Source organism: Exiguobacterium sp. BRG2, assembly GCF_031844245.1.
Lineage (GTDB): Bacteria > Bacillota > Bacilli > Exiguobacteriales > Exiguobacteriaceae > Exiguobacterium_A.
Genome location: NZ_JAUZUW010000013.1, coordinates 1 through 57671 on the forward strand (window position 1 = coordinate 1; position 57671 = coordinate 57671).

Annotated in this window: 55 protein-coding genes, 1 pseudogene and 1 riboswitch (1 of these 57 running past the window's edge); of the genes and pseudogenes, 18 read left to right on the forward strand and 38 right to left on the reverse strand. The window is 48.5% G+C overall.

The genetic code is table 11. The features are described from left to right. Window positions 1-20: 20 nt before the first annotated feature. Together Q9R23_RS14200 and Q9R23_RS14205 are read right to left on the reverse strand one after the other, a co-directional pair. Window positions 21-1487: pseudogene (locus Q9R23_RS14200) on the reverse strand (polysaccharide pyruvyl transferase family protein). A 205-nt stretch (window positions 1488-1692) separates the two neighbouring features. Then, window positions 1693-2607, reverse strand: a complete 915-nt coding sequence (locus Q9R23_RS14205) for a ketopantoate reductase family protein (protein WP_311247347.1) — start codon at window positions 2605-2607, stop codon at window positions 1693-1695. 182 nt (window positions 2608-2789) lie between these two features. Here Q9R23_RS14205 and Q9R23_RS14210 point away from each other — a divergent pair, with 182 nt between their 5' ends. The 6 genes from Q9R23_RS14210 to ahpF all read left to right on the forward strand — a co-directional run bounded on the left by Q9R23_RS14210 (window position 2790) and on the right by ahpF (window position 10161). Then, the gene (locus tag Q9R23_RS14210; RefSeq protein WP_311247348.1) at window positions 2790-3506 is read left to right on the forward strand and encodes a GntR family transcriptional regulator; all 717 of its coding nucleotides are present in this window, start codon (window positions 2790-2792) and stop codon (window positions 3504-3506) included. Beyond that, window positions 3499-5040 (forward strand): gluconokinase, encoded by a 1542-nt coding sequence (gene gntK / locus Q9R23_RS14215; RefSeq protein WP_311247349.1) that lies wholly within the window; start codon window positions 3499-3501, stop codon window positions 5038-5040. Before Q9R23_RS14210 ends, gntK begins: the two co-directional genes overlap by 8 nt. A gap of 24 nt (window positions 5041-5064) precedes the next feature. After that, on the forward strand, window positions 5065-6411 hold the full coding sequence (locus Q9R23_RS14220) for a GntP family permease (protein ID WP_311247350.1): 1347 nt from the start codon (window positions 5065-5067) through the stop codon (window positions 6409-6411). 20 nt (window positions 6412-6431) lie between these two features. Next, window positions 6432-7832: a decarboxylating NADP(+)-dependent phosphogluconate dehydrogenase gene (gene gnd, locus Q9R23_RS14225; RefSeq protein WP_311247351.1), complete on the forward strand. Its 1401-nt coding sequence runs from the start codon at window positions 6432-6434 to the stop codon at window positions 7830-7832. Window positions 7833-8053: 221 nt separating this feature from the next. Further along, window positions 8054-8617 (forward strand): alkyl hydroperoxide reductase subunit C, encoded by a 564-nt coding sequence (gene ahpC / locus Q9R23_RS14230; RefSeq protein ID WP_012371860.1) that lies wholly within the window; start codon window positions 8054-8056, stop codon window positions 8615-8617. Window positions 8618-8631: 14 nt separating this feature from the next. Beyond that, on the forward strand, window positions 8632-10161 hold the full coding sequence (ahpF, locus tag Q9R23_RS14235; protein WP_149428068.1) for an alkyl hydroperoxide reductase subunit F: 1530 nt from the start codon (window positions 8632-8634) through the stop codon (window positions 10159-10161). 43 nt (window positions 10162-10204) lie between these two features. On the opposite strand, the gene Q9R23_RS14240 is transcribed toward ahpF, so the two are convergent. After that, entirely contained in the window at window positions 10205-10774 is a 570-nt protein-coding gene (locus Q9R23_RS14240) for a hypothetical protein (RefSeq protein WP_214856561.1), read from the reverse strand. 250 nt (window positions 10775-11024) lie between these two features. Between Q9R23_RS14240 and Q9R23_RS14245 the strand changes: the two genes are divergently transcribed. Then, window positions 11025-11567 carry an ECF transporter S component gene (locus Q9R23_RS14245; RefSeq protein ID WP_290755993.1) on the forward strand — a complete coding sequence of 181 codons (543 nt, stop codon included), beginning with the start codon at window positions 11025-11027 and terminating at the stop codon, window positions 11565-11567. A 43-nt stretch (window positions 11568-11610) separates the two neighbouring features. Here the strand turns inward: Q9R23_RS14245 and Q9R23_RS14250 are convergent, their stop codons facing one another. After that, on the reverse strand, window positions 11611-13104 hold the full coding sequence (locus tag Q9R23_RS14250) for a malate:quinone oxidoreductase (protein ID WP_311247352.1): 1494 nt from the start codon (window positions 13102-13104) through the stop codon (window positions 11611-11613). A 245-nt stretch (window positions 13105-13349) separates the two neighbouring features. Between Q9R23_RS14250 and Q9R23_RS14255 the strand changes: the two genes are divergently transcribed. Beyond that, on the forward strand, window positions 13350-14879 hold the full coding sequence (locus Q9R23_RS14255) for a cryptochrome/photolyase family protein (RefSeq protein WP_311247353.1): 1530 nt from the start codon (window positions 13350-13352) through the stop codon (window positions 14877-14879). Window positions 14880-14919: 40 nt separating this feature from the next. On the opposite strand, the gene Q9R23_RS14260 is transcribed toward Q9R23_RS14255, so the two are convergent. After that, window positions 14920-16287: an amino acid permease gene (locus Q9R23_RS14260; protein ID WP_290755988.1), complete on the reverse strand. Its 1368-nt coding sequence runs from the start codon at window positions 16285-16287 to the stop codon at window positions 14920-14922. Between the two features lie 160 nt (window positions 16288-16447). After that, window positions 16448-16525: riboswitch (glycine riboswitch) on the reverse strand. A gap of 209 nt (window positions 16526-16734) precedes the next feature. Here Q9R23_RS14260 and Q9R23_RS14265 point away from each other — a divergent pair. Further along, on the forward strand, window positions 16735-17274 hold the full coding sequence (locus Q9R23_RS14265) for a histidine phosphatase family protein (RefSeq protein ID WP_290755986.1): 540 nt from the start codon (window positions 16735-16737) through the stop codon (window positions 17272-17274). 213 nt (window positions 17275-17487) lie between these two features. Here Q9R23_RS14265 and Q9R23_RS14270 read toward each other — a convergent pair whose 3' ends face one another. Together Q9R23_RS14270 and Q9R23_RS14275 are read right to left on the reverse strand one after the other, a co-directional pair. Continuing rightward, on the reverse strand, window positions 17488-18009 hold the full coding sequence (locus Q9R23_RS14270) for an NUDIX hydrolase (protein ID WP_290755984.1): 522 nt from the start codon (window positions 18007-18009) through the stop codon (window positions 17488-17490). A gap of 18 nt (window positions 18010-18027) precedes the next feature. Beyond that, a complete protein-coding gene (locus Q9R23_RS14275; RefSeq protein ID WP_290755982.1) occupies window positions 18028-18522 on the reverse strand; it encodes an LURP-one-related/scramblase family protein in 495 nt (164 codons plus the stop codon). Window positions 18523-18675: 153 nt separating this feature from the next. Between Q9R23_RS14275 and Q9R23_RS14280 the strand changes: the two genes are divergently transcribed. Then, window positions 18676-20283 carry an FMN-binding glutamate synthase family protein gene (locus tag Q9R23_RS14280; RefSeq protein WP_290755980.1) on the forward strand — a complete coding sequence of 536 codons (1608 nt, stop codon included), beginning with the start codon at window positions 18676-18678 and terminating at the stop codon, window positions 20281-20283. A 107-nt stretch (window positions 20284-20390) separates the two neighbouring features. Then, window positions 20391-21386: a tRNA dihydrouridine synthase gene (locus Q9R23_RS14285; protein ID WP_290755978.1), complete on the forward strand. Its 996-nt coding sequence runs from the start codon at window positions 20391-20393 to the stop codon at window positions 21384-21386. 45 nt (window positions 21387-21431) lie between these two features. Here the strand turns inward: Q9R23_RS14285 and Q9R23_RS14290 are convergent, their stop codons facing one another. The 4 genes from Q9R23_RS14290 to Q9R23_RS14305 all read right to left on the reverse strand — a co-directional run bounded on the left by Q9R23_RS14290 (window position 21432) and on the right by Q9R23_RS14305 (window position 27193). Beyond that, window positions 21432-21944: an SF0329 family protein gene (locus Q9R23_RS14290; protein WP_290755976.1), complete on the reverse strand. Its 513-nt coding sequence runs from the start codon at window positions 21942-21944 to the stop codon at window positions 21432-21434. Window positions 21945-21975: 31 nt separating this feature from the next. Continuing rightward, window positions 21976-24717 (reverse strand): glycoside hydrolase family 3 protein, encoded by a 2742-nt coding sequence (locus tag Q9R23_RS14295; protein ID WP_311247354.1) that lies wholly within the window; start codon window positions 24715-24717, stop codon window positions 21976-21978. Window positions 24718-24750: 33 nt separating this feature from the next. Next, complete coding sequence (locus Q9R23_RS14300; RefSeq protein WP_290755972.1) at window positions 24751-25830, reverse strand: alpha/beta hydrolase; 1080 nt, start codon at window positions 25828-25830, stop codon at window positions 24751-24753. Window positions 25831-26005: 175 nt separating this feature from the next. After that, complete coding sequence (locus Q9R23_RS14305; RefSeq protein ID WP_290755971.1) at window positions 26006-27193, reverse strand: DUF4317 domain-containing protein; 1188 nt, start codon at window positions 27191-27193, stop codon at window positions 26006-26008. A gap of 206 nt (window positions 27194-27399) precedes the next feature. Here Q9R23_RS14305 and tnpB point away from each other — a divergent pair, with 206 nt between their 5' ends. From tnpB to Q9R23_RS14330, 5 genes are all read left to right on the forward strand, one after another. Beyond that, window positions 27400-28572 (forward strand): IS200/IS605 family element RNA-guided endonuclease TnpB, encoded by a 1173-nt coding sequence (tnpB, locus tag Q9R23_RS14310; protein ID WP_290755970.1) that lies wholly within the window; start codon window positions 27400-27402, stop codon window positions 28570-28572. A gap of 216 nt (window positions 28573-28788) precedes the next feature. Next, complete coding sequence (locus Q9R23_RS14315; RefSeq protein ID WP_029343013.1) at window positions 28789-29409, forward strand: HNH endonuclease family protein; 621 nt, start codon at window positions 28789-28791, stop codon at window positions 29407-29409. A 15-nt stretch (window positions 29410-29424) separates the two neighbouring features. Continuing rightward, window positions 29425-29664 (forward strand): hypothetical protein, encoded by a 240-nt coding sequence (locus Q9R23_RS14320; RefSeq protein ID WP_290755969.1) that lies wholly within the window; start codon window positions 29425-29427, stop codon window positions 29662-29664. A gap of 158 nt (window positions 29665-29822) precedes the next feature. Beyond that, a complete protein-coding gene (locus Q9R23_RS14325) occupies window positions 29823-29975 on the forward strand; it encodes a hypothetical protein (protein WP_214861077.1) in 153 nt (50 codons plus the stop codon). 27 nt (window positions 29976-30002) lie between these two features. Further along, window positions 30003-30176 carry a hypothetical protein gene (locus Q9R23_RS14330; RefSeq protein WP_290755967.1) on the forward strand — a complete coding sequence of 58 codons (174 nt, stop codon included), beginning with the start codon at window positions 30003-30005 and terminating at the stop codon, window positions 30174-30176. Between the two features lie 202 nt (window positions 30177-30378). On the opposite strand, the gene Q9R23_RS14335 is transcribed toward Q9R23_RS14330, so the two are convergent. The 3 genes from Q9R23_RS14335 to Q9R23_RS14345 form a co-directional block, all read right to left on the reverse strand. After that, window positions 30379-30777, reverse strand: coding sequence for a GNAT family N-acetyltransferase (locus Q9R23_RS14335; protein WP_396136380.1), 399 nt, complete (start codon window positions 30775-30777; stop codon window positions 30379-30381). A 240-nt stretch (window positions 30778-31017) separates the two neighbouring features. Next, a complete protein-coding gene (locus Q9R23_RS14340) occupies window positions 31018-31551 on the reverse strand; it encodes a Fic family protein (RefSeq protein WP_290755963.1) in 534 nt (177 codons plus the stop codon). A gap of 170 nt (window positions 31552-31721) precedes the next feature. Further along, window positions 31722-32384 (reverse strand): SAM-dependent methyltransferase, encoded by a 663-nt coding sequence (locus tag Q9R23_RS14345; protein ID WP_290755961.1) that lies wholly within the window; start codon window positions 32382-32384, stop codon window positions 31722-31724. A gap of 199 nt (window positions 32385-32583) precedes the next feature. Here Q9R23_RS14345 and Q9R23_RS14350 point away from each other — a divergent pair, with 199 nt between their 5' ends. Beyond that, window positions 32584-33168: a helix-turn-helix domain-containing protein gene (locus Q9R23_RS14350; protein WP_214684918.1), complete on the forward strand. Its 585-nt coding sequence runs from the start codon at window positions 32584-32586 to the stop codon at window positions 33166-33168. Between the two features lie 374 nt (window positions 33169-33542). Here the strand turns inward: Q9R23_RS14350 and rlmH are convergent, their stop codons facing one another. From rlmH to Q9R23_RS14440, 18 genes are all read right to left on the reverse strand, one after another. After that, window positions 33543-34022: a 23S rRNA (pseudouridine(1915)-N(3))-methyltransferase RlmH gene (gene rlmH / locus Q9R23_RS14355; RefSeq protein WP_290755957.1), complete on the reverse strand. Its 480-nt coding sequence runs from the start codon at window positions 34020-34022 to the stop codon at window positions 33543-33545. 72 nt (window positions 34023-34094) lie between these two features. Beyond that, window positions 34095-34256, reverse strand: a complete 162-nt coding sequence (locus Q9R23_RS14360) for a CxxH/CxxC protein (protein WP_069201504.1) — start codon at window positions 34254-34256, stop codon at window positions 34095-34097. A 144-nt stretch (window positions 34257-34400) separates the two neighbouring features. Further along, window positions 34401-35690: a S1C family serine protease gene (locus Q9R23_RS14365; protein ID WP_214856543.1), complete on the reverse strand. Its 1290-nt coding sequence runs from the start codon at window positions 35688-35690 to the stop codon at window positions 34401-34403. 106 nt (window positions 35691-35796) lie between these two features. Then, complete coding sequence (locus tag Q9R23_RS14370) at window positions 35797-36588, reverse strand: MBL fold metallo-hydrolase (RefSeq protein WP_023469840.1); 792 nt, start codon at window positions 36586-36588, stop codon at window positions 35797-35799. 10 nt (window positions 36589-36598) lie between these two features. Further along, window positions 36599-37435 carry a two-component system regulatory protein YycI gene (locus Q9R23_RS14375; protein ID WP_214856542.1) on the reverse strand — a complete coding sequence of 279 codons (837 nt, stop codon included), beginning with the start codon at window positions 37433-37435 and terminating at the stop codon, window positions 36599-36601. Window positions 37436-37441: 6 nt separating this feature from the next. After that, complete coding sequence (gene yycH / locus Q9R23_RS14380; RefSeq protein ID WP_290755955.1) at window positions 37442-38758, reverse strand: two-component system activity regulator YycH; 1317 nt, start codon at window positions 38756-38758, stop codon at window positions 37442-37444. After that, the gene (walK, locus tag Q9R23_RS14385; RefSeq protein ID WP_035411745.1) at window positions 38755-40605 is read right to left on the reverse strand and encodes a cell wall metabolism sensor histidine kinase WalK; all 1851 of its coding nucleotides are present in this window, start codon (window positions 40603-40605) and stop codon (window positions 38755-38757) included. The genes yycH and walK overlap by 4 nt, the downstream gene beginning before the upstream one ends. A gap of 2 nt (window positions 40606-40607) precedes the next feature. Next, on the reverse strand, window positions 40608-41315 hold the full coding sequence (yycF, locus tag Q9R23_RS14390; RefSeq protein WP_023469844.1) for a response regulator YycF: 708 nt from the start codon (window positions 41313-41315) through the stop codon (window positions 40608-40610). A gap of 441 nt (window positions 41316-41756) precedes the next feature. Further along, on the reverse strand, window positions 41757-43049 hold the full coding sequence (locus tag Q9R23_RS14395) for an adenylosuccinate synthase (RefSeq protein ID WP_056064628.1): 1293 nt from the start codon (window positions 43047-43049) through the stop codon (window positions 41757-41759). A gap of 211 nt (window positions 43050-43260) precedes the next feature. After that, entirely contained in the window at window positions 43261-44613 is a 1353-nt protein-coding gene (gene dnaB / locus Q9R23_RS14400; protein ID WP_023469846.1) for a replicative DNA helicase, read from the reverse strand. A 19-nt stretch (window positions 44614-44632) separates the two neighbouring features. Then, a complete protein-coding gene (gene rplI / locus Q9R23_RS14405) occupies window positions 44633-45076 on the reverse strand; it encodes a 50S ribosomal protein L9 (RefSeq protein ID WP_023469847.1) in 444 nt (147 codons plus the stop codon). Next, the gene (locus Q9R23_RS14410; protein ID WP_311247355.1) at window positions 45073-47058 is read right to left on the reverse strand and encodes a DHH family phosphoesterase; all 1986 of its coding nucleotides are present in this window, start codon (window positions 47056-47058) and stop codon (window positions 45073-45075) included. The genes rplI and Q9R23_RS14410 overlap by 4 nt, the downstream gene beginning before the upstream one ends. 134 nt (window positions 47059-47192) lie before the next feature. Further along, the gene (rpsR, locus tag Q9R23_RS14415; protein WP_023469849.1) at window positions 47193-47423 is read right to left on the reverse strand and encodes a 30S ribosomal protein S18; all 231 of its coding nucleotides are present in this window, start codon (window positions 47421-47423) and stop codon (window positions 47193-47195) included. Window positions 47424-47467: 44 nt separating this feature from the next. Then, entirely contained in the window at window positions 47468-47986 is a 519-nt protein-coding gene (ssb, locus tag Q9R23_RS14420; RefSeq protein WP_023469850.1) for a single-stranded DNA-binding protein, read from the reverse strand. 23 nt (window positions 47987-48009) lie between these two features. Further along, entirely contained in the window at window positions 48010-48297 is a 288-nt protein-coding gene (gene rpsF / locus Q9R23_RS14425) for a 30S ribosomal protein S6 (RefSeq protein WP_058704734.1), read from the reverse strand. Between the two features lie 120 nt (window positions 48298-48417). Further along, entirely contained in the window at window positions 48418-49518 is a 1101-nt protein-coding gene (ychF, locus tag Q9R23_RS14430; RefSeq protein WP_214856537.1) for a redox-regulated ATPase YchF, read from the reverse strand. Between the two features lie 229 nt (window positions 49519-49747). After that, entirely contained in the window at window positions 49748-49936 is a 189-nt protein-coding gene (locus Q9R23_RS14435; RefSeq protein ID WP_023469853.1) for a DUF951 domain-containing protein, read from the reverse strand. Next, a complete protein-coding gene (locus Q9R23_RS14440) occupies window positions 49908-50837 on the reverse strand; it encodes a mechanosensitive ion channel family protein (RefSeq protein ID WP_311247356.1) in 930 nt (309 codons plus the stop codon). Before Q9R23_RS14440 ends, Q9R23_RS14435 begins: the two co-directional genes overlap by 29 nt. Window positions 50838-51019: 182 nt before the next feature. Here Q9R23_RS14440 and yyaC point away from each other — a divergent pair, with 182 nt between their 5' ends. Then, on the forward strand, window positions 51020-51637 hold the full coding sequence (yyaC, locus tag Q9R23_RS14445) for a spore protease YyaC (protein WP_311247357.1): 618 nt from the start codon (window positions 51020-51022) through the stop codon (window positions 51635-51637). A gap of 37 nt (window positions 51638-51674) precedes the next feature. Here yyaC and Q9R23_RS14450 read toward each other — a convergent pair whose 3' ends face one another. From Q9R23_RS14450 to yidC, 6 genes are all read right to left on the reverse strand, one after another. Then, entirely contained in the window at window positions 51675-52439 is a 765-nt protein-coding gene (locus tag Q9R23_RS14450; protein WP_311247358.1) for a ParB/RepB/Spo0J family partition protein, read from the reverse strand. A gap of 38 nt (window positions 52440-52477) precedes the next feature. Beyond that, window positions 52478-53311: a nucleoid occlusion protein gene (gene noc / locus Q9R23_RS14455; RefSeq protein WP_311247359.1), complete on the reverse strand. Its 834-nt coding sequence runs from the start codon at window positions 53309-53311 to the stop codon at window positions 52478-52480. A gap of 48 nt (window positions 53312-53359) precedes the next feature. Further along, on the reverse strand, window positions 53360-54076 hold the full coding sequence (gene rsmG, locus Q9R23_RS14460) for a 16S rRNA (guanine(527)-N(7))-methyltransferase RsmG (RefSeq protein WP_023469858.1): 717 nt from the start codon (window positions 54074-54076) through the stop codon (window positions 53360-53362). Between the two features lie 5 nt (window positions 54077-54081). Then, on the reverse strand, window positions 54082-55971 hold the full coding sequence (gene mnmG, locus Q9R23_RS14465) for a tRNA uridine-5-carboxymethylaminomethyl(34) synthesis enzyme MnmG (protein ID WP_311247360.1): 1890 nt from the start codon (window positions 55969-55971) through the stop codon (window positions 54082-54084). A gap of 43 nt (window positions 55972-56014) precedes the next feature. Then, entirely contained in the window at window positions 56015-57397 is a 1383-nt protein-coding gene (mnmE, locus tag Q9R23_RS14470) for a tRNA uridine-5-carboxymethylaminomethyl(34) synthesis GTPase MnmE (protein ID WP_290755946.1), read from the reverse strand. Between the two features lie 147 nt (window positions 57398-57544). After that, window positions 57545-57671, reverse strand: partial view of a membrane protein insertase YidC gene (yidC, locus tag Q9R23_RS14475; protein WP_214856531.1) — the end only. Its footprint extends 728 nt past the window's final position; only the last 127 of its 855 coding nucleotides appear in the window; the start codon falls outside the window, past its right edge; its stop codon occupies window positions 57545-57547.

Below are 57671 nucleotides of genomic sequence, written 5' to 3' on the forward strand. Positions count from 1 at the left end.
ATCCGGAATGTTAGAACGTTTTATTTTTTAGCAAATAAATCCGCTGTCTTTAAGGCTGCCCGAACCGCTTTCCGGTTCAATGTTCCTTGCTGATGCTTCATTTTCTTCGTTTGGGCAGCCAGTTGCGCTTTGAGCGCCGCAATTTCTTGATCTTTTTGAGTCGTCGTTGTTTGTTTCTGCAATGCTTTGATTTTCTTATCTTTTTCGGCCAATTGCGCTTTTGCCTGTTTTTGCGCATCCGCGATCTTCTTCTCTTGTTCCGGGAAGAACCGTTCGAAACGAGCTACTGCTTCTTCGAGACTCACGCCAGAAATCGGTTGAACCGGTGGAAGTAGTTTCGCTTGCGCCATTTGACGGTCAAACGGTACATTCTCAGGATAGTTCGTCTCTTGATAAATGTGTTCAAGATCATTCACGTTCAAGAAGTCAACGAAGTTGTCGAAGTTACGTGCTTGAACACGTACTGGACTTTGGAAATCAGCATTGGCTACGACGTCGGATAATTGTGTATCCGCTTTGATGTCGTTCGCCCAAATATGCGTCAACTGATGATAATCCGTTAGTTCGCGCATTCGTGCATCCTTTGGAATGAGGATACTCGGCGTACCCGCAAGCGTTGCTGTGATATTTCCATGCAAGCGCGCACCAAAACTGAGGTCTGCCTGACCGATGAAATCGAACCATGTTTGTGCGTTCAAGAAGAAACGAACACGATCGTTCATGTAAGCAGGATCCGACATCTTCACCGGATAGTTCGTCACGGACAAATCTGCGATCGGATGCGTTCCTGTATACGTCAATTTCAGTTCCTTCATCCATTGGGGAATGAAGTAATGATTCGGATACTCTTCCATTCCGCGCGTAATGAAATCAAGAACATTTTGTGGTGCTAAACGTGACGAGTTGACCGTAATCATCGACTCGGGTGTAATGTTCGTTTCACGAATATGTAAGTCGCGACCAAACGCGTACATCGAAGGACATCCGATGACACGATGATCAATGCCTTCGCGAAAACCAAGACGCGTCAAGTATTTCGACGTGATTTCCCCACGAAGACCAAGCATGCTTGAGCGCTCAAGTACAGCGCTGACGAATGCTTTGACATCTTCATCGAACGGGAATCCGCCGTCTAGATCTGGTTCAAACGGTGCACGTAAGCCTACACCAATGACGACGACTGGAATTTTTAATTTCTTGATAAGGCGGGTGTACTTCCGCAACGTCGGTACGAATTCTTTTCGGAATGCATCCGCTAACGGAATGACATAAAGATCAAAGTTAGCATTGATTTCGTCCGCCCGTTCTTCATCGTAATAGTAATAGTCCGGTGTAATCGTCGTACCTTCTGTCATCAACGTCCGAAAGATACTGTATTAATAAATGAGATTTCCAACGTTTCCTCCAATGGAATTATGTTTCATCAAATAAGGAGCATCGAACTGTTCGAATGGTGTCATACCTGCACGAATAATAATACGTTTCATAATGGATAAACTTCCCCTCTCGTCTGCTTCATTCGTCCTTGCAAGAAAAAAATGCGGAAAAATATATTATCACTTTTTTTCAATCTCATTAACAATAGATGAATTTTATTTCGGAAGTCAACGATTCCTAGGGGAAACAGGTCTTTCGTCATCAAAACGAAACATTTGTACTACTCCATTATTTTTCTGAAATAGAAAAATGTAACTATTTAATCGTTCCAAGATACATGCGTAAGTTTGCTTCGACTAATTTTAAAGCTCTGAACCGTTCTGTCGAAGTAGGTTTTAACAAGGCGCTGAAAAAATGTTCCACTTCGACTGGCTGACCTTTTTCCATATCGCGCAACATCGACGATTTCATCGTATCTTCCATCGCATGCATCTGCTTCAATAGCACCGTTTCTGTATCGTCATTGAAGACCGCGCCCTGTTCTTCCATCGCCTGTTTCGCTTCGTTCATGACGTCTACAATCATCTGACGCCCGACAGCTTCTTCCCGAATCGAACCGATCGCTGAACGAAATAGCGTCGTCACACCCGCAAATGTCGAAATGAAAAGATACTTTTGCCACATGTCATCCATGATATGCATCGAGTACGCCATCGGTGCCTTCGCTTTCGCAAAACGTGTTGCGATCTCCTGCAAACGAGCTGTTGGTTTGCCGGTTCGTGAGCCAAACAACAGTCGATGTGACGGACTCGTCTGTAAAATGCGTCCTTCTGCATCAAGCGTCGATTCAATGAAGCAAAGACCGCCCAGTACACGCTCTTCTCCGAAGACTTCTGTTAACCGACGAATATGTTGCATGCCATTCAATAAAGGAATGATATACGTCTCGTTCGAAACGAATGGTCTAAGATCCTCTAAGACATCCTCTAAGTGATAGGCTTTCGTCGAAAGCAAAACGACATCAAATACGTGATCCGGTCGCATGTCTCGTGTCACTAACTGAGGCGTGATCGTGATATCGCCATGAGGACTAGTGATCTGTAGACCTGTTTTTTGTAATTGTTCATATCGCTTCGGACGGACGAGAAAGGTCACCTGTTCACCTTGCTCCGCAAGACGGCCCCCGAAATAACCTCCGACTGCTCCTGCACCTACAACTAAAATATTCATATGTACTATCTCCTCCTTACCCATTCTGGTTATTGATTACTCCTTCACCCTAACATATTTGGAACCGATTTCCTGATTGCCAGTTGAATCGTTAAGATTTAAGTGAAGCGTTTGCATTTTAGAAAAAAACGTATATACTAACTTGTATACAAGTATACCCATTCTAGAAATCAGGTGATTTTATGTCAGAACTGTTATACCCCTTGAAGTGGTTGTCAAAAGCTTCTGCCGGAGATCGTGTCGCGCACGAACTACGAATGCGGATCATTTCAGGAAAAATTGAAAGCGGTACCATTTTATCCGAAAACAAAATAGCCTCTGATTTTTCAGTCAGTCGCTCACCTGTCCGTGACGCGTTAAAGGTGCTTGCAGCCGAACATTTGATTCGTCTCGAACGAATGGGGGCAGTCGTCGTCGGTTTATCCGAGCGCGACATTCAAGAAATCTATGATGTCCGGTTACTCATCGAAACGTTCGTCTTCGAGCGACTTGTTAAGGTCGAACGGGCAGAACTCGTCCGTGAACTCAGCAAAATTCTCGAAATGATGAAGGTTGCCATCAAATACAAGGATGCTGATGAATTCTCTTTCCAAGACGTACTGTTTCATGAAACGATCATCCGCTCGATTGATCATGGATATGTCAGCATGATTTGGCAAAATCTCAAACCAGTCATGGAAAGTTTCATCCTCCTATCGATGCGGGTACGATTCGAGGAAGACATCGAAGACTTTGAACGCATCCTCGCGAACCATGCCTTGTATATCGAAGCGATCGAGACAGGAGATCGTGAACGGATGGTTGCTTCCTTACATCAGAACTTTGATGATGTTCAGGAAGTCGAAGATCTCTGGAAAACGCAACAAATGATGTCGAAAGGAGTCGATTCACATGACTGAATACATGTTAGGCGTCGATATCGGAACGACGAGTACGAAAGCAGTCTTATTTACGACAAAAGGAGAGGTCATCGGACAAACGAACGTCGGTTACCCACTCCACACACCAAACCGTTCGACGGCGGAACAGGATCCGGAAGAAATTTTTGATGCCGTACTCGAATCCATCCGATTGATCACAAAACGTCATCCGAGCATGCCACCGAAGTTCGTCGCGTTCAGTAGTGCCATGCACAGTTTGATTGCGATGGACGCACAACATCAACCGTTGACTGCCTGCATCACATGGGCGGACAGTCGGAGTGAAGCATGGTCGAACAAGATTAAGGAACAATATGGTCTCTCGATCTATCACCGGACCGGGACACCGATTCATCCGATGTCACCGCTTAGCAAAATCAGTTGGCTCGTCGAAGATCGTCCGGAGCTCCACGCTCAAACGAAAAAGTATGTCGGGATCAAGGAGTTCGTGTTCCAAAGACTGTTCGGAACATATGTCATCGACCACTCTCTCGCTTCAGCAACTGGTCTCTTTAATATTCATGAATTAGGTTGGGATACGGGCGCACTGCATGTCGCGGGTATCGATGCAAGCTATTTATCGGAACCCGTACCGACAACGACGTCATGTACCGGACTCAATACTGATTACGCACGACAAATGGGACTATCCGTCGATACGCCGTTCTTAGTCGGTGCCAGTGACGGTGTCCTCTCCAATTTAGGTGTCAACGCGATTCGCAAAGGGGAAATCGCGATCACGATCGGAACGAGCGGTGCCATCCGAACGATCATTGATCGTCCACAGACGGATGAAAAAGGACGAACGTTCTGTTACGCACTGACCGAGGACCACTGGGTCATCGGCGGCCCCGTCAATAACGGTGGAATGGTCTTGCGGTGGATTCGAGACGAACTCGCTTCAGCAGAAGTCGAGACAGCAAAACGCCTCGGCATCGATCCGTATGCTGTCCTGACGAAGATTGCCGAACGCGTCCGCCCGGGGTCCGACGGTCTGTTGTTCCATCCTTACTTGTCCGGTGAACGAGCACCGCTATGGAATCCGGACGTCAGCGGTTCATTCTTCGGTTTGACGCTCTCACACAAAAAAGAGCATATGATCCGGGCGGCACTAGAAGGCGTCATCTACAATCTGTATACCGTCTTCCTCGCACTCGTCGAATGCATGGATGGTCCTGTGACGCAGATTCAGGCAACCGGTGGATTTGCCCGGTCTGAAGTCTGGCGCCAAATGATGGCGGACATCTTTGAGTCGGAAGTCGTCATTCCGGAAAGTTTCGAAAGTTCATGTCTTGGCGCTTGTATTCTCGGACTGTATGCGACAGGGGAAATCGATTCGTTCGAAGTCGTCTCTGAGATGATTGGGGAAACACATCGCCATGTACCAAATGAAGAAGCGATGCATGAATATCGTCAGCTTTTACCAATTTTCATTAGTCTAGCGCGGACATTATCCGAAGACCACAAACGAATTGCTATGTATCAACGGAGCTTGATTCAAGAGGAAAACTAACTTAATCTTTTGGGGGAAGTCATCATGCCTTTAGTCATCGTAGGAATTGGGATCGTCGCGTTGCTCATTCTCATCATGGGGTTGAAATTAAATACGTTCGTCTCACTCATCATCGTTTCCTTTGGCGTTGCACTACTACTCGGCATGCCGCTCGATCAAATCGTCAAGACGATCGAAGCCGGTATCGGAGGAACGCTTGGTCACTTGGCACTGATCTTTGGTCTCGGTGCCATGCTTGGAAAGCTGATTGCTGACGCCGGGGGGGCGCAGCGAATCGCCATGACGCTTGTCGCCCGATTCGGGGAAAAGAACATCCAGTGGGCAGTCGTCGTCGCTTCGTTCATCATCGGGATCGCCCTCTTCTTCGAAGTCGGACTCGTTTTGTTGATTCCAATCGTCTTTGCGATTTCACGCCAGCTCCGCGTCTCGATCTTATATCTTGGGATCCCAATGGTCGCAGCACTGTCTGTCACGCACGGCTTCTTACCACCTCACCCGGGTCCGACCGTCATCGCTGGGGAGTATAAAGCCAATATCGGGGAAGTCTTATTGTATGGTTTCATCGTTGCTGTTCCGACAGTCATCATCGCTGGTCCTGTTTTTACGAAGATCGCGAAACGACTCGTACCTGAATCGTTTACACGCACAGGAAACATCGCGTCACTCGGGGAACAAAAAGAATTTGATTTAGAAGAGACGCCAGGCTTCGGTATTAGTGTCTTCACGGCGATGCTACCGGTCCTCTTGATGTCGGTCGCAACGATCTTTACGCTTTTACAAGAAACACTCGGCTTGGGTGAGAGTAGCGTCATCTCGGCGATCGAGTTCATCGGGAACGCCTCGACGGCGATGTTGATTTCGTTACTCGTCGCGGTCTACACGATGGGGATCGCCCGTAAGATTCCGATGCAAACGGTCATGGAATCTTGTACGACGGCCATCGCCCAAATCGGGATGATGCTATTGATCATCGGTGGTGGCGGTGCCTTCAAACAAGTCTTGATTGACGGCGGCGTCGGTACATTCGTCGCACAATTATTTGAAGGATCGGCGTTATCTCCGATTCTGCTCGCTTGGTTGATCGCTGCGATTCTGCGAATCTCACTTGGTTCTGCGACAGTCGCTGCCCTTTCGACAGCAGGTCTCGTCATTCCGTTACTGGAGCAATCTGACGTCAACTTAGCGCTCGTCGTCCTTGCGACTGGTGCGGGTAGTCTAATCGCTTCACACGTCAATGATGCGGGCTTCTGGATGTTTAAAGAATATTTCGGTTTATCATTAAAAGAAACGTTTGCGACATGGACTGTGCTTGAGACGATCATTTCCGTTTGTGGACTTGGGTTCGTTCTTCTCCTCAGCCTCGTCGTCTAAGAAAAGGAGTCGTTCTACTTATGCAACATTCTATCGGAGTCATCGGGCTTGGCGTCATGGGACGCAACTTAGCACTGAATATGGCGAGTCATCAAGAAGAAGTCGCCATCTATAACTACACACGTGATTTAACGGACGATCTCGTCGCACACGATGAGGGATTACCACTTCATCCGTACTACGATATCGAAGCATTCGTACAGTCACTCGCCCGTCCGCGTAAAATCTTCATGATGGTCACGGCCGGCAGCGCGATTGATTCAGTCATCGAATCGTTACTTCCACATCTCGAAACAGGCGACATCATCATGGATGGTGGGAATTCCCACTTCCTTGATACGGAACGTCGCTTCGACGAACTCCAACGACACGGCATCGAATACATCGGCGTCGGTGTATCGGGTGGTGAAGTCGGTGCACGGACCGGTCCTGCGATCATGCCGGGTGGATCGAAAGAAGCCTACGAACATGTCGCACCGATCTTGACGAAGATCGCCGCTCATGTCGAAGGCGATCCATGTTGTGTCTATATCGGTCCGAAGGGCGCTGGTCACTTCGTCAAGATGGTCCATAACGGGATCGAGTACGCTGACATGCAATTGATCGCTGAAGCTTACAGCTTCCTTCGTTTCCGTCTAGGACTAGACGTGACGGAAGTTGCAGACATCTTCGCCGAGTGGAACGCAGGCGAACTGAAAAGTTACCTGATCGAGATCACGGCGGATATCCTCCGGAAAACGGATGACGAGACAGGGAAACCGTTGATCGATGTCATTCTCGATCAAGCTGGTCAAAAAGGAACCGGAAAATGGACAAGCTTACAAGCAATTGATAATGGAATCGCCTCTTCGATCATCACGGAAGCCTTGTTCGCACGTTACCTTTCAGCTGTTAAAGAAGAACGCGTCGCAGCGTCTGCTGTTCTGAAGGGACCTGAAGACTTGTCATCGCTTGAGCGGGACGCGTGGATCGAACGGATTCGTCAAGCGCTTTATATGGGGAAAGTCGCCGCATACGCGCAAGGCTTTACCCAGTACCGGACATCGTCTGAACTATACGACTGGAACTTACGCCTTGAAGAAATCGCCTTGATTTTCCGTGGTGGATGTATCATCCGGGCCGACTTCTTGAATGTCATCAGTGAAGCGTTCAAAAACGACGCGAACCTCTCGAACTTAATGCTCGCCCCATTCTTCGCTGAGAAAGTACAGGCGTATCAAGAATCGTTACGCCACGTCGTTGCCGAGGGTGCGCTATCTGGTTTTGCGCTCCCATGTCTATCGACGTCGTTGACGTATTATGATAGCTACCGGACAGCAAACTCGAATGCCAACATGTTGCAAGCCCAACGCGATTATTTCGGTGCGCATACGTATGCTCGAACAGACCGCGAAGGGATCTTCCACACGGACTGGCAATAAAGAATACAGCTCCCGACTCCTGTTTCATTTAGGAGTCGGGATTTCATTTTTTGTTCACACAATTTTTCCTGAAATAAGAAATTGCCGATTATACCTTGACAAAAGTGTTGGTCTATATGAAATTAGTATTAGATTAGAATTATTCTAGTGTGATAAATACAGATTATCTGTATGCACTAGAACAGATTCTAAAAATAGAACCCTTGAGGAGGATTTTTATCATGTCTTTAATCGGAAGTGAAGTAAAACCATTCAGTGCATCAGCATTCCACAACGGAGAATTCGTTGACCTAACGGATGCCAACCTTCGCGGTAAATGGAGTGTCGTATGTTTCTACCCTGCAGACTTTACATTCGTTTGCCCGACAGAACTCGAAGATCTCCAAAACCAATACGCAACACTCAAAGCGCTTGACGTTGAAGTTTACTCTGTTTCAACAGATACGCATTTCACACATAAAGCATGGCACGAAACGTCAGAAACAATTGGTAAAATCGAGTACGTCATGATCGGCGACCCATCACACGTCATCTCACGTAACTTCGAAGTCTTGAACGAACAAGATGGTCTTGCTGACCGCGGTACGTTCATCATCGACCCAGACGGCGTCATCCAAACAGTTGAGATCAACGCAGGCGGCATCGGTCGTGATGCGAGCACGCTCGTCAACAAAATCAAAGCAGCACAATATGTACGTAATAATCCAGGCGAAGTCTGCCCAGCGAAATGGGAAGAAGGCTCTGCAACACTCACACCAAGCCTTGACCTCGTCGGAAAAATTTAAGGAGCGGATTCGCGATGGCTTTAGCACCAGACATTAAAGCACAACTCGCGCAATACCTCGAGCTTCTCGAAGGCGATCTCGTCCTAGCCGTTAGTGCTGGGACAGACGCCGTCTCGCTTGAGATGAGCGCACTCGTCGAAGAGATCGCAAGCATGACACCACGTATCTCCGTCGAGCAGGCAAGCCTTCCCCGGACACCAAGTTTCACAGTCAACCGTGTCGGTGAGACAAGCGGCATCACGTTCGCGGGAATTCCACTCGGTCATGAGTTCACGTCCCTCGTCCTCGCACTGCTCCAAGTCAGCGGTCGAGCACCGAAGGTCGACGCAGATGTCATCAAGCAGATTCAAGGCATTCAAGAAACGTACCACTTCGAGTCGTATATCAGCTTGAGCTGCCACAACTGCCCGGATGTCGTACAAGCGTTGAACGTCATGAGTGTCCTCAACCCGAACATCAGTCACACGATGATTGATGGTGCGGCATTTAAGGAAGAAGTCGAACAAAAAGAGATCATGGCTGTTCCAACGGTCTTCGTCAACGGCGAAGCATTTGGTAACGGACGGATGTCACTTGAAGAAATCTTAGCGAAGCTTGGCACAGGTGCCGATGCTTCTGATTTCGCTGATAAAGATCCATACGATGTTCTCGTTGTCGGTGGTGGTCCAGCTGGATCGAGTGCTGCCATCTATGCAGCCCGTAAAGGCATCCGGACAGGAATCGTCGCAGAACGCTTCGGTGGACAAGTCATGGATACGATGAGCATTGAGAACTTCATCAGCATGAAGTACACGGAAGGACCAAAACTCGTCGCAAGTCTTGAGGAGCACGTTAAGGAATATGGCATCGACGTCATGAACCTGCAACGGGCAACGCGCCTTGAGAAGAAGGACCTCCTTGAGCTTGAGCTCGAGAACGGTGCCGTCTTGAAGACAAAGAGTTTGATCCTTTCAACAGGTGCACGCTGGCGGAACGTTGGTGTCCCAGGCGAACTCGAATTCAAGAACAAAGGCGTCGCCTACTGCCCACACTGTGACGGTCCATTGTTCGAAGGAAAACGTGTCGCGGTCATCGGTGGCGGAAACTCAGGGATCGAAGCAGCCATCGATCTCGCGGGAATCGTCAAGCATGTCACGGTCCTTGAATTCGCACCGGAACTAAAAGCGGATGCTGTTCTTCAAGAACGCCTCGCTTCTCTTCCGAACGTCACGGTCGTCGTCAACGCACAGACGAAGGAAATCACAGGAACGGATAAAGTAAACGGGATCACGTATATCGAGCGCGAAACGAACGTCGAACGTCACGTTGAGCTCGAAGGTGTCTTCGTCCAAATCGGTCTCGTACCGAACACGGACTGGCTCGGTGAAACGGTGAGCCGTAACAAGTTCGGTGAAGTCCAAGTCGATCGCCACGGCGCAACGAACGTACCAGGCGTTTTCGCTGCAGGCGACTGCACGGATAGCGCGTATAAACAGATCATCATCTCGATGGGATCTGGTGCAACAGCTGCACTCGGTGCTTTCGATCACTTGATCCGGAATTAAACGAAAAGAGCGGAACTCAGACGAGTTTCGCTCTTTTTCTATTTCAATAGTAGATTTCACCGTACCATGAACAATGATATTCTTTCGTGATGTGATGTCTTGTTAAGATGCCTTGCTTCGCGTATGTACCGCTGACCGTTACGACCATCGTTTGCAAAGCATCGATTGGAGTACCAGAGAATCCGGTTTGCGTCCACTTTCCATCATCGACGGCAAGAGATGTCATCGAAAAGACATCGGATAATCGTTGTCGTTTACTCTGTTCCAAGAGTTCTGTCTCGAAATTTCCGATGATCCGGACTTCGTTTCCACGTTCTGTACGTTCAAGCGTTCGTTCACTATCCCACTCTAGACTCGTTTGAACACGTAACGGCTTTAACCGTTTGACTACCCGTTCCTGAAAACGTTTCGGTGAAACCCAGTCCTCGTCTGCGAATTGATCTGCTGCAAGCAACGTAATGTCCGCATTTTCATTCGTCCGATTTATTTTCTGTACGATTTTCTCGTAGGCTACGTAATAACGCTGATGTTGTGTCGTCTGATCCTTTGCCTCCGTTTTGACTGGTAACAATGAAGCAAGTATGACAATGGCGGTTGCGATCTGATATTTCATTGACTTCCCCTTCCCTTCTCTATTCATTGTATGAAAAAAATGACGAATAGATTCGAAAAGAGCGACTGTTTTATAGATTTTTTCATTCTGAACTGTATCAATAGATCGTATTCTTCTGGAATTAAAAACAGATGAGGATTTGTATTCAAATCTGACCCCTATAAATAATTCAAAGTTGACACTTTTGACTAGTCCAGTCATCTGATAGATTGAAGATATCTTAAAATCTATCATAAAGAAGGTTAGCCACATGCAAAAAGCAGCACCGTATTCTAGCACTCGTACCCGTCAGCTCGTTATCACTGCGATGTCGATCGCACTTGTCCTTGTTGCGACACTATTCATCAATATCAAACTGCCAATCGCTTCAAGCGGTGGTCTCGTTCATATGGGAACAGCGATGCTCTTTCTTATCGCGATTTTATTCGGTCCACGAACAGCATTGATTGCCGGAGCAATCGGTATGGGATTATTTGATCTTATCAGTGGATGGACACTCTGGGCTCCATTTACAATCGTAGCTCGAGGACTCCAAGGATATATTGTCGGGCGTATCGCCTGGTCTTCGCGATACAAAGGAGACAATCCAGCCTTAAATATTTTCGCAATGATTGTTTCTGCTCCTGTCATGCTTGCTGTTTACTATGTTTGTGAAGGTATCCTTTACAGCAACTGGGTCGCACCAGCCGCTTCAATTCCAGGAAACATCACACAAAACGTCGTCGGAATCCTCGTTGCGATTCCAGTCGGGATTGCTCTAAAGAAAACACGTTTCTTCCGTAGCTTCCGCTAAACGAAAAACCGTCCGGCTCTCGTAGAGTCGGACGGTTTTTCGTTTAGCGAATCGGTTGACCTTGTTCGAGTTCAAGCGTTTTTGCTGTTTCAGCATGAATCTGTTCGAACAGTTCTGGATGTTCAACGAGTGAAATCCCGTATGACGGAATCATCTCCTTGATTTTTGCTTCCCACGCCGGTAACTCGGACGGGAAACATTTGCCGAGTACTTCTAGCATGACCGGAACCGCTGTTGAGGCACCTGGAGACGCCCCGAGTAAAGCAGCAACAGATCCATCGGCTGCGCTGACAACCTCTGTTCCGAACTGGAGTGTCCCTTTTCCTTGCGGTGTATCCTTGATGACTTGGACACGTTGACCAGCGACGACGACATCCCAGTCTTCCGTCTTCGCATTCGGGATGAACTCCCGTAATTCATTCATCCGTTGCTCCGTCGACAAGAGGACTTGTTCGATCAGATACTTCGTCAATCCCATCTCTTTCGCTCCCGCAGCAAGCATCGTCAAGACGTTGTTCGGTTTAACGGACGCGATCAAATCAAGATTTGATCCTGTCTTAAGGAACTTCGGTGAGAAGCCAGCAAACGGTCCGAAGAGGAGCGATTTCTTTCCATCGATGTACCGTGTATCCAAGTGCGGCACCGACATCGGTGGTGCTCCGACTTTCGCTTTTCCGTAAACTTTCGCATGGTGCTGTTCGATGATCTCAGGATTTTTACAAACGAGGAACAAGCCGCTGACCGGGAAACCACCGATTTGCTTCGATTCCTCGATACCAGTTTTTTGGAGCAACGGTAGACTACCACCGCCACCCCCGATGAAGACGAACTGCGCCGTATGATGCTCGATCCGGTGATCCCGTTCATTCTTCACTTTGACTTCCCAACCCCCGTCAACACGTTTCAAGTCTTCGACACCGTGCTGGTAGTTGATCTCTACATCGTGCTGTGCGAGATATTCAAACAAGATTCGTGTTAACGCACCGAAGTTGACGTCCGTTCCTGAATCGATTTTTGTCGCGGCGATCGGCTCTGGTGACGTCCGACCGTTCATGATGAGTGGAATCCACTCGGCTAATTTCGCTGGATCCTCTGAATATTCCATCCCTGCGAACAACGGATTCGCTGATAGCGCTTCCAATCGTTTTTTCAGGAATTCGACGTTTTCCGTTCCTTCGACCATGCTCATATGTGGAATCGGCATGATGAATTCTTTTGGATTCGGCAAGACACCTTCCTTGACGAGATGCGACCAGAATTGACGCGACAGTTGGAACTGTTCGTTTACTTTGATCGCTTTACTGATATCGATCGAACCATCGGCATTTTCCGTAGTATAGTTCAGTTCGCATAGTGCCGCGTGACCTGTTCCTGCATTGTTCCACTCGTTCGAGCTTTCTTCCCCGGCACTCGCGAGTTTCTCGAATACCTTGATGTTGATCTCAGGCGCGAGTTCTTTTAATAAGACCCCTAACGTCGCGCTCATGACTCCGGCACCAATTAAAATAACGTCTGTTTTTTTAGGCATACTGCTCATGATATCCTTCCTATCCCCGTTGATATTATGGACTACCTGTCATGAAAAACTTCCCCCTCATGACGACAACTTACCTTTCCATTATAACCCTATCATAGCTTGCACAGAAAGGAACTTCTTTTACATTCAGAAATGTGTAAAAGCGATGATTCAAAATAAGAAGATGTTCGTCAGCCGGCACACAATCAGGCATGACTTTGACGAAAAACGGTAATCATATAACGAAAGTAAAAGGAGGAACACTCATGGCGACACGCTGGATATTCGGCAATCAATTGAATCACGATCTCCCTTTATTGAAGGAAGCAAACAAACAAGACGACGTCATCCTGATGGTCGAAGCGACCTCGCGCTCCAAGTGGAAGACGTACCATAAACAAAAACTTGTCCTCGTCTTCTCAGCGATGCGACATTTTGCGGAAGAACTGCGCGAAAAAGGCTTCACCGTCGATTACCGGGAAGCGGATTCGTTTGATCAGGCATTCAAGGCGCACCGGAAAGATCATGATCCGGATCATGTATTTTATACGGCGATCACGGACGAACCGATGCGCAAGGCGATGCACAAGTGGCAAGACGCTTTACCGAAGAAGATCAAGGTCGAGGTCTGTTCCGACGTGCCGTTGTTTTTACTGACACAGGAAGAAGCGGTCGAAGCAATTGGCGACAAGCCATACAAGATGGATCGGTTTTATCGCAAACTGCGCAAGGAACGAAACGTTCTCATGAACGGCTCTAAACCGATCGGTGGAAAGTGGTCGTTTGACGTCGATAACCGGAAACCGGCGAAGTCCGGGACGACGTTTCCGGATCCCGTTCAGTTTCGTCCCGACCACATTACAAGGGATGTCATCGATAAGGTCGAGCGTGATTTTTCCGATCATCCAGGAGCACTTGATTCCTTTCATTGGCCGGTTACGCGAAAGGAAGCGATGCAGGCTCTCCATCGTTTCATCGAAGAGCGTCTTGAGACGTTCGGGACGTATCAAGACGCCATGCTGACCGGGGAAGATACGTTGTCGCATTCGCTCTTGTCAGCAGTAATCAATCTCGGCTTACTGAAACCGGAAGAGGTCATTCGTCAAGTCGAGGCAGCACTTGAAGAACAGGATGCTCCGCTCAATGCGGTCGAAGGTTTCATACGCCAAATCCTCGGCTGGCGCGAATATATGCGTGCCGTCTATCTAGCCGAGATGCCAGACTACGCTTCCGTCAATACGCTGCGTCATGAAGCGGATCTACCGGACTTTTTCTGGACCGGGAAGACGAACATGAACTGTGTCGCTGAATCGTTACGTCCTGTCGTCGAGCATGCCCATAATCACCATATCCAGCGCTTGATGGTGCTCGGGAACTTCGCCAATCTGTTTGCGATCTCGCCGCAACAGACGGCAGATTGGTTCAATGAGATGTACATCGATGCCTACGATTGGGTCGTCTTACCGAACGTCCTCGGGATGGCGCTACATGCCGACGGGGGAACGTTATCGACTAAACCGTACATCGCTTCGGCAAATTACATCCATAAGATGAGTGATTATTGCAAGGGATGTCCGTTCCATCAAAAGGACATGCTTGGCGAAGATGCCTGTCCGTTCAACGCCTTGTACTGGGACTTCATCGACCGGCACGAAAAGCGCTTTGCTGACAATCCGCGGATGTCGATGATGTATCGGCAATGGGGAAAGCGCGATGCCGACAGCAAACGCGATATTCGAAAGAAAGCGAAAGCACTTCGGAAACAACTACAGGACGGTGCTTTCGATACACCATGAAACAAGCCGGTCGGATTAGATCCGACCGGCTTGTTTTGGCTTACGCACTTTTTTGTTCAGCTGCTTGTTGTTTCTTTTTCCGGAGATGATACAGTCCGAATAGTCCGAGGAACCAGACCGGTGTCAGCAACAAGGCTGGACGTGTATCGTCAGCAAACAGCATGACGACGAGAATGACGGCAAACAATCCGAGCACGAGGTAATTGACGAGTGGTGTCAATGGTGCTTTGAATGTCGACGCCGCATGTAATTCCGGATTTTGTTTCTTGTACCGGAGATGACAGACGAGGATGACACCCCAGACCCAGATGAAGCAGATCGCACTGATCGTCGTGACGATACTGAACGCTTGTCCTGGTAACAGTTTACTGAGCAAGGCACCGACCGAGACGACGATCGTCGAAACGAACAAGGCGTTTGCTGGGACATGGTTTTTATTCAACTTCGAGAACTTGTTCGATGCTTGCTGTTGATTTCCCAGGTTATACAGAATCCGACTCGTCGAGAACATCCCGCTGTTACACGCAGAAGCAGCTGATGTCAGTACGACGAAGTTGATGATTCCTGCTGCGAGTGGAATCCCGATCAGACTAAATGTCTTGACGAACGGACTTTCTGTCGCACTTAATCCTGTCCATGGGTTGATCATCAAGAGGACGAGTAAGGCACCGACATAGAAGAATAAGATCCGAAGCGGAATCTTATTGATCGCGGACGGAATGTTCTTTTTCGGATCCGCTGTTTCTGCTGCGGATACCCCAACGAGCTCGACGCCGACATAGGCGAAGACGACCATTTGGAACGATAGCAGGAATCCAGAAATCCCGTTCGGCATCCATCCGCCATGTGACCAGAGGTTCGACACGGTCACGGGACCGGCGTCCGTTTTAAAACCGATTGCGAGCAAGACGATTCCGACACCAATCAAGGCAAGGATCGTCACGACCTTGATCAAGGCGAACCAAAACTCGAGTTCACCGAACAATTTAACCGTCAATAAGTTAAAACCAAGTAAAATCAAGAGTGCAAGAACGGCTGGAATCCATTGCGGGATATCAAACCAATACTTGACGTACAGACCGACAGCGATAATGTCCGCCATCGCTGTCATGATCCAACAGAACCAGTACGTCCAACCGGTCACGAATGCGGCACGTGGTCCGAGATAAGCTTCTGCGATATCCGTGAGTGACTGATAACCCGCTTTTGACAATAACAATTCCCCAAGTGCGCGCATGACGAAGAAAATTGCAATCCCGACGAGTAAGTAGGCAAAAATGATCGATGGTCCGGCGAGTTGGATCGCTTTTCCTGATCCTAAAAACAACCCTGTTCCGATCGTTCCACCAATGGCAATCAACTGTACATGACGATTCGATAAATCCCGCTTTAATCCTTGCTGTTCCAAACCTGAACTCCTCCTTGTGATGGTTTCTCTACACTTCAGACCGTTCTGTCGGTCCTGAAAAAGAAAAAAAGAGACTGGACGAATGTCCAATCTCAACAAAATCAAAGGAATAACCCATACACGCCACCACGACATTCCATGAATGCCCGTCGCTGCATGTGATTACTCTTCTGTCCGTTTGCCTGAGATTGTGAACCCTTCGGCGCCGTGTCGACACGGTCTCTCCAGAAGCTGCTCCTGCCATAGTGTGACCCATGACAATCATAGCTTTCTCTTTATTTGATTATCCGATGCGTCGCTGCATCGATGAATTGTTTCTAATTCTAGTAATCTTAACAGCATTTGTCAACGCCTTTTTCAAAATCATTTTTCAATCTATGAAAAGGACTTTACCATATTTTCCAGAAATCATACAGCACCACTTGATCATGAAAGGATGAAACATTCATGTCGACGATTTACTTGATTCGCCACTGTGAAACGACCGGTCAGGAACCTGATGCCCTATTAACACCTCGTGGAAAAGAACAGGCACGAAGACTGTCCACACAGTTACTTGAGCTTCCGATCACGCATCTTATTTCGAGTCCGTATCGCCGTGCGCTCGATTCGATTCAACCACTTGCGACTGCCCTGAAACTTCCCATTACACAGGAGGATGCTTTGAAAGAACGACAGTTAAGTGCTGTTCCACTTGACAATTGGCAGGATCACCTCCGACAAACGTTCATCGATCCAAACTATACGTGTCCTGGTGGTGAATCTAGCCGAATAGCAACTGAGCGCATCACGCGTGTCGTCGATGAAACGTTGCAACAGCATGATGGATCCATTCTCATGACACACGGGAATTTGTTGTCTTTATATTTGCATTCGATCGATCCAACATTTGGATTCGAAGAAAGCTTACAGCTCAAAAATCCGGATATTTTTAAGGTGACACGTATTCAAAAACAAACAATTATAGAACACTTAGTAGCCTTTTGAAATTCTATTTATCTTAGGCATATGAACCGATAGAATCTATTTTTTTATTTATAAAAAGCATAAGAACTACCTATTTTACTTCCCTTCGAAACGGCTTTATATTAAACGAATTGATAACAAAATTAAGTGGTTTTTGATTCATGTATGAAGCGGAACTTCGAAAATCTACTTAATCAATCAACAAGCCCTTCCGGATCACCGGAAGGGCTGTCTTTATACTTCATTATGAGCACCATAGCTATGGCGAAGGACAAATAACAGTCGAATTAATGATTCATGATAACCGATGAACCATCCTTCTTCGATCCCGTTGACAATCGCTTCTTCTGTCATCCAAGCGACACGCTGAACTTCTTCTTCCTGCAGTGTCAAAGTCGTCAGATCCACTTCCCGTTCGACGAGATAATAATCATCAAAACCGATTTCAAATGGAATCGTCAGATGGGGGCGGACACCCGTGAAATCAATATCAAGTCCAAGCTCTTCCGACAGTTCCCGTTGCGCTGCCATCTGACTCGTATCCCCGCTGATCGCACTGCCCCCGACCGTCAAATCCCACATGTTCGACCAACCAGATTTGAACGGTTGCCGTTGTTGGACGAGCATCTCTCCCTTGGCGTTAAAGACACAGACGTGAATCGTCATATGATAATCGCCGGCTGTATGTGGCGTTCCCCGTGTCCAGAGCCGTCCTGTTTTCTTGCGATCTGCTGTGTATACATCCCACTGTTCCATCTTGCATCATTCCCCTTTTTAATTGATGAAAGACGAGTTATTCGAGCTTTCCTCCGCTTTGACGCAATCAATCGCGACGACGAGGGCGATCAATAATTCTTCCATCGCTTCATCTTCGACTTCGATCATGTACTGATCGGTCCAAGAAATCCACTTTTTCTGCACGCGACCAATCCGTTGTCCCTGTTGCAGGACTTCAAAATCGACATCCCACCAGTCGCCTGTGACTTCGAACTGATCCGAGTTAATTGTATAGCGGTCTTTGAAGAACGTGAACTCTTTGATGATTTCAAACGATTGTCCCGCTGCTTCGACATAAAAGACCGGACGAAAACTGAACGTTTTTTTCTCGATTTCAGCGACGACTTCTCCGTTTTGATTCGTTACGGTGAAGGTCTTCGGTAATTTCATAAAACTCCCCTCAATGTGATACGCATCGTTTCCCTCTTCGTCCTGAATCGCAAATCGTCCACGCAAACTGAAGGCTTTTTGTTTCATATAAAGTGTATGCATACCGGTCTCCTCCTTTTAATGTATAGTCTTATTTACGACATTACTGACAGAAAAGATTCAAAATCTGGAAATAGTCAGTTGGTGCAGTTTGTAACAGAAGCTTCAGTGGTATCAAGTTACATAACACGAATCTACGGGAAAGAAGGAATTTTGATGTCTATCGATACGATTGTGCTCTTCATTTTACTCGCCATCGCCCTGTTGATCATCCTTGTCCCACCCATCCTCTTTTGGCACGTCTGGCGCGCCGATCGTCGCCAGCAAGAACATGCGGTTCTGCGCAACTTCCCCGTTCTCGGAAAGACGCGCTATATCCTCGAAAACATGGGACCGGAACTCCGCCAATACTTATTTCTCAACAATAACGAAGGCAAACCCTTCTCCCGCAATGAATACAAGACAGCTGTCCTTTCTGGCAAATACCAAAGTCGGATTCTTGGTTTTGGCTCGGAACGTAATTTTGAAGAAGCTGGTTTTTATGTACAAAACGCCCTCTTTCCAACGAATCGACAGGAATTACGGATCGATCAATCAGAACGTGTCGATACGCACATTTATCAAATTGATCGCGATGAACTGTTTACGCGGAAAGAACATCTTGTTGCCAAGCAAATCTCACCCTATCTCTTGAAAATGGAGGATGCACCGATCATCGGGGCGAAGACATGTCGTCAGCCTTATCAAATCCAAGGACTGATCGGTCAATCGGCAATGAGTTTTGGTGCACTCGGTGACCGGGCCATTACCGCTCTCTCGATCGGACTTGGTCGCGCTAAAGGAAGCTGGATGAATACCGGTGAAGGTGGTTTGTCCGATTTTCATCTCAAAGGTGACGTCGACATCATCTGTCAGATTGGCCCCGGTCTGTTCGGTGTCCGGACGGAGGACGGTGATTTTTCGTTCGACGAATTCCAGAAAAAAAGTGAGTTACCGCAAGTCAAAGCCTTCGAACTAAAGCTTGCCCAAGGGGCTAAAACGCGCGGCGGACATTTAGAAGGCGCAAAGGTCACAGAAGAGATTGCCGCTGTCCGGAAGGTCAAAGTCGGTGTCGGCATCGATAGTCCGAACCGGTTTAATGAATTCACGACACCAGAGACGATGCTCGACTGGGTCGAACGTCTACGTGAGATTGGCGGAAAACCAGTCGGGATCAAAGTCGTCGTCGGTAATCTTGAAGACATGCGTCAGTTGATTGCTTATATGAAAGAATCCGGTCGTCATCCAGACTTCATGACGGTCGACGGGGGCGAAGGAGGGACAGGCGCGACGTTCCAAGAACTTGCGGATGCTGCCGGCCTACCACTCTTTTCCGCATTACCGTTCGTCCATCAACTTTTGACAGAAGCCGGTTTACGCGACAAGGTCAAAGTGTTCGCATCTGGTAAGCTGATCAGTGCTGATAAGATTGCGATCGCTCTCGCCCTCGGCGCTGACTTCGTCAACATCGCGCGTGGTTTAATGTTTAATGTCGGCTGTATTCAAGCCCAAGTCTGTCATACGAATCACTGTCCAGTCGGCGTCGCGACGACTGATCCGAAACTGCAGAAGGCGCTGATCGTCGACGAAAAAAGTTTCCGCGTGACGAACTACATCATCTCGTTACGAGAAGGACTCTACAATCTGACGGCGGCAGCAGGACTCGTCTCACCGACGGAACTTCGCCCAGAACACGTCATCTATAAGGACGAAGCCGGACACCTGATTCCGGGTCCGGACTGGATGTCACGGCATATGATGGATCGCTCTCTTTCCTCACGGTAACGAATAGCACTCACTTGCACTTTTTAGCCAGAGCGCTTAAAGTGTATAGTTGATGAAATTCTTTAACCACACATGTGCATTACCTTAAGGAAAGGGTTTAATATACTATGAAAAAGAACTTTTGGCAGGACCTACCACGACCATTTTTCGTCTTAGCACCGATGGAAGACGTCACCGACGTCGTCTTCCGCCACGTCGTCGCAAAAGCGGCGCGTCCGGACGTCTTCTTCACGGAATTTACGAATACAGAAAGCTATTGTCATCCGAAAGGCAAACAGAGCGTCCGCGGACGTCTCGAGTTCACGGAGGATGAACAACCAATGGTCGCTCACATCTGGGGCGACAAACCGGAATATTTTCGCGAAATGAGCATCGGCATGGCAGAGATGGGCTTTAGCGGAATCGACATCAACATGGGCTGTCCCGTCCATAATGTGGCCGTGAACGGCAAAGGCTCCGGTTTGATCAATCGTCCGGAAGTTGCAGCTGAACTGATCCAAGCTGCAAAAGCAGGCGGTCTCCCAGTCAGCGTCAAAACGCGTCTCGGCTATACGAAGGTCGAAGAGTGGCACGATTGGTTGCGCCACATCCTCGAGCAAGATATCGCGAACCTCTCGATTCACCTCCGGACACGTAAAGAGATGAGCGCCGTTCCAGCGCACTTCGAATTGATTCCGGAAATCAAGAAGTTACGCGATGAGATCTCACCACAGACGTTACTGACGATCAACGGGGATATCAATGATCGCCAACACGGGCTTGAACTCGTCGAGAAATACGGTGTCGACGGCGTCATGATCGGTCGCGGGATCTTCCACAATCCGTTTGCATTCGAAGTCGAGAAAAAAGAACATTCGAGCCAAGAACTCCTCGATTTGTTACGTCTGCAGCTCGATCTGCACGATCATTACTCGGCTCAATTCGAGCCCCGTCTCTTCAAACCATTACGCCGGTTCTTCAAGATTTACGTCCGCGGATTCCGCGGTGCGAGTGAACTGCGGGTCAAATTGATGGAGACGAACTCAACGGACGAAGTGCGTGCCTTACTCGACGCCTTCGTTGAAGAAGAAGGCATTCACGAGGTCAACTCGTTTTCAATCTAACAACAAAGCACGCCTCCTCGACTTGAGGAAGCGTGCTTTTTCGTGTCACCAGCGTTCGACGGTTTGCCGCGTATCTGCACACCATTGTTCAAATTCTGAAGCATGTGTCAGTAATAAGAAACGTCGTTTCCCGAGTCGTCGATCGAGCCGCGCGATACCACGGATGAAAGGATGTGGGTGAACGAGCGCTTGTTCAAACGCAAGGTTCGGGTACTGTAACAAATCTTGCTGCATCTCATAGTTCGCTAGATATCCGTCTTGTTTAACCTGTCGTTCGATCTCTGCCGATAACGCATGCGACTGCTTCAACCAGTCGGACTGCCATAGCGATCCGGCTGGTTTTTCCGGTAACTGTGCAGCTTGTAACGCGTAGCGCCGATCGACTTCCCGTTCGAAGTTAAAGTCGTCTGCTCCGAGAATCTCTTCTCCGTCAAACGTCACCCAGACACGACTAGGACTGTCTTGAATCCGGTAGACAGCTGCATGAAAAGCAATTCGTCCTTGTAACGATGGGACGAGCAGTTGCTCGACCCGTTTTTTGATGATGGAAAACTGCAAGCGATCCGTCCTTTCCGTCCGGCTAATGTGATTAGCCGTTCTTCATATGAAACGATTCCGCAAGCGTGAAAGTCAACTCTTTTAACTCCAGACCACCGAGTGCAAAGTAGAGTTTCAGATAGTTGTGTGGGTTGAAGACGAAGACGTCCTTCGTCTGACAGACCCACTCACCGTTCGTTCCGTTGAAGGTGAAGGTTGCGACCGGCATGTTGTTCGAAAATAGTGTCACCGGCATCTGCGCCAGTTCACCAGCATTCGAACGTGCCGTCAACGTGACCTGATACATCCCTGTCTCTTCCGCCGTGACAGCGAAGACATGACTGCTGCCTGTCGTCGTCGTGACGTCCGTTAACGGGAAGGCATTTCCACTGACGAGGCGTTGGTGCGAGACCGCTTGCTCTTCGAGCGTCTCTTCTTCGACCGGTGCCCCGAGGACATCAATCGATGTCGCTGTTCCCATCACGCGATCCATGACCGGTGACCGGAGTAAGAACTGACAGATGTTCGCGGCACTCCGCAATAACTCGGAACGTCGAAGTGTCCCATCAGCGAGAGCCGTCAACGTATCATCCTCGAACGGATTCGTTCCTGGTTCGCCGACGACCATGTAGAGATCGTTTTGCGAACGGACCATCGTCGCCGTTTGTTGACGGTTTGCTTCCAAACCTTCGGCGTTGATTTTCGCCCACCAATCAGTCATGACGATCCCGTCAAAGCCCCACTCATCGCGCAAGATGCGTGTGTTCTGATCGTACAAGCCGGCAGTCCAGATGCCATTGACGGCACCATACGTCGTCATGATCGAGTAGGCTTTCCCGTCTTTGACGGCCATCTCGAACCCTTTCAGGTACAACTCACGCAACGCCCGTTCTGATACGATTGAATCCAGATCATGCCGGTGGAATTCTTGGTTGTTGGCACTGAAGTGCTTCAACGTTCCCGTCACACCAACCCGGTGCATCCCGTCAAGCTGCGCCACGGCCATTTTTCCAGTCAGATACGAATCTTCCGAGAAATACTCGAAGTTCCGTCCGTTGAGTGGATGACGGTGGAGGTTCATCCCGGGTCCAAGCAACGTATCAATCTCGTTTTTCCGTAACTCAAGACCTGTCATCTCAAATAGATCGGCGATCAACGTTGTGTTGAACGTCGAGGCAAGCAACGTTCCGTTCGGTAACGAGAAGGCTTTTGTCCCGATATCCATCCGGATTCCAGACGGACCATCCGCGCAGCAGCCTGCCGGAATACCGAGTGCTTCGAGTTCTGTCGTCACGCCACCGAAGGCGCCCGCTGTTCCTGGTGTGACACGCGGTGAGTTCATCCCTTCTCCCCGGACGATTGCCGCGAGATCCGCATTCGTCAATTGATCGAGGAACGTCTCGAGCGTAACACGCTCTTCTTTGACGTCGCGTAACTTCCAACCAGCATCTTCCGTCTGCGTCCGGTCAACGGGACGTTCCTGTTGACGGCGCTGTTCCGGATCAATCGTCCGCAGTGGTGTCGCTTCATACGTTACCGTATATCCTGTTTCGGTCGCTTGTGGTTTGATACGTTCAAACGCCGTCACCGGTGCCATGTTCTCCGTTAAGACGTCCGTGACGTCAAGCGTCTCGACAGAATGGCTTGCGACTGGAACCGCCGACCGGACGTCCGTTCCGAGATAGAGCTGATACGTGCCAGGTTCGACGACATAAGACGACTTATTCCCGGTGACGCCACTATCGTCATAACTCGCAAATGAGGTGAACGGTACGACGAGTGTGAGAGATTCTTGCTCGCCTGGTGCGAGTTCTTTTGTCTTGCCGAACGTAACGAGTTGACGCGTCGGGTTCCCGAGTTGTCCTTGTGGTTTCTCAAGATATCCTTGTACGACCTCCTTCCCGCTCGTCTCCCCGGTATTCGTCACTGTCGCTGTAACCGTCCAGGCATCTGCTGACGTCGTCACGTCTGTCGTCAGGTCGAACGACGTATACGATAATCCGTACCCGAACGGATACAAGACCGCTTCCGGTGCGAACGTCTCGAAGTAACGGTACCCGACATAAATGTCTTCTTGATACAACGCGCGATCGGCATGACCGAAATGTGGTGTTGACGGATAATCATCGAGTGAATGAACGATCGTATCCGGTAGTTTTCCGGACGGCGAGACGTGCCCGAGCAAGAGATCACTCAGCCCGGTTCCGCCTTCCATTCCTCCTTGCCACGTGTAGAGAATAGCACTTGGCGCCGTCTCTTCGACCCAGCGCATATCGATGATGTTCCCGACGTTCAAGACGACGACAGTTTGTTTGAAGTGTGTCGTCACGAGACGGAGCATCTCCTGTTCCGTCTCTGTCAAGAAGTAACTCCCTGGATCCGCTGTGTTGTCGCGATCTTCCCCAGCCGTGCGACCGATCATGATCAAGGCAACATCGGAATCAAGCGCTGCTTGCTGAACGAGCGTCGCGTCAAGCGGCATCTCTTCTTGCGACCATGGCTCGGCTGCCCAGCCTTCACCTTGGTCAAACGGATGGTCTTCAAGCCATGTTTCATACGCCTTGAGGACGTCCGTATTCAGTGTCACGTCTTCGCGCAACATGTCGAGTGGACTGACGAGGTTCGTGACGTTGACCATCCCGCCTGATCCTGTGCCACTTTTATAGTAATTGAACTGATTACGTCCAAAGACTGCGACCGTCGATGCGGGTTGCAACGGGAGTACCCCATCATTTTCTAAGAGGACCGTTCCTTCCGCGACGGTTTGTCGTGCGAGTTTGGTATAGGCTGCCAATCAAGCGTGTATGTCATACGTCATCCACCTTTGTTAGTTAGTTTGAGAAAAGAGTCGTTTTAAGTCCTTCGCGATTTCGTCTAAGCTATCTTCGGCTTGCGGATACAGACCGAGTTTATCAAGAAAGGCATGCTCCATCCCGCGGTAGTGGAGATAACGGGTCTTAACGCCAGCGCGCGCGAGCTTTTTCGCGTACGCTTCTCCTTCGAGACGTAAGTAATCAAACTCTCCCGTAATGACGAGTGCCTCTGGTAAATCATCGAGCGTCGCGAACAACGGTGAAATCCGTTGATCCTTCGAGTCACTCGCTTGAACGTACCATTGCTCGAGGACACCCTCTTCATCTTGAAGCGAGAGAATGATCCGTTCGAGTAGCTCCGGTTCCGTTTGTCGGTCATATGCTTCTAGCGTCCAGTCATATTCCGAATTCGGATGTTCTCCAACATTGACGACTGGATAATATAAGACTTGATAGCTTATATACGGCGTCGGACGCTCCCGGTCGAGCAAACAACAGACCGTCGCCAAGTTCCCACCGGCACTATCGCCGGCGACAGCGATCGCATGTGGATCAATCCCAAGTCGATCAGCGTGTTCGACTGCCCAATCGATCGATGCATGACAATCCTCAAGTCCTGTCGGAAACGAATGCTCTGGCGCCAATCGATAACCGACCGACAAGACGGCGACGTTCCCTTTATCGGCTAATGCCTTACAGGGGTTCTCGACCGTCTCGAGCGTGCCACCGAAAAAACCACCGCCATGGAAATAGACGACGAGCGGGAGCGGACGCGCCGCTTCCGGACGATACAGCCGTGCTTCGATCGTGGTACCGGGTCTTGGGATCGCGAGGACGTCCGTTGAAATCTGCCGTGTCGACACGTCTTCGTTGTCCCACCCCATGCCGGCACGTGCCAGTTCGACTGGCGACGCCCCTTCTGGAATCGAGACCGATGGACGCTGCGTGAGAACGACCTCACGGACACGCGGATCGAGTGTTCCCGGAGTTGAGATGTCAGGAATTGGCTTATCGACGATTTCAAGTCCGTCTTGATGGATGGATGAACGATTTCGTAACGTTCGTAGCAAATCTTGCATCGATGCGGTAGACAAATGGATCGCTTCCTTTCTGTTCAAACAGTTATCGAAAGCGCTTTCGATAACCATTAAAAAAATTTCGAATGCCACTTTTTAAAAAAGAGACCGCTTAAATCACAATATACCTGTCTTTGGCAGGAGAAGCAAATGTTTCACCTAAAAAAATCAGCGCAGTCGCCTGCGCTGATCCTCATCGTAATTGTTCTTGTGAAACGATCGTAAAGCCATCGATGACCGTGTCTTCCTCGACCTCGATCAACAAGCAGCGTTTCCCTTGATAGTTGACTTGTTTGACGTACTTCAAGTCTTGCGGACTGATCGCGATGTTCGCGACCTTCGTATTGATTTTAATCGATTTCGCTTCATAGTTCGGGACGATGTTACTCGCTTTCATCTCGTATGTCGGATCGTCAACGACCGTCTTGAACGCCCGTTCGACCTGTTCCGTGCTGACGTCTTCGACACCACTTGCCTTGAGCACACGCTCGACTTCTTGGACGTCGAGCATCGGTACTTCTTCCTCATCTTGATCCTCTTCGACGACGATCAACTGGTTGATGTTTTCATAGACACCGGCTAACGTCTTCGTATCCATCGATTCACCGACGACTGATTTGACGATTTCCTCGAAGATCGCTTTATCCTCATCTGCTGTGACGATCGGTTGACCGTTCAAGACATTTTCAAGGAAGCCGAAATCCGGTTTATTCGGCTTACCTGCCGCATACAAGACATGATTGACGTCTGCCGCATTGTCGGTGAAGGTCGGGAAGAGGAATCCACTGATCGGCGACGCCAGTTTGATGACCGGATTGATGAACAAGTTCGACTTGAATTCGCGTTCAACGAAATCAAAGACGAGTGATTGTTTTGGTAGCTCCGTTAAGTTAAGGCTACCGAGGATGAACGGCGTCGTATAGACGTCGTCATTTGGATCGATCTCTGTCTCGTCCGCTTGGCGCTTCGTCGTTTTATAGTATTGACCGCGAATGAACGTGACGACGAGATCATTCTCGTACTGGACGTCCTGGACCATCTTCAACGCCATCGTCTGCATCTGCTCGACCCAGTCCTCCGGCTCTTCCGCATACAGTCCTTCGTAGAGCAACTGTTGCGTATGACCCGTCTCCCCTTCTTCCGGATGCGTGAACTTGACCTCGAACAGCTTGACGTCGAGTTTTCCACCTAATACCTTCTTGAAGTTCGCAAGGAACAGCTCCTGTTGTTCCGGATCAAGCAATGGAAACGGTCGGGCTTCCTCATGATAGATTTCGCTCGTCTCTTTTCGGATATAGACGTTGTAGATTTCATGGATTTTTAGTAAATCGGCATCCATCTTGAAGTGACGACGGATGTCGGCGATGTCTTTTTTATTCATGCATACCAGCTCCTCGAATCATTAAAATCCTGCTTCCTGAAAAGCGTACCATATGCGAGATGACCCGACATCTTTTCGAAGGATTTGATTGGCTTTAGAACACCTTAAATTCTAACATCAGACCCTTCTATCTAAATTAAGTGAAAGTGAGAGGTGAATCGTCCCCTTCCATTTCGGGTATAAACTCTTCATAGGAGGTGAAAATCATGTTGAAGCATAAGGCATACAAATTCAGGATATACCCGACAAAAGAGCAGGAAATCCTGATTGCGAAGACCATTGGTTGTTCGCGCTTCGTCTTCAACCACTTCTTAGCGAAGTGGGATGAAACGTATAAAGGGACAGGCAAAGGACTGTCTTACTGTTCTTGTTCAAAAGAAATCCCGGTGCTGAAGCAAGAGTTCGACTGGCTGAAAGAAGTCGATAGTCATTCGCTTCAATCGAGTGTCAAACACCTGATCGATGCGTATGACCGCTTCTTCAAGAAGCAGAACAAACGGCCTCGATTCAAATCGAAGCGAAACCCTGTCCAATCCTATAAGACGAACATCCAAGGTAAGTCTCAACTTCCGGAAGTCTCGATTTTAGGCAATATGCTTAAACTCCCTAGGCTGAAGTGGGTGCGTTTTGCCAACTCGAGGCAGGTAGTAGGACGAATCTTGAACGCCACGATCCGACGAAACGCTTCAGGGAAATACTTTGTCTCCCTGCTCGTCGAGCAAGAAATCCACGAACTGCCGAAGACGGGTTCATCCATCGGCGTCGATGTCGGGTTGAAGCACTTCGCCATCCTGTCGGACGGCATGGTCTACCAAAACGACCGTTACTTCCAAACGCTTGAGAAAAAGCTGGCACGCGAGCAACGCAAGCTCTCTCGACGTCAGCGCATGGCCTTGGCTAAGAAAGTTAAGCTGTCCGAGGCGAGGAACTACCAAAAGCAGAAACGAAAGGTCGCACGCATCCACGAAAAAATCGCAAACAAGCGAACCGACTTCCTGCACAAGGTATCCACCGAGATCGTCAAAAACCACGACGTCATCGGCATCGAGACCTTGCAGGTGAAAAACATGCAGAAGAACCGCAGGTTGAGCAAGTCCATCTCCGAGGTCAGTTGGTCAACGTTTTTCCTCATGCTGGAGTACAAGGCAGGATGGTACGGGAAGACCATCGTGAAGGTTGGGAAGACTTTCGCTTCTAGCCAACTGTGCTCCGGTTGCGGTCATCAACACAAAGACGTGAAATATCTTGGCTTGCGTGAATGGACATGTCCGAATTGCGGAATCCACCACGACCGTGATGTGAATGCAGGACTGAATCTCAAAAAAGAAGCAGAACGCATCTTAGCTTCTTCAACCGTCAGGACGACGGGGTTAGCCTGATCAGGTTTCGACCGTTAGGTCGGATCACTCAGGAATCCTCTATCTCTAAGGAAAGCGTAGGTGGAGGTAGTTCAAATAATGACAAAAGTTTAATTTTGATAACATTTACACGATATTCATTTTCTCCTAAATAAGTGATGGCATACTAAAAATTGTGAAGGGTGTCTTCACATCATCTCGTCTCATACATAGGAGGAATGACATGTGTTCAAAGCCATCAAGTCCATCGTCATCACTACGCTCGTCTGCCTGACCGCTTTCCAATTCGATACGACGTCTGTTTCCGCATTACCATCGGGCATCTCGTCGAAAGCGACGGCCCAGTCTCAACTCGATGCCTTAACGGTTAAAACAGAAGGCAGCATGACCGGTTATTCGCGTGATTTGTTCCCGCACTGGAGCAGTCAAGGAGGCGGCTGTGATACACGACAAGTCGTCTTAAAACGTGACGCCGATTCATATGTCGGATCGTGCCCCGTCACATCCGGTTCTTGGTATAGTTACTATGACGGACTGACATTCACGAACCCGTCTGACCTCGACATCGATCATGTCGTTCCGCTTGCTGAAGCATGGCGCTCAGGAGCAAGCAGTTGGACGACGACGACACGTCAAGCGTTCGCAAACGATTTGACAGGTCCACAATTGATTGCTGTCTCTGCGAGCTCGAACCGTTCAAAAGGGGATCAGGATCCGTCGACATGGAAGCCGACACGGGCAGGCGCGAGTTGTGCCTACTCGAAGATGTGGATCAATACGAAGAGCCGCTGGAACCTCAGCTTACAGTCGAGTGAAAAAACAGCCTTACAAACGATGTTGAACACATGTACATACTAAAAAGGAGTCGATTCGATGGAAACGAAAACCTCTACCTTTACTGCCACACATGGTGTTATGACGCAAGAAGTTGGTGTCATCAGCGGTGAACTCGAACTCCGGACGACCTGTCAGGAAGACGGGACGTTGGAACTAAAGATTGCTTACGTTGGGGCGATAGACGTCTATACGTTACCCGGTAGTTATCATGTTCACGATGTCCGGGATCATGACGTCATCCATCAGATGCTCGTCAATGTACTAGAACGAACATAATGAAAACAGACGCTGTCCAAATTAATGGACGGCGTCTGTTTTCATTATGCATATTCAAAATCAGATTGTCATTATTTACAAAAGCATACGTTTTTATCTGACGTTCCATTCGGTATAGTGAGAGCAGAGTCATTATCCGTTTTAAGGAGGCATAACTCATGCGGAATATTTTGATTCCAACCGGCGTCATCTTAAGTGGTGCAGGTCTCTATATGGCACTAGAAAGTCACGTGCCTGCGTTACTCGTTACGGGCATCATCATGTTGTTTGGTTGCGGTATCGGTCTCATCACAAAAGAAAAGTCGGAGTAATCTATATATCCAGTCAGGGGGATAACTATGATTCAACAATTCATCAAGGAACAACAGTCGCACCGTACTATTGGCGGTTTTATCGCTAAGTCTGCCGACCCGATCCTAGCCCACGTCAATCCATCGCGTTTACAAGACAACGATCTTGTACTGTTGATTCAAGCGGACCAATCGATTATTGTCTCTTTCACTAATTCATAAGATCAATCAGATTGGACGCCACTATCACGAGAGCAGATTCATCAATCAAAAAGTCTACTCGCACCTAGGACATGCTATTTCAAAATTAAGCACGGTGAATATGTCGGAACCTATTTGATTTCACCGGATTTGATTGTGAATGATCAATTCAAGAGTGAGAAAGATTATTTAGAAGTTCTAACATCAACAACGAATAAGTGACTCATAAATGTTTTATCAAGACGATTTCGTCTTTAATCGAAACTCCCTTTTCATTGTACAACGGAATTTCCGGTTTTATTTTGCGTGCAAGTTCTACAGCATTCGGAATCACCTGCGATATTGTATATCCCCGATGTTGATAGAAACGTATCGCACGTTCATTGTCGTTTGTCGTAACGAGCGTCAGCAAGTTGCATTGTTGCTGTGTTGCCTTTTCTTCTACCATTTGCATCAATTGTGAACCGATTCCTTTATTTTCTTCAAGACTATCCAGTGAAATGATTTCGCACGTCTGTGAAGTAATATGATAGGTGATTAGTCCAATGATTTCATGATCATCATTCGTAACATAAAATCCATCCAACAGACTGCAATCATGAACACCTGTTGACGTTACCATTTGTGAACTGCCCCAGTGCACAGTAAAAAAGTCTTTAATCTGACTACGTGTTTTCTGTTCTATAATCTGAATAACCATTATGTATACCTTTCATTTATATTTATTATGTTAATTGTGATATAAGGGTTGATCTTATTATTTAAAAAAGACCACCTCGAGTATCAGTTACTACACTTAAGGCGGTCATCTAAATACTGTTTATTTATGATAAGGCTCTCCGTAATGTAGTTAAGTGCGGTTTTAAATTGCGCTTAAATATAAATCTAATGAAGCTTCTACTTCCTTCGCAACAAGCTCTATAAAATCAGCATAATCCTTCGTTGTATGTACTTTATTTAAAGCATTATAGTAAGCTAATCTGTTTTCTACACGAATAATTATTGGTGGATAGCCTGACTTCATTAACTCTAAGTTTAATAAAAGTCGTGAAGTTCGACCATTTCCATCAATAAATGGATGAATGCCCACAAATATTGCATGCAACATCGCACCAAGTACGATTGGATGTAAGCTTTGCGCCTTTCCGTCATACCAAGACATTAATACATCCATTTCTTCTTGAATTTTAAATGGTGGCGGAGGTGTATGCACTGCTCCTGAAATAAATACTTGCTGGTCTCGGTAAACACCGGCATAGCTATCGTCAATGCCTTTTAATACAAGACGATGTAAATTTTTGATTTGCCACTCTGAAAATGGCTCCTCTTTATGCATAACATCTTCAACATAAGAAATTGCATCGCGGTGGTTAATGACCTCTAAATGTTCACGCATTGTTTTGCCACCAACTGTAATACCTTCTAACACAACTTTTGTTTCGTTAATCGTTAAAGTATTACCTTCGATCGCCTTTGAGTTATATGTCCAGTCTAAAAAAGCTTTTCTCGCAAACTGGGAAGCATGTCATTAAAAGCATTTATGTTTTTATATTAGCTGAACAGTTGCTATTTTTTACGAACAACAATCATGACAAAGTTTAATAACTCCTTTAAGCCACGGTTTAAAAATTTCTCATCATTTATCGCATATTCGTTGCCCGTATTGATCCAGTCCTGCCAACATGCTTCGAATTGATCCGATTCATACACCGTCACTTCGATTAAATCCTCACAGCCTTGTTGAATATGTTTTTCCCACCAATCGGCACTGTGGAAAGTATCAACCGCATCTTCCAGCCATTCACTCATCACCTCAGGCACTTGCTCAAGCTCTGTTTTCAAACCAGGAACACTAATGAGTACGTACCCACCACTTTTTAAAAGGGGAAGCATTTTTTTCGCAAAAAATTCCTCCTCACAGCCGTAATAATGGTAAGAGTCGATGCTCACAATTGCATCAAAAAAATCATTCGCAAAAGGTAAGTCTAGTGCATTCGCATGAATGGGAATCATTTTATCCTCAAGCTTCCACTCCTGTATTGTTTCCCAGTTTTCTGTTGCAGAAATCCATAAATCTGTTGCATAAACAGTCTTTGCATTCGTTTCATTGGCAATATAAACCGATGTTAGTGCTTTACCACAGCCAAGATCAAGAACTGTTCCACCCGTTATGGCATCTGGATTTTTAATTAGAAGTTCCTCGACAAGTCGTACCGAATTCGGCCCCATCAAATAATTACATACCAAAAAAAACAAACCATCAACTACAAGAAAACTACTGCAATTGATACTTTATTAAATCGTACTTACTAATGATACGGCTCTCCGTGAATTGTTTGAGTATCTGGTACCTAACACCAAACTCTACTCTCCGTTTGTTGTCACAAATCACGATTGCTCTTATGATAAGGAAGTAGGAGGAGAAAAAATGGATAATGAAAAAATTGGTCAATTAATTTATACATTACGGAAGGAAAAGGACATGACGCAAAAGCAATTAGCTGAGGCGTTATATTTATCGGACCGTACCATTTCAAAATGGGAAAGAGGCATTGGATGTCCCGATATTACACTTCTTCCTCATCTAGCAACCCTCCTTGATATTCCAATAGAAAATTTACTAACTGGTGAAATCAAAACAGTAGATGTAGTAGGAGGAAATATGAAAAACTCAAGTTATTATGTATGTCCAAACTGTTCAAATATAGGATTAGCAACAGGAAATTTCGTCGTTTCTTGTTGTGGAAGAAAATTAGATGCTTTAGTCGCAACAAAAGCAAATGATGAACAAAAATTAAAAATAGAAGAGATTGATATGCAATATTCGATTTCAGCCGAGCATCCTATGACAAAGGATCATTATGTATCATTTATTGCACTTGCAACAGGAGACCAAATTCAAATATATAAACAGTTTCCAGAATGGGCGTTACAAGTAAATATTCCAAAGAAAAAACATGCGAAATTACTTTGGTTTGATACACGAGACGGATTGCTTTATCAATATATTTAATGGTTAAAAAAATTAATTATAAACACCTAGAACAAATTTATTTGCACCGTTAAAGATTTCTCCACCTTTTGCTGGACCCTCAGTAAAAGCTGAATTATCACCGATGTATAATGTAATTACCTTACATTTAAAGACATATTAAACATCTAATAAGGTTCATGAAAAACCCATAAATGATTTGTAAAGGCCGATTTTCTATAAAAAGAAAATCGGCCTTAGTTTTTTCTTTTTTCGGAATCCTCAACTTAAATATCTATTTAGAATATGTTACGCCCTCCTCTAAATCACCTGCAAATCTTCAATCTCTTACAAACAAAAATAAACCACCAACTACAGTAAAACCACTGTCATTGATGATTTATTTAAAACCGCACTTACTTGTGATACGGTTCATTCCGATTAATCCGGTACGCCCGATAAATCTGTTCACAGAGAATCATCTTCATCAATTGATGCGGGAATGTCATCTTTGAAAACGAGATTGTATCATTCGCACGCTGCATCACTTCTGGTGCAAGACCGAGTGATCCGCCGATGACGAAAGCAATCTTGCTCTTGCCGTATGTCGCGAATTGATCGAGTTCTTTTGCAAACTGTTCACTCGTCCGTTGTTTTCCTTCAATAGCAAGTGCAAGGACATGAACGTCCGGTCCAATCTTCGCCAAAATCCGTTCGCCCTCTTTTTTCTTCACTTGCGCCATCTCCGCTTCACTCAACTGCTCCGGTGCCTTTTCGTCCGCGACCTCGATTTCTTGGATCGAGCAGTAGGCGCCAAGACGCTTCGTATATTCGGCGATGCCTTGCTTCAAATACTTCTCTTTTAGCTTTCCGACCGTAATGATGGTAATTTGCATCTTTTTTCTCGCTTTCTGACAGAAAATTCAGGAGTTATCCACAGAGTTATCCACAAATCCACATGTTGATATTTATTTTTTGCTTGACACAAGATATGTTGCCGGTGCCTCGCAGTATTCACACGTGATGTTTTTTTCTGGATTTAGCTGATCGAGAATCGGGTATTGTTCTGTTTCATCTACGATTTCGTCAAGTGCGAGCTCGACATGTTCTAAACAAACGTACTTATCCACAGGTGGTCTCCTCCTTTCACTTATCCACATTTATCCGTTTCCAGTATAACAAATATCGACCTTCCTGACCGGAAAAGGCGCAGGTTTCCTCACTCAAAAAACCATCCACAGGTCGGACCTGTGGATGGTTTTTCAGGTTATGCCTTATTGAACAGTTGGTGACTGAGCCGACAACTTCACATCTGCTGTCTGTTTTTCACCGCCTCGGTAGAACGTGACTTTGACTGTTTCACCGACTTTTGCATCCCGGTACAGTACACTTTTTAAATCGGCGAACGATGCAATTGCTTTTCCGTTGATCTCAACGATGACATCATTTGCCTTCATTCCCGCTTTTTCGGCTCCACTATTACGTGTCAGACCGACGACGACGATTCCTTTCGTGACATCATCCGGTAATTTCAGACGATCTTCGCGATATCCGCTTGGGAATTCCTGCACGTCACGAATCTGAATCCCGAGCTGTGGACGTACGACTTCACCGTTTTGCTCGAGGTCACGCATGATTGGTAACGCTTCGTTGATCGGAATCGCAAATCCGACTCCTTCGACACTTGCTTCCGCAATCTTCATCGAGTTGATTCCGATTAATTGACCGGCTGTGTTGATGAGCGCTCCACCGGAGTTCCCCGGGTTGATTGCTGCATCGGTTTGAATGACTTCTGTATTAAAGTCTTGCTGCCCATCCTTGTTCGTATCAACTGGAACCGTCCGTTCCTGCGCACTGATGACACCGCGTGTGACTGAGTTCGCGAAGATTCCGAGCGGGTTCCCGATCGCAAGCACCGTTTCACCGGCACGTAACGTATCCGAATCCCCCAGTTTTGCGACTTGTGTCACTTTCGATGAATCAATCGACAGGACCGCTAAATCGTACGTCGGATCTTCGCCGAGGACTTTTGCCTCGAGTGCTGTTCCGTCAGATAACGTGACAGACAGGCGGCTCGCGCCTTCGACGACGTGGTAGTTCGTGACGACGTAGGCTTTATTGCCGTCTTTTTTATAGATGACGCCGGACCCCGCACCCGTTTCCTGATCGGTTCCTTGGAACGAGCTCTGGAGGTTCGTCACGCTCACGACGGCTTCCTTCGTCTTACCGACCGCACCGACGATGTCGGCTTCATCCTCTGTCGTCTGTGTCGCAGTCTGTTCCGCTGTCGTCGACGAAACCGGAGTCGGACTCGTCATCTCATCGCGGACGAACGGCCACGCGACGAGGGCGATCAATAAGGCTCCGACGATTCCGCCGATTAGACCGACGAAAAAGGCTTTTCCGGCACCGCGACGCCGTGGTGGTTCTGGTTGTTCTTCATATGGTTCACGATAAGGGCTGACCGGTTCGCTCGTTGCCGGCTGACGGGGCGGGAAGCCGCTCTCATCGGATGACTGTTCGTATCGTTCGGATTCGTTCCGTGGTTCTTCGGGTCGATCCATCGACATACGCCTCCTTTATGACTCTCTTTACACAAGTATACCCCCATCACGTGGCAAGTGAGCCAAATGTGGGGGTCTTTTGAGCATATTCAGTAATTTCCCATAATCAAAGCTTCAGGAGCGGCGTCGGAATGACCGGATCCGTGTCGAGAAGCTGAATCTTACTCAGATCGACGTCACGGCTTGCGAGCGTCTGGGAGACACTCATCCGGGCGAGTTCCTTCATGTTGTTATCCTTGCTCAAGTGGGCCATGTGGATCCGTTTCGTCCGGTCGTCAAGGACCTCGCTCATCGCGATCGCAGCGTCTTCGTTCGAGACGTGTCCGTAATCCCCGAGGATCCGTCGTTTGACGCTCCACGGGTAATGTCCCATCTGGAGCATACCGATATCATGGTTCGCTTCGAAGATATAGGCATCGGCGCCCCGAATGACACCTTTCATCCGGTCCGAGACGTATCCGGTATCCGTGATGTGTGCCAACCGTTTTCCCTCATGAGCGAACTGGAAGAACATCGGATCCGCTGCATCGTGACTGACGTTGAACGATTCGACTTCGATGTCACCGAACTGCTTGACCTCTCCGACTTCCCAGAGGAACTTCAGCGCCGGATCAATCTTACCGATCTTCGCTTCCATCGCTGCCCACGTCTTTTCATTCGCATAGAGCGGGATATTGTACTTCCGTGCCATGATGCCGACGCCTTTGATATGGTCGGAGTGTTCATGGGTGACGAACAGACCATCGATGCCATGCGGCGACCGATCAATCTGGTCGAACAAGGCGAGCATCGCCTTTCCAGTCAGTCCGGCGTCGACGAGCAAACGGGTCTGTTCACTTTCGATATAGAGGGCGTTCCCCGTCGAGCCACTGGCCATGACGCTGTAGTGTAGGCTCATCGTGCATTCCTCATTTCTCTGAGACTGTATCCAATCGTTCAACGGTTTGGACACCGCCATCAATTGCATTGACAAAGTAGACTTCCTCGTTGTCGAGCTCGATTTGCCACGTCGGCGGCAGGATTTGAACGGATTCCGTGCCTTCCGTGACGAGACAGAAATATCCGAGCTTATGACTCGTCAACCGTTTCGATACCGGGAACAAACCTTGCTCCGACAACTGGACGATCGCTTCACTTGCCGATAACAACGTCACGTCCTGTGCTTGCCGGACGACCTTGTTCAAGTGGCGTTGTTTGTAGCTGACGATTTCCTTCGCATCGTTGAGCTGCAAGACGAGCAGGGACGGTCCGATCATCGCATCGTCCTCACGCGACTGCTGTGGTGTCGAATAGAGCGGCTGCCCCTTATACGTCTGAACGAATGTCATCTCCTGATACTTACTATCATACTTCCAAAATGTATATTCGGCACCATACCGAACGGACGCTTGAACGAACGATGAAGCGGAATCCCGCATCGTCTTCGTTTCGAGTCGATACGGTTTCGTCAACCGGACCGACCACTCGACATCGTTCTTGACGGAAGCGACCGCGTCACGAATCGGTGAACTCGCGAGTGGCGCTAGCGTCCGCGCATCGACTTCGGCTGTTAAATAGCCGATGTCTCGCGTAACCGGTTGTAGTTTTTTCTCATCGATTTGACGATCCTTCAAGATCGATTTACCGGTCGCACTCGTCGCGACGATCCGCGGTTCGACCATCCGGTCCATCAATTGAATGGCAAGGTAGACGTTCAGGATCAAAAAGGTCAGCATCAATAAGGTCTTCGCTTTACTCCAGTCCATTCATCCTCACCCCTCATTCCCGACAGCTTGATTGATCGATTGCCAAACCCCATCGATCTTGATGAACCACGTCGGCTCAAAGACAGCGTAGCGGCTCGTTGAAATTTTATACGTCATCTCATATCCGACCCGGATCCCACTGATTTCTTTTAAGAGATCGGCGCGTCTTAAACGTTCAAGAACCGTTTCAACAGCCGGCACCGTCTCTTCCCGAAGGATCAACTTCCGCTTCGCTCGAAGCATGCTGCGGCTGAGCGACCGGACTTGATTTTCTTCATACATGATCTTCAGTGTCGCGAGATCGAACTTCGTCTGTTCGAGCAACGGACCGCTCTCCCCGAACACCGGATATCGGTTCAAGTACAACCGGAACGTCGCCGTCTGTTCCTCGCCCTTCTTACTCATCTGATCGAAGTAATAGCGGAAACCACTCCGTTGCGTCTCTTGATCAAGCCAGCCTCCATGAATGTTGACGTAGCTGACGAGCGTGCTGTAATCGACGGTCGAGCTTTGGGTGTTCGGCGATAACGTGTTGAAGCGATAGACATTGTAGTTTCGGTCGTACGTCGAGACGCTGACGCCATCCGTCAAGACGTCGAGATCATCGCGACTCTTGATTTGCTGGACGTTCGAATTTTCGGCAAAGAAGGCACTCCGGATGCGATCGAGTGGTTGCGGCGATTGCCCGACCTCGTCATAGACGAAGACTTGTTCCAGCCGTGTCGTACCACTCGCGACATACGTATAATCGCCCCCTTTGAGTTCGACGCGCGTCATCGGTTTTTTCCTATCGTACGCGAACAGTCGTTTCAGAACCGTCTCATCGCCGACGAGTTTAAAGTCCTTTAGGCGCCCCGTCGCCGACTCAAGACGGAGAATCGGACCATCGTAATCGAGGAGATAGAGCCGTTTGATCGGTTCTGAGAACGCGATCTGTTTTTCTCCGAGTAACTCCTCAAGCATCGTTGCGCTGATCGGTGTCGGAAAAATCATCTCGACGCTCCGCTCGCCGACCGGGATGTTCTTTGCTTTATCCGTCAGGACAAGGACCCCGATATTGAACGATGCACCGATCCGGTTGAGGAAGGTCCGCCCGATGATTTGCGTTTGGTACGTCCCTTCCTGATCCGAATAGACAAGTAATTCCGGATTAATCAGCTGGTTGCTTTCAATCGTCTTTGAGGCATCGATCTCGTTGAACGAGACTTGTTCCCGCTCGATCGATTCACTGCTTGGATGATAGGTCCAGAGCATCGCTGTCTGAGTGATCGAACCGGCGACGAGCAGGACGAGTAACAGCGAACTCCAGTGTTGTTTCTTCATCCGGCATCCACCTCTTCGATCACCTCATACGGAAGCGTGAAGTAAATCGTCGTACCGCGTCCCCATTCGCTTTCTGCCCAGATGTCGCCACCGTGAGCCGAAACGACGTCTTTCGCGATCGACAGACCAAGACCAGTTCCGCCGATTTTACGGGCACGGGCTTTATCGACACGATAGAAGCGTTCGAAGATTTTTTGGAGATTCGCTTTCGGGATTCCGACACCTTCATCTTTGATGCTGATGACGATCCGTTTTGCCCGGAGCATCGTCCGGACGGTGATTGTTCCGCCTTCCGGTGAGTATTTGATCGCGTTCGTCAGGATGTTATCTGCGACCTGAATCAATTTATCCTGATCTCCACGGATATAGACTTTCCGCTTCATGATCTTACGACGGAAACGAATCCGTTCCGGCTTCGTCATGTCATGGCGATCGAGAATCTCATTCAAGAACTGAATGTAATCGAAGCGGACCTTGTTCATCTTGTATTCCTTACTGTCCATCTTCGACAGCTGTAAAAGATCGGTGACGAGGCGGATCATCCGCTCCGTCTCATTTTGTGTCGTCTCAAGGAAACGCGGTGCGAGTTCCTCATCCTGATAGGCGCCTTCTGCCAAGGCTTCGAGGTAGCTGCGCATCGTCGTCAGCGGTGTCCGGAGCTCGTGACTGACGTTCGCGACGAATTCACGTCGATCCTGTTCGACCTGCTCCTGTTCCGTGACGTCATGTAGGACGACGATCATCCCGGTAATCGGTCCACTGTGTTTCTTGACGGGCGAGAAGAATGCCCGGACGAGGAACAGTTCGTCCTCACTACTGAAATCGAGCAGACGCGGTGGCATCGTGCCGTCTTCCGGAATCATGAAATCGTCACCGAGTGCCAGTAGGTCCTTCAAGTTCGTTCCGACGACGCTCGCATCGTCGGCGCCAACGATATCCTTCGCTTGATCGTTCATCAAGATGACACGCAGCGTCCGGTCCGTCGCAATCACTCCGTCCGTCATGTTCTCAAGAACACTCGTCAACTTCCGCCGTTCGGCTTCCGTCGTCGCGTTCGCTTCGAGCAACTCATCCGTCAATTCGTTGAACGAACGAGCGAGTTGACCGATCTCATCATCCGAATAGACCTTAACCTTCCGCGAGAAGTTCCCGCGTCGCATCTCGATCGCTTGACGCCGCATATCCGAAATCGGACGCGTGATCGTCCGCGACAGCAAGACCCCGAGAATCGACGTGATGACGAGGGCGATGACCGTTCCGGTCGCAAGAATCCGCGTGACCTGTTGCATCTGCGAATAGATCGACTCCATCGAGGCGCGGACATAAATCATCCCGGTCGTGACACCGTCTCGTTCCGAGGTGACGGGTACGGCAAAGATTCGGATCTTATCCTCTGATTCCGGATCAAGTACGGTGTCCGTCCGCGTCGAGCTCGTCGCCTGCGCTTTTTTAATCAGTGAATTCGTCGCCCGTTGACCGACCGCCGACTGGTTCTCGTCATCCGATGTCGCTTGGATGATCGAGTCCTGATCGATAATCTGGACTTCGAGGATGTCGTTCCTTGAGGTGGAGCCATTACTAAACTCAGACAGCAGTTGCCCTAATGATTGGGACAACTGCCGTTTGGAGGCTTCATCATCGCCTGTTTTATCGAATTCCTTCCCGACGTTATAGGCGACAAGACCTGCCCGGTCCTCGACCGACTTCGAGAAGTTCGTAATGTACTGCTTTTCAAGGGAACGAACGAAGTAGACACCAATGACCTGCATCGCCACTAAAATCAATAAGGCATAAATGACGACAAGTTTCCATTGGATGGATTTAAAGAAGTTCGTTCCTTTTAACATCGTTATTCATTCTCCCCGTCTTGGAGATAGTAGCCGACCCCACGACGCGTCATGATATAGACCGGCGTACTTGGGTTATCTTCGACTTTTTCACGAAGACGGCGCACTGTCACGTCGACTGTCCGGACGTCACCAAAGTAGTCATAGCCCCAGACCGTCTGCAACAAATGCTCACGCGTCATGACTTGACCGATGTTTTTCGCGAGGTAATGCAACAATTCAAACTCACGCTGCGTCAGCTCGATCTTTTGATCCTTACGCGTCACTGTATGTGAATTCGTATCGATATACAGTTCTCCGACTTTGAGTGGACCTGGTCCAACCGGTTGTGGTGTAGCTTCCGGACTCGTATTGCGCAAGTGGACTTTAACGCGGGCGAGTAACTCACGTGAGCTGAATGGCTTCGTCACGTAATCATTCGCACCAAGCTCAAGACCAAGTACCGTATCGATTTCGGAATCCTTCGCTGTCAGCATGATGATTGGAATCTTCGACGTCTTCCGGACTTCCCGGCAGACTTCCATCCCGTCCATTAGTGGAAGCATGATGTCAAGTAACATCAAATCCGGTTTGAACTCCTCGAATTTTTCTAATGCCTCCACGCCGTCGTTTGCGATCGCGACCTGGTAGCCTTCTTTTTCTAATTTAAACTTGAGTATATCTGCAATCGGTAACTCGTCATCGACGACTAGAATTTTACGTTCCGTCACTGGGTGTGCCCCCTTAAAAATTTCTATTCAATCTATTTTACCTGTTTTTTCGGCATATAGAAAGGTGGCGACGGAAACTCCCGGCGCCACTCGCTCTACTGTTCGTCGTCTCACGGGAGAAGTTCCACGTGAAACACTGTATTTAGTATACCTGTTTTTGCTTCCGTTTGTGAACCATTTCGCACAAAAAACGGTGCTGACTCAAAAGTCAGTCTCGACAAAGAGAGGGGTAGCAGAATAATGATCTGCCACCCCTATTCCGTAACAAAAAGAATGACGCGTCACACGCCACTCCTACAGGAAAAGCGCATTTATGCGCTATCAGAGACGAACAAGACCCGCTTTCCTGCTTAAATGAAGCAGGAAAACTGGCTTGTGTCTCGCCTGAGGAAAGGGCGTGAAAAGACACGTCATTCTTTTTTTAGTCAGTCCTGTTGAGACTTATGCTTCTTCGTAGAGATCACGCAAGACGACTGTCTGTTCACGACCCGGTCCGACCGAGAACGTGACGAGCGAGATACCTGTCAGATCTGCAATCCGCTTAACGTAGTTCTGTGCGTTCAACGGTAGATCTTCAAAGCGACGGACACCTGTGATGTCCTCTTTCCAGCCTGGAAGCTCTTCGTAAACTGGGACACATGCTTCAAGATCACGGAAGCTTGCTGGGTACTCATCGATCTGTTTACCGTTGAATTCGTACGATGTACAGATCTTCAACGTTTCGAGTCCTGTCAGAACGTCGATCGAGTTGAGCGAAAGATCCGTCAACCCACTTGTGCGGCGCGAGTGGCGAACGACGACAGAGTCGAACCAACCAACACGACGCGGACGTCCTGTCGTCGTCCCGTATTCACGACCGACTTCACGGATTTGATGTCCAATGTCATCGAACAATTCCGTTGGGAACGGACCGTCACCGACACGTGACGTGTACGCTTTACAAACACCGACGACGTGGTCGATCCGGGCTGGACCGACACCAACACCTGATGCAACACCGCCAGCTGATGCGTTCGATGATGTAACGAACGGATACGTTCCGTGGTCAAGGTCGAGTAAGACACCTTGTGCGCCTTCGAACAACACTTTTTCACCGTGGTCGAGACTATCGTTGACGACGACGGATGTATCACAGACATATTTCGCGAACTCTTGTCCATATGCATAGTACTCTTCGAAGATATCGTCGAACGCGATTGGTTCAGCGTCATACATCTTCGTGAACATGCGGTTCTTTTGGTCGAGAACGATCTTCAACTTCTCAGCAAACGTTTCTTTGTCGAGTAAATCTGCCATCCGGATACCGATTCGTGCAGCTTTATCCATGTAGCACGGTCCGATCCCTTTTAGCGTCGTTCCGACTTTTGCGTCGCCCTTCGCTTCTTCTTCTAACTGATCCTGCAACTGATGATACGGCAAGATGACATGCGCCCGATTCGAAATTAACAAGTTATCCGTTGAAACACCACGATCGTGCAGATACTTCAATTCCTTGACGAGTGATTTCGGGTTGACGACAAGACCGTTCCCGATGACACATTTCTTATCCGAGTAAAAAATACCTGATGGGATCAAGTGCAATTTGTACGTCTCGTTATTGAATACGATCGTATGTCCTGCATTGTCTCCACCTTGATAACGTGCTACGACGTCAGCTTGTTTTGAAAGAAAATCGGTGATTTTCCCTTTTCCTTCGTCGCCCCACTGTGTTCCGACTACTACTACTGATGACATCTTATCATCCACCTCCACGTACGATTCAAAACCACGACTAAGTGTAACGCGATAAAAAAAAGAAGTCAACCAAATACCGAACAATTAATTGTTACAATTCTTTTTCGTTCGTTTAATTATCGTTTTTAGTGAATAAACTGAGAATCTTTAGGTGAAAATAAAAAAAGCTACGTTTTGCCTCCGATTCATCGAGGGCAAGACGTAGCTTGGATTAAGCAGGTGGCGCGTACGAGTTACTTGGCTCAAGATCCACGAACTTGTTGAATTCTTTTCGGAAGGCGAGCTTGACGGTACCGGTTGGACCATTCCGCTGTTTCGCGATGATGATCTCAATCGTATTCGCATCTTCCGTTTCTTTATTGTAGTAATCATCACGGTACAAGAAGGCGACGATATCGGCATCTTGCTCGATCGCTCCCGATTCCCGGATATCCGACATCATCGGTCGCTTATCTTGACGACTCTCCACCCCACGCGAGAGCTGCGATAAGGCGATGACGGGGACTTCGAGTTCACGCGCGAGTGATTTCAAGGAACGGGAAATTTCCGAGACCTCTTGTTGACGGTTGTCGCTTGAGCGACCATTCCCTTGAATCAGCTGCAAGTAATCGATCATGATCATCCCAAGACCATGCTCCTGCTTCAAACGACGGCACTTCGCCCGGATATCGTTGACCCGAATACCCGGTGTATCGTCGATGTAGATACCAGCTTGAGACAGGTTACTCATCGCAAGCGATAACTTGCCCCAGTCCTCTTCCTCGAGTTGACCGGTTCGCAGACGCTGCGCGTCGACGTTTCCTTCGGCACAGAGCATCCGCATGACGAGCTGCTCGGCACCCATCTCAAGACTAAAGATGGCGACGTTCTCGTCAGCACGTGTCGCGACGTTTTGCGAGATGTTCAAGGCGAACGCCGTCTTCCCGACCGACGGACGTGCTGCGACGATGATTAAATCGTTGCGCTGAAAGCCGGCCGTCATCTTATCGAGATCCTGGAAACCGGTCGGAATCCCCGTCGTCTCGCCGCTTTGCTTATGCAATTTATCAATCGTTGCATAGGCACTCGTCAAGACGTCTGAGATCGGAATGAAGCTCGCGCTTCCTTTTCCTTGTGATACTTCGAGAATCTTCCGTTCTGCCTCGTTCAGCAGGACATCGACCTCATTTTGCCGTTCGTATCCATCAGTGACGATCTCACCTGCCGTCCGAATGAGACGCCGGAGCGTCGACTTCTGATCAACGACGTTGACGTAATAATTGATGTTGGCTGCAGTTGGTACACCTTCCGCCAGTTCCGCTAGATAGGGTAGACCACCGATCTCATCTAAGATCCCAAGCGTGCTGAGCTCGGCTGTCACCGTGACGAGGTCGATCGCTTCGCCTCGGTCGGACAACACGAGCATTGCTTCAAAGATCCGTTGGTGAGAGGCACGGTAAAAGTCCTGCGGTAACAGACGTTCTGATGCACTGATCAAACGATCCGCATCAATCATGATCGCCCCTAGGACGGCTTGTTCTGCCTCGATGCTTTGGGGAGGCATATTTTGCATGACTTCACTCATCACCGGTCCCCTTTTCTACTCACGCCTCTTTGACCTGAACGTTCAATGTCGCGGTCACTTCGTTGTGTAACTTCAATGGTACTTTCGTAAAGCCGAGTGCCTTGATCGGGTGCTCGAGCTCGATTTTGCGTTTATCGATCTTGTAACCCATGCTCTTGAGTGCTTCTGCGATCTGTTTGCTTGTGACCGAACCGAAGACACGACCGCCTTCACCGGCTTTCGTCGAGACGACGATCGTCTCTTTTTCGATTTTTTCTTTTAACGCTTGCGCATCAAGCAAGTTCTGTTTTGCTTCTTCTGCTGCTTTACGTTCGTGTGCTTCATGTTGCTTCAAGTTTCCAGTTGTTGCAGGGCGCGCCAACTTTTTCTTGAAGAGTACGTTATTTGCATAAGCATCGGCCACGTCTTTGACGTCTCCTGCTTTCCCTTGTCCTTTTACATCCTGTAAGAAAATAACCTTCATTCTGATTCCTCTCCTTTTGTCTCATCTTCTAAATATTGATCGATTGCTTTACGCAACTCATCCGCCACGGTGACGACTGATTCTGACATCTGTGTCGCCGCGTTCGTCAAGTGACCGCCGCCACCGAGCTTTTCCATGATCAACTGAACGTTGACATCCCCAAGCGAACGGGCGCTAATCGCCGTTCGTCCGTCTTGAAGTTCCGCGATGACGAAAGCGGCGCGAATGCCTCGAAGCGATAACAATTGATCGGCTGCTTGCGCGACCAAGACTTGATCGTGAATGACGCCAGGTTCTGCTGTCGCAATCGCCATCCCTTCCGTATAGACCTCGGATCGCTCGAGGATATGTGACTGCTCGACGTACGTCTCAAGATCCTGACTGAGGAACTCTTGTACGAGCACTGTGTCAGCACCTTGTGAGCGTAAATAGGATGCAGCATCGAACGTCCGAGAACCGGTCCGCAGGGCAAAGCCTTTCGTATCGACGATGATCCCAGCGAGTAACGCCGTCGCTTCAAGCATCGCCAGTTTCTGATTCGTCGGTTGATACTCGATCAGCTCGGTGACGAGCTCCGACGTCGAAGAAGCATACGGCTCAAGATATACGAGAACCGCATCTTCGATGAAATCTTCCCCCCGACGGTGATGATCAATCACGACCATATGCTCGAACCGATCGAGCAAGGCCGGTACGACAACAAGCGATGGTTTGTGTGTATCGACGACGACGAGTAACGTCTGATCGTCGATCAATTGATCGGCTTGAAACGCATTGACGAACCGTGTCTCGAGTTGTGGTACTTCAGCGATCTCATCCATCATCCGGCGAATCCCGCGTCCGATTTCTTCCGGTGGTAAGACGATATGTGCTTCCTTATCGTTCATTTCCGCAAGCTTCAAAATGCCGATTGCTGATCCGAGTGCATCCATGTCTGGATTCTTGTGACCCATGATCAGGACACGGCTCGATTCCTGCATTAAGTCACGAAGCGAGTTAGCGATGACCCGGGCCCGGACGCGCGTCCGTTTTTCCGTCGGATTCGTCTTACCACCGTAAAAGCGGACCTTCCCATCGCGTTTGATGACGACTTGGTCGCCACCTCGTCCCAGCGCAAGATCGAGACTCGACTGAGCCATCTGACCAAGCGCCGGAATCGGGTCACTTCCGCAACCAATTCCGATAGATAACGTCAACTGGACGCCGCGTTGACTCGTCTCTTCCCGAACCGTATCCAGAATCGTAAACTTCGATCGTTCGAGAATCCGTAGATTCTCTTCTGTCGTGACGATGAAATACCGATCGGACGCGGTCCGTTTAATATACGTCCCGTGTTCCGCTGCCCAGTGATTCAACAATTGGGTGACCCGGCTGTTCAGTTCACTGCGTAACTGATCCTCGATGCCTTGTGTCATTTCATCGTAGTTATCAAGATAGATGACACCGATGACCGTCTGATTATCGACGAGTTGTTGTTCGACTTGTGCTTCTTCCGTCATATCGAACAGGTAAAAGGTCCGGTTCTCATGATTTGAAAAGACACGATACACGGCATCGCCGATTTCAAGCGTCGCTTGATCCTCATTCGTCGCGACCATTTCGATGAATAAGGGATCGAGCTCATTGAGCGTCTGTCCCATTGCTACATCATCAAAGATATCCCGCATCGGATCATTGAACCAGGTGACAAGTGTTTCCTCATCGTATAATAAAATTCCGATCGGCATGTTCGTCAACGCATCTTGTCCCGTCTCCTCGACCTGCATCGAGATTCCGGCGACATACGTCTCCCATGCCCTACGTGCACGACGTTTTTCGTATAGGTGCAATCCGAAGAGGAGGGCAGTCACGACGGCTCCGATGGCAGAGATGATCGGTTCGCGTACAGCGACGACGAGAAGTAGACCGACGATTAATAGATACGGAATGAAGCGAACGATACGTCGTTCGCGTTCCGGTGATACTTGTTGACCTGACTCCATCGTGTCCTCCTTATATGCTCTATAGGGTTCATTAAAATTTTTAGTAACTTGTTTATTATAACCGAAAAGCAGGAGGTGATGAAAGAGAAGCGAAAAAAAGCACCACCCTCACGCATGAGGATGGTGCTACGAAATCAGTCAGCCACGTATGGGATTAAAGCCATTTGACGTGCGCGTTTGATTGCGATTGTAAGTGGACGTTGGTATTTCGCTGAAGTACCAGTCACACGACGTGGAAGAATCTTACCGCGTTCCGAAATGAAACGTTTGAGAAGTTCTACGTCTTTATAATCGATATGAGTGATGTGGTTCGACGTGAAGTAACATACTTTACGACGACGTTTTCCACCTGGACGACGTGCCATGTGATTAACCTCCTTTTTAACTTGGATTTTTCAGGACGATTTCCTTAGAACGGGAGATCGTCGTCTGAAAGGTCGATCGAACTACCGCCGCTGAACGGATCAGCGCCGAAGCCCGAATTCGATGAAGCGGGTGCTGGCGAGGAAGAGTTGTTCTGCTGTTGCTGTGAACCCCATCCTGCAGCATTCCCGTTTCCACCAGTAGATGAAGCGTAGCCTTCGCTACCATCCGAAGAACGGCTCGCGTTACGTGACTCAAGGAAGCGAACGCTATCCGCGACGACTTCCGCACGGTAACGGCGTTGCCCTTCTTTATCGTCGTAGCTGCTAATCTGGAGGCGACCCTCTACACCAGCAAGACTACCTTTCTTCAAATACTGAGCAACGTTCTCTGCTTGCTTGCGCCAAACGACGCAATCGATGAAATCAGCTTCTCGCTTCCCATCTTGCCCTGTGAAAGGACGGTCACATGCGAGTGTGAATCGCGTTACCGCAATCCCGCTCTGCGTATAACGCATTTCCGGGTCACGAGTTAACCGACCGACTAAAACGACGCGGTTAATCATCAGAATCACTCTCCTGTTTCAGCTTATTTCTCGTCTTTTGTGATCATTAAGCGAACGATATCGTCACTGATCTTCATGAGACGGTCAAGTTCTTTTGTAGCTGCTGGTTCAGCAGTCACGTTAAGAAGAACGTAGAACCCTTCACGCATATCATTGATTTCGTAAGCGAAACGACGTTTACCCATTTCAGTTGTTTTATCAACTGTACCACCGTTATCAGTGAGGACTTTGTTAAAACGCTCCACTGTTGCTTTGCGTGCTTCCTCATCAAGTTCCGGACGGATGATGTAAAGTACTTCGTATTTACGCATATCTGTCACCTCCTCTTGGACTGGCGGCTCGAATGTTCGAGCAAGGAGCAATAATTCATTACTCACATTCGTTAATACTACCAAAGTATTTTGCTTTATGCAATAACGATTCGTTTTCGATTAGACGTTGAAGCGGAATGTGACGACATCGCCGTCTTGGAAGACATATTCCTTACCTTCAGAACGGTAACGACCTTGTTCCTTAACTGTCGCCATGTTACCTGCAGCTGCTAAATCTTCATACGCAACGACTTCTGCACGGATGAACCCGCGTTCGAAGTCCGAGTGGATGACACCCGCACATTGTGGGGCTTTCATGCCTTTTTTAAACGTCCAAGCGCGTACTTCTTTTTCACCTGCTGTGAAGTATGTCGCAAGACCAAGTGTGCTGTACGCCGCATGGATCAATTGATCAAGACCTGACTCTTCGATTCCGAGATCGACGAGGAACTCTTGGCGTTCTTCTGGCTCAAGCTCCGCAATCTCTTCTTCGATGCGCGCACAGATGACGATGACTTCTGCGCCTTCCTTTGCTGCGAACTCACGGACGAGACGCACGTTCTCATTGCTGTCTGCATCTGCGACTTCATCTTCGCCGACGTTTGCGACGTAGAGCATTGGTTTCATCGTCAACAATTGGAAGTGTTTGACGATGGCTGCTTGATCTTCGTTCAATTCAGCGAGACGTGCTGGTTTCTCATCTTCGAGCAACGCTTGCACGATTTCAAGTGCTTCAAGCTCAGCCGCTGCGTTTTTATCGCGCGACTTGACTTGTTTTTGGACACGCTGAATCCGTTTTTCGACCTGCTCAAGGTCTGCGAGGATCAATTCGAGGTTGATCGTCTCGATATCATCGATCGGTGAGACTTTTCCGGCCACGTGTGTGATGTTTTCATCTACGAAACAACGCACGACCTGACAGATCGCATCTACTTCACGAATGTTCGCGAGGAATTTATTTCCGAGCCCTTCCCCTTTAGACGCACCTTTTACGATACCGGCGATATCCGTGAATTCGAATGCTGTCGGGATCGTCTTTTTCGGATTGACGAGTTCTGTCAATTTCCGAAGACGTGCATCTGGTACTTCAACCACACCGACGTTCGGGTCGATCGTTGCGAACGGATAGTTCGCTGCCTCGACACCTGCTTGTGTGATGGCGTTAAAAAGTGTTGATTTTCCTACGTTTGGTAAGCCAACGATTCCTGCTGTTAATCCCACTTGGAATTCCTCCTTTTCGGTATTTCCTAGGAAATCCGTGCTAGCGGCCGCAGTGGGTAGAATGATTACACCACGTCAGCACATCTTTCACAATTATAGATAGTTCAATTTTTTTAAGCAAGGAGCTCGACCGTCTTTTTTAATCACGCTCTAACCGAACACAATCACTTCGCTTATGAAAGACAACGAAAAAGCGGATGTGATCACGAGAATCACATCCGCTTTTTCGTCACTCTGGTAAGACTTTTTTCAATCGTTTATCAAAATCACGACGTGGCATTAAAATGCTCGCCCCGCAACCTTGACATTTGATTCGGATATCCATGCCGACCCGAATGATCTGCCATCGGTTCGTTCCACATGGATGCTGCTTCTTCATCTCAACATAATCATGGAGTTGATACGTTTTTGGAATCATCCGTCTGTCCACCATTCTTTTGTTCTGGATTCATCATGACCATCCGTGGATACGGGATCTTGATGTTTTCTTCTTCGAGTCCTTGTTTCAATTCCTTCCGGATCAGACGACCAGCTTGGAAATGTTGCATCGGTGGTACTTCTGCCATCAAACGATAGACGACTTCTGAAGGACCAAGTGTCTGAACACCGAGCATCTGAATCGGCTCGACGAACATATCGACATACTTCTTCGTCGTACGGTCTGCAATCTCATGCAAAACTTGTTCAACGTGTTCAAGATCCTCATCATAAGAGACTTGGACATCGACGAGTGCGAAACTGTTGTCGACCGAATAGTTCGTGACTTGCAAAATCTGACCGTTCGGGATGATGTGGATTTCCCCGTTGAGTCCTTTGAGTTTTGTCGTCCGGATACCAAGTTCCGTCACGACGCCTTCGATTACACCGACGCGTACATAATCTCCGACTTTAAACTGACGTTCGAAGATGATGAACGCTCCGGTAATGATATCTTGCACCAAGTTCTTCGCACCAAACGAAATCGCGAGACCGGCGATTCCGGCACTGGCGACGAGACCGGTGATGTTGATTCCGAACTGACTAAGCACTGTCAACAACATGATGATTCCAAGTACGTAACGAATCGCATTTTGAAGCAACTTCAACAGCGTCTCGTTCTGTCGTTGCGCCAAGTAATCATGTTCATTGATTTTCCTGATCGTAAAGAGACGTGAGACTGCCCCAGTCAAAACGCGCGTCAACACATAGAACGCCGCGATGATGATGAGCGCAATCAGTAGTTTCATCCCAAAACGAATCCACATATCCGCATCCATTACTTGGTTGATCAATTTATCGACTTGGGCGACGGATTCTTGTACATCTTGATTGGTAGCCATTCTCTCATCCTTTCTTATTCTCTCTATTACGACAGTATACGTGATTTTAATCGAGTTTCAACCAAAGAGCCGATTTTGACGTTAGATTTCTGGAAAAACCGGGAAAGGAAAATCATCTAAGAACCCTTCACTCTTGCCAATCCACCACGACACCGACATCAAGAGAAGAAAGGATGATTCCGATGAACTTCCGCTTTCATTCGCACGAGCCCAAACCCTATTCTTTCTTTTTAGAATATACGGAACCGTTCGCGAAAGAACGCTTAGCTGAACAATTATTCGAACAAGTCTCTGCCGTCCAAGAAAAACGTCCGATCGTACTTGTCTGCATTGGTTCTGATCGTTCGACAGGTGACTCACTCGGTCCACTCGTTGGGACATTCCTCGAGAAACAAGCGCCTGCTCATCTTCACGTCTACGGTACACTCGCTAAACCCGTCCATGCACTGAATCTCGCTGAAACCATTCACTCGATCCAAACGACACATTACCGTCCACTCGTCATCGCGATCGATGCGTGTCTCGGTCGCCTTTCAAGTGTCGGGCATGTCTTTTTCTCGGAAGGTCCACTCGCACCCGGCGCCGGCGTCCAAAAAGAATTGCCTGCGGTCGGTGACTTCAACATTAAGGCTGTCGTCAACGTCAGTGGATTCATGGAGATGATGATTCTCCAGAACACACGGTTACACCTTGTTTATGAACTAGCGGAACTCGTCGCGAACAGTTTCCATATGCTCGATGCGAAACTTTCCGCTGAATCCACACGAACGACGATTTCTTTCACGCCGCGTTCAATGTAAGCAAAAAGAAGCGAACCGTCGCCCGGATCGCTTCTTTTTAGTGATCCGATTCAGGTAACAACAAGTCGAGCAACCGGTTAAGGTCGTCTTCGTCTGTAAAATCGATCTCGAGTTTCCCTGCTTGTTTTCCTTGTTTAATCCGTACCGTCGCCCCGTATTTTTCGCGAAGTGATTCCTCGACGAATTGAACAGCGGTCGCTTGTTGCGGACGGGCGGCTTCCTTTCGCTCCCGAAGCGCCTGCTCTAACCGACGGACGTTCCAGTTCTCCGCCATGACCCGTTCTGCCATCTGTTCGATCTTCTTTGGATGTTTCAGCGACAGGAGCGCGCGGGCATGTCCCATCGACAACCGTTCGTCCATGACCGCTTGTTGAACGAGCAATGGCAACTGCAACAGTCGAAGGCTGTTCGTAATGTGCGAACGACTTTTCCCGACACGCTGTGCAAGCTCTGCTTGCGTAATGCCGAATTCCTCGATCATCTCCGCATATGCCATCGCTTCTTCAATTGCAGATAAGTCTGCTCGTTGGATGTTTTCGATCAAGGCGAGCTCCATGACGCGTGTCTCGTCTGCTTCAATCACGAGGACCGGTACACGTTCGAATCCTGCGCGACTCGCCGCCTGATAGCGCCGCTCACCGGCGATGATTTCGTAATAGCCATCTCGTGGTCGGACGACGATCGGTTGGATCATCCCGTGACGAACGAGCGATTGGGCTAACTCTTCTAATGCTTTTTCATTGAATCGTTTCCGAGGTTGAGTCGGATTCGGACGAATCGCCCGAACAGGTAATTCATTCACGTGCTTTCTCTCCTAAACGTAGCGGAAGGCACGACCGCTTATTCCGGACGTGCCTTCACGATGCGAATTCGCACCTCTACATATTCTTCGCAATCGACTTCTTCTTTTTCGATCGTCAATCCAGTCTGCTCGATCATATCGACGGAATCCCGCAAGGTGTTTAACGCGATTCGTGTATCTCGTGCAAAGCTCTTATGACGTTTTTTCTTCGGTGGCTGTGGTGTCATCAATCGTTCCACCCGGCGCTCCGTCTCCTTGACGTTCCATTCCCGTTCCAGGATTTCAGCGAGTACCGTTACTTGTAGCGCTTCATCCTTAAGCGGCAATAACGCACGGGCATGACGCTCCGTGATCGTCCGTTGCTTCAATGCTTCCCGGACATCCGTTGGCAATCGAAGCAAACGTAATTTGTTGGCAATCGTCGATTGACTACGTCCGAGCTTACGGGCTAATACTTCTTGCGTGATCTCTTGTAACGCAAGCAAGCGCTCATAGGCTTCCGCTTCTTCGATTGGTGTCAAATCTTCGCGTTGCAGATTTTCAATCAATGCCAAGGAAGCAGTCGTCTCGTCCGTCATCTCTTTGACGATGGCAGGAATCGTTTCCCAGCCAAGCGAGCGCACTGCTCGGTACCGTCGTTCTCCGGCAATGATTTCGTATCCTGTTCCTTGTTTTCGAACGACGATCGGCTGGAGTAACCCGTGCTCTTCGATCGTAACCGCTAGTTCTTCAATTCGGTCCCCGTCAAACACAGTCCGTGGTTGGAACTGGTTCGCGACAAGTTCTGTCAATGGTAATTCCTGAACCGTCTCTTGTGGGTCAAGCTCGATCGTAGCAGGTTTACCGAGCAGTTTGGCAATTGCATTTCTCACGTTGGCGCACCTCACCTTTATCAGTCATCGTTTCACGTGAAACGGTGTTTAGCTTAATGGATCTTTCGCAGGCGTTCCCGCTTTACGCGGATATTTCCCGGGTGTTGTTCGTTTTTTATCTACAATAACGATATTACGCTCACTTTCCTCGCCTGGCAATTGGAACTGGAAACTTTCCCGTAAATTCCCACCGAGTACTTTCAAGGCAATCGCACCATCCTCAAGCTCTTCACTGACTTTTGCCGCCTTCAAGGCAACGAATTGTCCTCCGACTTTCGCAAGTGGTAGGCAATATTCCGCGAGAACGGACATCCGGGCAACCGCACGTGCGGTCACGACGTCAAACCGTTCGCGGAATTGTTTATTTTTACCGAACTCTTCTGCGCGTCCATGATGGAACGCGACACCTTCGAGTCCGAGTTCCGTCGCCAAATGATTCAGGAAGCCGATTCGTTTATTGAGTGAATCGACGATCGTCACTTGAAGGTGCGGGAACATGATCTTGATCGGCAGACTCGGGAAACCGGCGCCCGCTCCGACATCACAAACCGTCGTGACCGTCGTGAAATCAAAATAGAACGCTGCTGTGATCGAGTCATAGAAGTGCTTTAAATAGACATCTTCTTCATCGGTGATCGCCGTCAGGTTCATCTTTTCATTCCACTCGACGAGCAGTTCATAATACCGCTTGAATTGATGCAACTGATGTTCTGAGACCTCAAGTCCCTGTGCTGCCAATGCTGTTACGAATTGCTGTTGGTTCATCTCGTTCACTCCGCAGTCAATGCGTATTGGCCTTGTTCGATATAGACAAGCAGGATCGAGATATCAGACGGGTTAACCCCTGAAATCCGGGATGCTTGTCCGATCGAGAGCGGACGCACTTGGTTTAGTTTTTGTTTCGCTTCAATCGCTAATCCACTGATCGCATCGTAATCGAGACGATCCGGAATCCGTTTTTGCTCCATCCTCATCATTTTTTCGACTTGATCGAGTTGTTTATCGATGTAGCCGGCATATTTGACTTGGATTTCGACTTGTTCTGCTGCTTCTGCAGACAATGGTGTTTCCGGTGGTGTCATCTGCGCGATCATCGCATATGTGATTTCCGGGCGTTTCAGCAACGTGATCGCATGCAAGGCTTCCTTGAGTGGTGACGCACCGATGGCTTCAAGCTGTGCATTCACGTCCGGTGTCGCTTTGATGACGACCTTCTCAAGACGTTTCATCTCAAGACGGATTTGCTCTTGTTTTTCGAGTAGCTTCGCTTGGCGTTCTTCCGAGATCAATCCGAGTTCATGTCCGATTTCCGACAGACGAAGATCCGCATTATCATGACGGAGCAACAAGCGGTACTCGGCACGTGACGTCAAGAGGCGGTACGGTTCGTTCGTACCTTTCGTGACGAGATCATCGATCATGACACCGATATAGCCTTGTGAACGTGACAAGATGAGTGGTTCTTTGCCTTGAACTTGTAGTCCGGCATTGATCCCTGCCATGATCCCTTGTCCCGCTGCTTCCTCATAACCACTTGTTCCATTGATTTGACCCGCTGTGAATAAACCAGGAACCCGCTTTGTCTCGAGCGTTGGCCAGAGTTGTGTCGGAACGACGGCATCGTACTCAATCGCGTAACCGGGACGCATCATTTCTGAATGCTCAAGCCCAGGAATCGAGCGGAGAATATCATGTTGAACGTCTTCCGGTAAACTTGTCGATAATCCTTGGACATAGACTTCTTCCGTATCGCGACCTTCTGGCTCAAGGAAGATTTGGTGACGCGGTTTATCGTTGAACCGGACGACCTTATCTTCGATCGATGGACAATAACGGGGACCTGTCCCTTTAATCATCCCAGAGAACATCGGGGAACGGTGTAGGTTCGCATCGATCAACTGATGCGTATACTCCGTCGTATACGTCAACCAGCATGGGATCTGTTCCGTGATCATCTGAGTCGTTTCATGACTAAATGGAAGCGCTACTTCGTCACCTGGTTGGATCTCCGTCTTCGAATAATCGATCGTTTTCCCATCGATGCGCGGTGGTGTACCTGTCTTGAAACGTGCGAGCTCAAATCCGAGTTCTTCAAGATGTTTCGATAGATTGATCGATGGCATCTGATTGTTCGGACCACTCTCGTACGACAATTCACCGATGATAATTTTCCCGCGCATGAACGTTCCGGTCGTGATGATGACCGCTTTCGCCCGGTACTCCGCCCCTGTATTCGTGACGACACCGACGCAACGTCCGTCTTCATCGATCAACAACCGTTCGACGAGCGCTTGACGCAAGAGAAGATTCGGCTCATCCTCAAGCGCTTTTTTCATCCGGTTTTGGTATTCGAATTTATCCGCCTGTGCCCGGAGTGCACGCACGGCAGGTCCTTTTGACGTGTTTAACATTTTCATTTGAATATACGTTGCATCGATCGCGCGTGCCATTTCACCACCGAGCGCATCGATTTCCCGGACGACGATCCCTTTTGCAGGACCACCGATCGACGGGTTGCAATACATGAATCCAACCATGTCGGGATTCATTGTCAACATGACCGTTTTCGAGCCCATTCGTGCCGCAGCAAGAGAGGCTTCGATGCCGGCATGTCCGGCTCCGACGACGATGACGTCGAATTCACCTGCTTGATAAGCCATAGTACTGGTTCCTCCTTCTTATTCCACACGCAGTCGTCTTGGATTATTTCCCGAGACAAAACTGCGAAAACAACTGATCCAATAAACTATCCTGTGCTGTATCTCCATTGATTTCGCCGAGCGTGTCCCATGCCCGTCGTAAATCGATCTGTACCATATCGATCGGCATCGCTGCTTCTGCTGCACCGAGGGCATCTTCAATCATTTGACTCGCGCGTTTGATCAGCTGGATGTGTCGTGCATTCGAGACGTACGTCATATCTTGGCTCTCGACACCCTGTTCAAAGAACAGACTCGCAATCGCCGCTTCAAGATCGTTGACGCCTGCTTCTTCGAGCAAGGACGTCGTAACGATCGGTCGACCATCGGCAAGCTCCGTGACACGCGCTAAGTCAATCTGTTGCGCCAAGTCACTCTTGTTGACGATGATGATTGCGTTCATCCCTTTAATCGCTTCAAACAGCAAGACATCCTCATCCGTCAGGACATCGTTCCCGTTGAGGACGAGTAAGATCAAATCGGCCGTCTTTAAAGCCTGGCGTGATTTTTCGACACCCATCCGTTCGACGATATCTTCCGTCTCTCGAATCCCTGCCGTATCAATCAACTTTAGTGGTACACCACGAACATTGACGTACTCCTCGATCGTATCGCGTGTCGTTCCCGCGATATCCGTGACGATAGCCTTCGCTTCTTGCACCAATGTGTTGAGCAAAGACGATTTACCGACGTTCGGACGACCGATGATTGCTGTGGATAACCCTTCACGAAGGATTTTTCCTTGGCGTGCCGTTGTTAATAACTCTGCTAGAATCGCGCGGACAGCACCCGCGTCACGTTCGACGATCTGTTGTGTCATCTCTTCTGCATCATATTCCGGGTAATCGATGTTGACTTCGATCGCAGCAATCGTCTGCAACAGTTGTTGACGTAAGTCTTGGACGAGTTTTGAGAGACGCCCTTCAATTTGACTGACGGCGACATGCATCGCTCGATCCGTCTTCGCGCGGATCAGATCCATGACAGCTTCCGCCTGCGACAAATCGATTCGTCCGTTCAAGAACGCGCGTTTCGTGAATTCACCCGGTTCCGCTAATCGGACTTCCGGTTGTGCGAGGATGAGTTCGAGGACACGATTGACCGCGACGACTCCTCCATGACAATTCAATTCGATGACATCTTCACGTGTGAACGTCTTTGGTGCGCGCATGACACTCACCATTACTTCATCGACGACACGGTCCGCCTCGTGATCGACCAATTTCCCGTAATGAATCGTATGGGTTGGTACTTCCGTCAAGCGGTTGGTTCCTTTATAGACGCGGTCGGCTACAGTGACTGCATCAGGACCTGATAAGCGCACGATCGCAATCGCCCCTTCTCCCATCGGCGTCGAAATCGCGGCAATCGTATCAAATTCCATCATCCGTTCTTCCACCTCGTTTTTCTTCTGTCTTTTTATGAGTATTTAATCCTTAATCGTTGCAATGGGTATAACGAAACAACTATACACGAAATGACGCAAAAGAAAAAGAGCGACACTCTGTCAAAACAAAGCATCGCTCTTCACGTATTAGCGTTTCTTTTTCGATTTTTTAGGAGCCGGTGCTGCTTGTGCCGCTTCTTTTTCACGTTTAGCAGCCATTGCCGCTTCCGTCTGCAACTTAATCTTTTCACGCATTGGTTTCATGATGACGATC

What these genes read in the sequence shown, in the direction of transcription:
- Q9R23_RS14410 (WP_311247355.1), bottom strand. Translation starts at nt 47,058, where the DNA reads ATGGAGTCAGGTCAACAAGTATCACCGGAACGCGAACGACGTATCGTT.
- rlmH (WP_290755957.1), bottom strand. Translation starts at nt 34,022, where the DNA reads ATGCAAATTACCATCATTACGGTCGGAAAGCTAAAAGAGAAGTATTTG.
- Q9R23_RS14435 (WP_023469853.1), bottom strand. Translation starts at nt 49,936, where the DNA reads ATGATTCCAAAAACGTATCAACTCCATGATTATGTTGAGATGAAGAAG.
- tnpB (WP_290755970.1), top strand. Translation starts at nt 27,400, where the DNA reads ATGTTGAAGCATAAGGCATACAAATTCAGGATATACCCGACAAAAGAG.
- mnmG (WP_311247360.1), bottom strand. Translation starts at nt 55,971, where the DNA reads ATGGCTTATCAAGCAGGTGAATTCGACGTCATCGTCGTCGGAGCCGGA.
- Q9R23_RS14370 (WP_023469840.1), bottom strand. Translation starts at nt 36,588, where the DNA reads ATGAGCCTACACTACAGCGTCATGGCCAGTGGCTCGACGGGGAACGCC.
- Q9R23_RS14270 (WP_290755984.1), bottom strand. Translation starts at nt 18,009, where the DNA reads ATGGAACAGTGGGATGTATACACAGCAGATCGCAAGAAAACAGGACGG.
- walK (WP_035411745.1), bottom strand. Translation starts at nt 40,605, where the DNA reads ATGTTAAAAGGAACGAACTTCTTTAAATCCATCCAATGGAAACTTGTC.
- Q9R23_RS14305 (WP_290755971.1), bottom strand. Translation starts at nt 27,193, where the DNA reads ATGAATAAAAAAGACATCGCCGACATCCGTCGTCACTTCAAGATGGAT.
- Q9R23_RS14335 (WP_396136380.1), bottom strand. Translation starts at nt 30,777, where the DNA reads ATGGTAACGTCAACAGGTGTTCATGATTGCAGTCTGTTGGATGGATTT.
- Q9R23_RS14325 (WP_214861077.1), top strand. Translation starts at nt 29,823, where the DNA reads ATGCGGAATATTTTGATTCCAACCGGCGTCATCTTAAGTGGTGCAGGT.
- Q9R23_RS14330 (WP_290755967.1), top strand. Translation starts at nt 30,003, where the DNA reads ATGATTCAACAATTCATCAAGGAACAACAGTCGCACCGTACTATTGGC.
- Q9R23_RS14250 (WP_311247352.1), bottom strand. Translation starts at nt 13,104, where the DNA reads ATGAGCAGTATGCCTAAAAAAACAGACGTTATTTTAATTGGTGCCGGA.
- Q9R23_RS14205 (WP_311247347.1), bottom strand. Translation starts at nt 2,607, where the DNA reads ATGAATATTTTAGTTGTAGGTGCAGGAGCAGTCGGAGGTTATTTCGGG.
- Q9R23_RS14285 (WP_290755978.1), top strand. Translation starts at nt 20,391, where the DNA reads ATGAAAAAGAACTTTTGGCAGGACCTACCACGACCATTTTTCGTCTTA.
- rsmG (WP_023469858.1), bottom strand. Translation starts at nt 54,076, where the DNA reads ATGAACCAACAGCAATTCGTAACAGCATTGGCAGCACAGGGACTTGAG.
- ahpC (WP_012371860.1), top strand. Translation starts at nt 8,054, where the DNA reads ATGTCTTTAATCGGAAGTGAAGTAAAACCATTCAGTGCATCAGCATTC.
- Q9R23_RS14365 (WP_214856543.1), bottom strand. Translation starts at nt 35,690, where the DNA reads ATGGATCGACCCGAAGAACCACGGAACGAATCCGAACGATACGAACAG.
- Q9R23_RS14340 (WP_290755963.1), bottom strand. Translation starts at nt 31,551, where the DNA reads ATGCGTGAACATTTAGAGGTCATTAACCACCGCGATGCAATTTCTTAT.
- dnaB (WP_023469846.1), bottom strand. Translation starts at nt 44,613, where the DNA reads ATGAGTGAAGTCATGCAAAATATGCCTCCCCAAAGCATCGAGGCAGAA.
- Q9R23_RS14220 (WP_311247350.1), top strand. Translation starts at nt 5,065, where the DNA reads ATGCCTTTAGTCATCGTAGGAATTGGGATCGTCGCGTTGCTCATTCTC.
- gntK (WP_311247349.1), top strand. Translation starts at nt 3,499, where the DNA reads ATGACTGAATACATGTTAGGCGTCGATATCGGAACGACGAGTACGAAA.
- yycH (WP_290755955.1), bottom strand. Translation starts at nt 38,758, where the DNA reads ATGAAGAAACAACACTGGAGTTCGCTGTTACTCGTCCTGCTCGTCGCC.
- Q9R23_RS14210 (WP_311247348.1), top strand. Translation starts at nt 2,790, where the DNA reads ATGTCAGAACTGTTATACCCCTTGAAGTGGTTGTCAAAAGCTTCTGCC.
- Q9R23_RS14345 (WP_290755961.1), bottom strand. Translation starts at nt 32,384, where the DNA reads ATGGGGCCGAATTCGGTACGACTTGTCGAGGAACTTCTAATTAAAAAT.
- Q9R23_RS14280 (WP_290755980.1), top strand. Translation starts at nt 18,676, where the DNA reads ATGTCTATCGATACGATTGTGCTCTTCATTTTACTCGCCATCGCCCTG.
- ssb (WP_023469850.1), bottom strand. Translation starts at nt 47,986, where the DNA reads ATGATTAACCGCGTCGTTTTAGTCGGTCGGTTAACTCGTGACCCGGAA.
- Q9R23_RS14245 (WP_290755993.1), top strand. Translation starts at nt 11,025, where the DNA reads ATGCAAAAAGCAGCACCGTATTCTAGCACTCGTACCCGTCAGCTCGTT.
- Q9R23_RS14255 (WP_311247353.1), top strand. Translation starts at nt 13,350, where the DNA reads ATGGCGACACGCTGGATATTCGGCAATCAATTGAATCACGATCTCCCT.
- Q9R23_RS14395 (WP_056064628.1), bottom strand. Translation starts at nt 43,049, where the DNA reads ATGTCATCAGTAGTAGTAGTCGGAACACAGTGGGGCGACGAAGGAAAA.
- Q9R23_RS14320 (WP_290755969.1), top strand. Translation starts at nt 29,425, where the DNA reads ATGGAAACGAAAACCTCTACCTTTACTGCCACACATGGTGTTATGACG.
- Q9R23_RS14275 (WP_290755982.1), bottom strand. Translation starts at nt 18,522, where the DNA reads ATGCATACACTTTATATGAAACAAAAAGCCTTCAGTTTGCGTGGACGA.
- Q9R23_RS14265 (WP_290755986.1), top strand. Translation starts at nt 16,735, where the DNA reads ATGTCGACGATTTACTTGATTCGCCACTGTGAAACGACCGGTCAGGAA.
- mnmE (WP_290755946.1), bottom strand. Translation starts at nt 57,397, where the DNA reads ATGATGGAATTTGATACGATTGCCGCGATTTCGACGCCGATGGGAGAA.
- Q9R23_RS14375 (WP_214856542.1), bottom strand. Translation starts at nt 37,435, where the DNA reads ATGGACTGGAGTAAAGCGAAGACCTTATTGATGCTGACCTTTTTGATC.
- Q9R23_RS14440 (WP_311247356.1), bottom strand. Translation starts at nt 50,837, where the DNA reads ATGGCTACCAATCAAGATGTACAAGAATCCGTCGCCCAAGTCGATAAA.
- gnd (WP_311247351.1), top strand. Translation starts at nt 6,432, where the DNA reads ATGCAACATTCTATCGGAGTCATCGGGCTTGGCGTCATGGGACGCAAC.
- rpsF (WP_058704734.1), bottom strand. Translation starts at nt 48,297, where the DNA reads ATGCGTAAATACGAAGTACTTTACATCATCCGTCCGGAACTTGATGAG.
- yyaC (WP_311247357.1), top strand. Translation starts at nt 51,020, where the DNA reads ATGAACTTCCGCTTTCATTCGCACGAGCCCAAACCCTATTCTTTCTTT.
- Q9R23_RS14350 (WP_214684918.1), top strand. Translation starts at nt 32,584, where the DNA reads ATGGATAATGAAAAAATTGGTCAATTAATTTATACATTACGGAAGGAA.
- Q9R23_RS14240 (WP_214856561.1), bottom strand. Translation starts at nt 10,774, where the DNA reads ATGAAATATCAGATCGCAACCGCCATTGTCATACTTGCTTCATTGTTA.
- ahpF (WP_149428068.1), top strand. Translation starts at nt 8,632, where the DNA reads ATGGCTTTAGCACCAGACATTAAAGCACAACTCGCGCAATACCTCGAG.
- rpsR (WP_023469849.1), bottom strand. Translation starts at nt 47,423, where the DNA reads ATGGCACGTCGTCCAGGTGGAAAACGTCGTCGTAAAGTATGTTACTTC.
- rplI (WP_023469847.1), bottom strand. Translation starts at nt 45,076, where the DNA reads ATGAAGGTTATTTTCTTACAGGATGTAAAAGGACAAGGGAAAGCAGGA.